General features: G+C 60.4%; 39 protein-coding genes. 19 read left to right on the forward strand and 20 right to left on the reverse strand.

The window, feature by feature from the left end:
- Nucleotides 1-156: 156 nt before the first annotated feature.
- The 9 genes from B9Z49_RS21685 to B9Z49_RS19870 form a co-directional block, all read right to left on the reverse strand.
- Complete coding sequence (locus tag B9Z49_RS21685) at nucleotides 157-360, reverse strand: hypothetical protein (RefSeq protein ID WP_146188572.1); 204 nt, start codon at nucleotides 358-360, stop codon at nucleotides 157-159.
- Nucleotides 339-764 carry a barstar family protein gene (locus B9Z49_RS19835; RefSeq protein ID WP_108355170.1) on the reverse strand — a complete coding sequence of 142 codons (426 nt, stop codon included), beginning with the start codon at nucleotides 762-764 and terminating at the stop codon, nucleotides 339-341. The genes B9Z49_RS21685 and B9Z49_RS19835 overlap by 22 nt, the downstream gene beginning before the upstream one ends.
- Before the next feature lie 30 nt (nucleotides 765-794).
- Nucleotides 795-1,208, reverse strand: a complete 414-nt coding sequence (locus B9Z49_RS19840; protein ID WP_108355199.1) for a ribonuclease domain-containing protein — start codon at nucleotides 1,206-1,208, stop codon at nucleotides 795-797.
- A gap of 154 nt (nucleotides 1,209-1,362) precedes the next feature.
- Nucleotides 1,363-3,666, reverse strand: a complete 2,304-nt coding sequence (locus tag B9Z49_RS19845; RefSeq protein ID WP_108355171.1) for an NADP-dependent malic enzyme — start codon at nucleotides 3,664-3,666, stop codon at nucleotides 1,363-1,365.
- A 200-nt stretch (nucleotides 3,667-3,866) separates the two neighbouring features.
- Entirely contained in the window at nucleotides 3,867-4,472 is a 606-nt protein-coding gene (locus B9Z49_RS19850) for an MOSC domain-containing protein (protein ID WP_108355172.1), read from the reverse strand.
- A 7-nt stretch (nucleotides 4,473-4,479) separates the two neighbouring features.
- Complete coding sequence (locus B9Z49_RS19855; RefSeq protein WP_108355173.1) at nucleotides 4,480-5,868, reverse strand: aminopeptidase P N-terminal domain-containing protein; 1,389 nt, start codon at nucleotides 5,866-5,868, stop codon at nucleotides 4,480-4,482.
- 99 nt (nucleotides 5,869-5,967) lie between these two features.
- Nucleotides 5,968-6,267 (reverse strand): addiction module antidote protein, encoded by a 300-nt coding sequence (locus B9Z49_RS19860; protein WP_108355174.1) that lies wholly within the window; start codon nucleotides 6,265-6,267, stop codon nucleotides 5,968-5,970.
- 2 nt (nucleotides 6,268-6,269) lie between these two features.
- Nucleotides 6,270-6,566, reverse strand: coding sequence for a type II toxin-antitoxin system RelE/ParE family toxin (locus B9Z49_RS19865; protein ID WP_108355175.1), 297 nt, complete (start codon nucleotides 6,564-6,566; stop codon nucleotides 6,270-6,272).
- Between the two features lie 48 nt (nucleotides 6,567-6,614).
- Nucleotides 6,615-7,325, reverse strand: coding sequence for a nucleotidyltransferase family protein (locus B9Z49_RS19870; protein ID WP_108355200.1), 711 nt, complete (start codon nucleotides 7,323-7,325; stop codon nucleotides 6,615-6,617).
- Nucleotides 7,326-7,515: 190 nt separating this feature from the next.
- On the opposite strand from B9Z49_RS19870, the gene B9Z49_RS19875 reads away from it, so the two are divergent.
- On the forward strand, nucleotides 7,516-8,610 hold the full coding sequence (locus B9Z49_RS19875; protein ID WP_108355201.1) for an aromatic ring-hydroxylating dioxygenase subunit alpha: 1,095 nt from the start codon (nucleotides 7,516-7,518) through the stop codon (nucleotides 8,608-8,610).
- A gap of 28 nt (nucleotides 8,611-8,638) precedes the next feature.
- On the opposite strand, the gene asd is transcribed toward B9Z49_RS19875, so the two are convergent.
- Nucleotides 8,639-9,502 (reverse strand): archaetidylserine decarboxylase, encoded by an 864-nt coding sequence (gene asd, locus B9Z49_RS19880; RefSeq protein ID WP_108355176.1) that lies wholly within the window; start codon nucleotides 9,500-9,502, stop codon nucleotides 8,639-8,641.
- A 93-nt stretch (nucleotides 9,503-9,595) separates the two neighbouring features.
- Here asd and B9Z49_RS19885 point away from each other — a divergent pair, with 93 nt between their 5' ends.
- The 4 genes from B9Z49_RS19885 to B9Z49_RS19900 all read left to right on the forward strand — a co-directional run bounded on the left by B9Z49_RS19885 (nucleotide 9,596) and on the right by B9Z49_RS19900 (nucleotide 14,742).
- Nucleotides 9,596-10,525, forward strand: a complete 930-nt coding sequence (locus tag B9Z49_RS19885; RefSeq protein ID WP_108355177.1) for an ATP-binding cassette domain-containing protein — start codon at nucleotides 9,596-9,598, stop codon at nucleotides 10,523-10,525.
- Between the two features lie 2 nt (nucleotides 10,526-10,527).
- The gene (locus B9Z49_RS19890) at nucleotides 10,528-11,334 is read left to right on the forward strand and encodes an ABC transporter permease (RefSeq protein WP_108355178.1); all 807 of its coding nucleotides are present in this window, start codon (nucleotides 10,528-10,530) and stop codon (nucleotides 11,332-11,334) included.
- Nucleotides 11,335-11,600: 266 nt separating this feature from the next.
- Nucleotides 11,601-13,763 carry a TonB-dependent receptor domain-containing protein gene (locus B9Z49_RS19895; RefSeq protein WP_233254733.1) on the forward strand — a complete coding sequence of 721 codons (2,163 nt, stop codon included), beginning with the start codon at nucleotides 11,601-11,603 and terminating at the stop codon, nucleotides 13,761-13,763.
- 130 nt (nucleotides 13,764-13,893) lie between these two features.
- Nucleotides 13,894-14,742 (forward strand): 3-hydroxybutyryl-CoA dehydrogenase, encoded by an 849-nt coding sequence (locus B9Z49_RS19900; RefSeq protein ID WP_108355203.1) that lies wholly within the window; start codon nucleotides 13,894-13,896, stop codon nucleotides 14,740-14,742.
- A 150-nt stretch (nucleotides 14,743-14,892) separates the two neighbouring features.
- Here B9Z49_RS19900 and B9Z49_RS19905 read toward each other — a convergent pair whose 3' ends face one another.
- Nucleotides 14,893-15,510, reverse strand: a complete 618-nt coding sequence (locus tag B9Z49_RS19905; RefSeq protein ID WP_108355179.1) for a helix-turn-helix transcriptional regulator — start codon at nucleotides 15,508-15,510, stop codon at nucleotides 14,893-14,895.
- A gap of 257 nt (nucleotides 15,511-15,767) precedes the next feature.
- Here B9Z49_RS19905 and B9Z49_RS19910 point away from each other — a divergent pair, with 257 nt between their 5' ends.
- From B9Z49_RS19910 to B9Z49_RS19925, 4 genes are all read left to right on the forward strand, one after another.
- Entirely contained in the window at nucleotides 15,768-16,583 is an 816-nt protein-coding gene (locus B9Z49_RS19910) for a crotonase/enoyl-CoA hydratase family protein (protein ID WP_108355180.1), read from the forward strand.
- A 125-nt stretch (nucleotides 16,584-16,708) separates the two neighbouring features.
- Nucleotides 16,709-17,473 carry a metallophosphoesterase gene (locus B9Z49_RS19915; RefSeq protein WP_108355181.1) on the forward strand — a complete coding sequence of 255 codons (765 nt, stop codon included), beginning with the start codon at nucleotides 16,709-16,711 and terminating at the stop codon, nucleotides 17,471-17,473.
- Nucleotides 17,470-18,909: a bifunctional serine/threonine-protein kinase/universal stress protein gene (locus tag B9Z49_RS19920; RefSeq protein WP_108355182.1), complete on the forward strand. Its 1,440-nt coding sequence runs from the start codon at nucleotides 17,470-17,472 to the stop codon at nucleotides 18,907-18,909. Before B9Z49_RS19915 ends, B9Z49_RS19920 begins: the two co-directional genes overlap by 4 nt.
- 28 nt (nucleotides 18,910-18,937) lie before the next feature.
- The gene (locus B9Z49_RS19925) at nucleotides 18,938-19,957 is read left to right on the forward strand and encodes a serine/threonine protein kinase (RefSeq protein ID WP_108355183.1); all 1,020 of its coding nucleotides are present in this window, start codon (nucleotides 18,938-18,940) and stop codon (nucleotides 19,955-19,957) included.
- Nucleotides 19,958-20,077: 120 nt separating this feature from the next.
- Here the strand turns inward: B9Z49_RS19925 and B9Z49_RS19930 are convergent, their stop codons facing one another.
- The gene (locus B9Z49_RS19930) at nucleotides 20,078-21,316 is read right to left on the reverse strand and encodes an amidohydrolase family protein (protein ID WP_108355184.1); all 1,239 of its coding nucleotides are present in this window, start codon (nucleotides 21,314-21,316) and stop codon (nucleotides 20,078-20,080) included.
- 169 nt (nucleotides 21,317-21,485) lie between these two features.
- On the opposite strand from B9Z49_RS19930, the gene B9Z49_RS19935 reads away from it, so the two are divergent.
- Both B9Z49_RS19935 and B9Z49_RS19940 read left to right on the forward strand, forming a co-directional pair.
- The gene (locus B9Z49_RS19935) at nucleotides 21,486-23,081 is read left to right on the forward strand and encodes an ABC transporter substrate-binding protein (protein ID WP_108355204.1); all 1,596 of its coding nucleotides are present in this window, start codon (nucleotides 21,486-21,488) and stop codon (nucleotides 23,079-23,081) included.
- Between the two features lie 98 nt (nucleotides 23,082-23,179).
- Nucleotides 23,180-24,454, forward strand: coding sequence for an MFS transporter (locus tag B9Z49_RS19940; protein ID WP_108355185.1), 1,275 nt, complete (start codon nucleotides 23,180-23,182; stop codon nucleotides 24,452-24,454).
- Nucleotides 24,455-24,509: 55 nt separating this feature from the next.
- Here the strand turns inward: B9Z49_RS19940 and B9Z49_RS19945 are convergent, their stop codons facing one another.
- From B9Z49_RS19945 to B9Z49_RS19960, 4 genes are all read right to left on the reverse strand, one after another.
- On the reverse strand, nucleotides 24,510-25,754 hold the full coding sequence (locus B9Z49_RS19945; RefSeq protein WP_108355186.1) for an MFS transporter: 1,245 nt from the start codon (nucleotides 25,752-25,754) through the stop codon (nucleotides 24,510-24,512).
- Nucleotides 25,755-25,856: 102 nt separating this feature from the next.
- Nucleotides 25,857-27,824: a molecular chaperone HtpG gene (gene htpG / locus B9Z49_RS19950; RefSeq protein ID WP_108355187.1), complete on the reverse strand. Its 1,968-nt coding sequence runs from the start codon at nucleotides 27,822-27,824 to the stop codon at nucleotides 25,857-25,859.
- A 76-nt stretch (nucleotides 27,825-27,900) separates the two neighbouring features.
- Entirely contained in the window at nucleotides 27,901-28,809 is a 909-nt protein-coding gene (locus tag B9Z49_RS19955) for a pseudouridine synthase (RefSeq protein ID WP_108355188.1), read from the reverse strand.
- Nucleotides 28,810-28,872: 63 nt separating this feature from the next.
- On the reverse strand, nucleotides 28,873-29,601 hold the full coding sequence (locus B9Z49_RS19960; RefSeq protein WP_108355189.1) for a Crp/Fnr family transcriptional regulator: 729 nt from the start codon (nucleotides 29,599-29,601) through the stop codon (nucleotides 28,873-28,875).
- 156 nt (nucleotides 29,602-29,757) lie between these two features.
- Here B9Z49_RS19960 and B9Z49_RS19965 point away from each other — a divergent pair, with 156 nt between their 5' ends.
- The 8 genes from B9Z49_RS19965 to B9Z49_RS20000 all read left to right on the forward strand — a co-directional run bounded on the left by B9Z49_RS19965 (nucleotide 29,758) and on the right by B9Z49_RS20000 (nucleotide 39,439).
- The gene (locus B9Z49_RS19965; protein WP_108355190.1) at nucleotides 29,758-31,704 is read left to right on the forward strand and encodes a long-chain fatty acid--CoA ligase; all 1,947 of its coding nucleotides are present in this window, start codon (nucleotides 29,758-29,760) and stop codon (nucleotides 31,702-31,704) included.
- Between the two features lie 79 nt (nucleotides 31,705-31,783).
- On the forward strand, nucleotides 31,784-32,566 hold the full coding sequence (locus B9Z49_RS19970) for an ABC transporter ATP-binding protein (protein ID WP_108355191.1): 783 nt from the start codon (nucleotides 31,784-31,786) through the stop codon (nucleotides 32,564-32,566).
- A 12-nt stretch (nucleotides 32,567-32,578) separates the two neighbouring features.
- Nucleotides 32,579-33,508, forward strand: a complete 930-nt coding sequence (locus tag B9Z49_RS19975; protein WP_108355192.1) for a branched-chain amino acid ABC transporter permease — start codon at nucleotides 32,579-32,581, stop codon at nucleotides 33,506-33,508.
- Nucleotides 33,509-33,519: 11 nt separating this feature from the next.
- A complete protein-coding gene (locus B9Z49_RS19980; protein WP_108355193.1) occupies nucleotides 33,520-34,596 on the forward strand; it encodes a branched-chain amino acid ABC transporter permease in 1,077 nt (358 codons plus the stop codon).
- Between the two features lie 70 nt (nucleotides 34,597-34,666).
- Nucleotides 34,667-36,004: an ABC transporter substrate-binding protein gene (locus tag B9Z49_RS19985; protein ID WP_108355194.1), complete on the forward strand. Its 1,338-nt coding sequence runs from the start codon at nucleotides 34,667-34,669 to the stop codon at nucleotides 36,002-36,004.
- A gap of 138 nt (nucleotides 36,005-36,142) precedes the next feature.
- Nucleotides 36,143-36,952 carry an ABC transporter ATP-binding protein gene (locus B9Z49_RS19990; protein WP_108355205.1) on the forward strand — a complete coding sequence of 270 codons (810 nt, stop codon included), beginning with the start codon at nucleotides 36,143-36,145 and terminating at the stop codon, nucleotides 36,950-36,952.
- A gap of 54 nt (nucleotides 36,953-37,006) precedes the next feature.
- Nucleotides 37,007-38,263 carry a phenylacetate--CoA ligase family protein gene (locus B9Z49_RS19995; protein ID WP_108355195.1) on the forward strand — a complete coding sequence of 419 codons (1,257 nt, stop codon included), beginning with the start codon at nucleotides 37,007-37,009 and terminating at the stop codon, nucleotides 38,261-38,263.
- Nucleotides 38,264-38,452: 189 nt separating this feature from the next.
- On the forward strand, nucleotides 38,453-39,439 hold the full coding sequence (locus B9Z49_RS20000) for a tripartite tricarboxylate transporter substrate-binding protein (RefSeq protein WP_108355196.1): 987 nt from the start codon (nucleotides 38,453-38,455) through the stop codon (nucleotides 39,437-39,439).
- An 86-nt stretch (nucleotides 39,440-39,525) separates the two neighbouring features.
- Here the strand turns inward: B9Z49_RS20000 and B9Z49_RS20005 are convergent, their stop codons facing one another.
- From B9Z49_RS20005 to B9Z49_RS20020, 4 genes are all read right to left on the reverse strand, one after another.
- The gene (locus B9Z49_RS20005) at nucleotides 39,526-39,978 is read right to left on the reverse strand and encodes a biopolymer transporter ExbD (protein ID WP_199225123.1); all 453 of its coding nucleotides are present in this window, start codon (nucleotides 39,976-39,978) and stop codon (nucleotides 39,526-39,528) included.
- Between the two features lies 1 nt (nucleotide 39,979).
- Nucleotides 39,980-40,396, reverse strand: coding sequence for a biopolymer transporter ExbD (locus B9Z49_RS20010; protein ID WP_108355197.1), 417 nt, complete (start codon nucleotides 40,394-40,396; stop codon nucleotides 39,980-39,982).
- A gap of 24 nt (nucleotides 40,397-40,420) precedes the next feature.
- Nucleotides 40,421-41,278: a MotA/TolQ/ExbB proton channel family protein gene (locus B9Z49_RS20015; protein WP_108355198.1), complete on the reverse strand. Its 858-nt coding sequence runs from the start codon at nucleotides 41,276-41,278 to the stop codon at nucleotides 40,421-40,423.
- 58 nt (nucleotides 41,279-41,336) lie between these two features.
- Nucleotides 41,337-41,864 (reverse strand): energy transducer TonB (locus B9Z49_RS20020; protein WP_108355207.1); only part of this gene is annotated, 528 nt, incomplete at its 5' end.

The following is a 41,864-nucleotide window of genomic DNA, read 5'->3' on the forward strand; positions in this document are numbered from 1 at the left end:
GTACTTTGATAGGTTGGGAGTGCCAAGGCTGTCATGACCTCAAGCTCTCGAACCGCCGGGTGCGGACCCGCATGCCCGGTGGTGTGGCAGGGGTGGCTGCAATAATTGCGGCCCCCCTATGCCGATTTGGCCCCATCCAAGGGGGCATTCAGAACATCAGGCGGCTGCGAGCCAATATCCTGCGTTGAATGGGCTGCTCATGCGCAGCGCCAAGGGCGACACGTCCACCAATTTGTCGGTGGGCATTTTTTCGCCTTCTTCGATCGAGTCGACCATCACGGCGTCCTCGGTTTGTGCCTCAATCGCCCGTCCTGCTTGGCTGTTTTGCGCAGAACGGGCTACAGAAAAGAATAGAAGCATCGGAAGGGTATCTTCCGGTCTCCCCAATAATCGGCCGTGTCGCGGAAGATGTCCAACAATTGCTCGCGAGCTTCCTTGTCAAATTTGACGTGGGCAGGAATTTGCTCAAGCACCACAATAAAGCCAGGCTGTTGGCCCGACTTGTGCAGGGGGTCGGTCATGCAGTCGTACAAGGCATCGAAATTCTTGCCAAAGTGCGAGGGCAGTGTGAATTGCGCACCAATGAGGTCCAGCACATCCTGTTTGCTCTGGGCTTCGGCCAGGTTAGCGTACAAAAAGTGGTGGCCTAGGCCTTGGGCGGCTTCTTGCAAATCGCTCACGCGGTAGGCGCGAATCGACTGCACGATGTTCGACCGCACCCCCTTCAGGGGCGTCTCTTGGTCTTGAAGTGTCGGCATGTCCATCTCCGTGGTCTTTCTTGAGAACTAAAAAAATCAGGGTCTGTCAACGATCAGGCGAAAGCTCGCGTAATGGTCTTCGGTGTAGTAACAGGCATTCGGTTCTGTCGGCACAGGGCCGCCGCATACAATGCGGCGGGCTCCACGGTGACGCACGCCGGGTGTCCTGACGGTGTATTCGCGGTAGAAACCCCTCTCCTCGCGTGGCAAGAGTCGCTCGCGGTTGCCAAATACCGTACCGTCCTTTTCGAAGGGAAAAGGACTACCCTTGCGGATATTTTGGTAGGTTGTCTGGCCTTCACGGGGCAAATCAGTGACCAACAACGTGGTTTGAAGTTGCACCTCTTGGGGTGACCGTGCCTGCACCAAAAATGTGCATGCCAGCAAAATAAAGCCCATCAGCACAGCGAACCAGTACCGACGGGCCAAGGCTTGTTGTGCCACCCTCATGAATACACCTTTCAGAAGCATCCGGGTTTACCCGAAAACTCGAAGGCGCTAGTGTGTATCAAGTGCGATAAAAATGCAAGCGATTGCCCGTTAAATAGGCAAAGACAATTTGCTCATTTAAAGAACATGTGAGTGCGCACACCTGTTGGACAGGTCAACGAGCCGCGTTGGCGTCGGCCACGGTGAGCGCCGTCATGTTGACAATTCGGCGTACCGTGGTGCTGGGCGTCAATATATGCACGGGTTTGGCCGCACCCAAAAGAACCGGTCCAACGGCGATGTTGCCACCCGCGGCCGTCTTCAGCAGGTTGTAGGCAATGTTGGCCGCGTCCAAGTTGGGCAAAACCAGCAAATTTGCGTCGCCCATCAAGCTGCTGTTGGGCATGATGGCTTGGCGTCCCGCCGAATCCAGGGCTACGTCGCCATGCATTTCGCCGTCTACTTCGAGCCAGGGTGCATTTTGGCGCAACAAGTCCAGCACGTTTCGCATCTTGATGGCGCTGGGCTCGTTGGACGAACCGAAGTTCGAGTGCGACAACAAAGCGGCTTTGGGCTGGATACCGAAACGGCGCATTTCTTCGGCGGCCATGACGGTGAACTCGGCCAGCTGTTCGGCGCTTGGGTCGTAGTTGACGTGGGTGTCAACCATGAACACCTGACGGCCCGGCAGCATCAAGCCGTTCATGCAGGCGAAGGTGTTGACACCGGCTCGCTTGCCGATGACTTGGTCGATGTAGTTCAGGTGCATGGGGTTGGCGCCCCAGGTCCCGCAGATCATGCCGTCCACATCGCCTTTTTGCAGCAACATGGCGCCAATGAGTGACAAGCGGCGGCGCATCTCGATCTTGGCGATCTGTTGGGTGACCCCCTTGCGCTCGGTCATGCGGTGGTAGGTCTGCCAGAAATCGCGGTAACGGTGGTCTTGTTCGACATTCACCACGTCGTAGTCCAGCTCTTCCTTCAGGCGAAGGCCAAATTTTTCGATGCGCTCGGCGATCACAGCCGGGCGGCCAATCAGCGTGGGGCGGGCAATGCCTTCGTCTACCACGATCTGGGCGGCGCGCAAAACCCGCTCTTCTTCGCCTTCGCTGTAGGCGATGCGCTTGTTCAGGGCGCGTTTTGCAGCCGTGAAAATCGGCTTCATCATGGTGCCCGAGGCGTACACAAAGCCTTGCAGACGTTCCCGGTAAGCGTCCATGTCGGTGATCGGGCGAGATGCCACGCCAGAGTCGAATGCAGCTTGGGCTACCGCAGGGGCGATCTTCATCATCAAGCGCGGGTCAAACGGCTTGGGGATCAGGTATTCGGGGCCAAATGCCAGGGGTTCGCCCACATAAGCGGCTGCCACGACTTCGCTTTGCTCGGCTTGCGCCAACTCGGCAATCGCATGCACGGCAGCGATTTCCATCTCCAAGGTGATGGTGGTGGCGCCGCAGTCCAAAGCACCCCGGAAGATGTAGGGGAAGCACAGGACGTTGTTGACCTGGTTGGGATAGTCGGTCCGGCCGGTGGCCATGATGGCGTCGTCGCGTACGGCTTTGACATCTTCAGGGTCGATTTCGGGGTTGGGGTTGGCCAGCGCAAAAATCAACGGCGTGGCGGCCATGGACTTGACCATGTCCTGCTTGAGCACGCCCCCGGCAGACAGACCCAGGAACACGTCGGCACCGGCCATCACTTCGCGCAAGGTGCGGTGATCGGTTTTTTGTACAAACTGGATCTTGTCCTCGTCCATCAACTCGGTGCGGCCTTCGTAAACCACGCCCGCCAAGTCGGTGACCCAAATGTTTTCACGCGGAATGCCCAGCTTGACCAATAAACCCAAGCAAGCCAAGGCCGCGGCGCCTGCGCCCGAGGTGACCAGTTTGATCTTTTTGGGATCTTTGCCCACGATCTTCAGGCCGTTCAGGATGGCCGCGCCCACCACGATGGCGGTGCCGTGCTGGTCGTCGTGAAAGACCGGGATCTTCATGCGCTCGCGCAGCTTGCGCTCGATGTAGAAGCAGTCGGGTGCCTTGATGTCTTCGAGGTTGATGCCGCCAAAAGTCGGCTCCAAAGAGGCGATGATCTCGACCAATTTTTCGGGGTCTTTCTCGTTGATCTCGATGTCAAACACGTCGATGCCCGAAAACTTCTTGAACAACACGCCCTTGCCTTCCATGACCGGCTTGCTGGCCAATGGGCCAATGTCGCCCAGGCCCAGCACGGCGGTGCCGTTGGTCACCACGCCCACCAAGTTGCCTCGGCTGGTGTACTTGAAGGCGTTGGCCGGGTCTTTGACGATTTCTTCGCAGGGTGCAGCCACGCCGGGAGAATAGGCCAGAGCCAGATCGTGCTGGTTGACCAACTGTTTGGTGGCCGCGATGGCGATTTTGCCGGGGGTGGGGAACTCGTGGTACTCGAGTGCGGCTTTGCGCAGTTGGGCACGTTTTTCTTCTGCTTGGACCTTGTTGGTCATGGGGTTGGGCTCCGTTGTAGGGATGTGCTGTCAGGGCTGCCTGGATTCAGCAGACCAGATGCTTAGAAAGGAATTTGTCAACGCGCAAGGCGACATTCGTTCAATATTTTCATTGTAGACCCGGGATTCAAGCCTTTGAGGCTGGCCCATGCCCTTCTGAAGTGAGTTGGCTTTTGACTTTTGAGCACAAATGGCAGCGATCAGCGCAAATGCTTCCAGGCTTTGTGCTGCAAGGCTTCGGTCACGCGGGTCGTACGTGAACCCGCCAGCACTTGGCATGTGGCCCCGGCTTGCAAAAATCCGGGTTGCTCCACCGCCAAATAAAAGCCACAGCGCCCGCTTTGCACCATGTCTTTGGCGGCCAGGGCGTAGCCCATGACGGCGTTGAACTTGCCGCAGGGCTCGCGCGGCTGGGTGATGCGAAAAACGACATCACCAAAATCGATACGGTCGCCGATGAACAGGTCTTGTTCGAACAGGCCTTGCAAGCTCAGGTTTTCGCCCAAATAACCCGGAGCCAAGGGTTCTTCAAACATCGTCGCGCCATGAGTTTGACGCTGTGCTTGCCACCACGGCAGGTGCTCCGAAGGCAAGGCGTACACCGCTTTGCTCAAGCCGCCGTGCACCGACAAGTCAGCCTGCTCGTCACCCGCCAAGCCCAGCACCCCGACCGCGATGGGGCCGGAGACGGTGGTTTTCCCAATGGCGGACACCAGTTTGCGCCCACCCACCATCAAGGGGCGCACTTGGCCGGTCTGGATGGTGAGCAGCGTGCCCGAAAAACCGGGCCGCAAAGTCGGCTGCATGGGCCGTTTAGCCCCGCATCAAAGCTTCTATCTCGTCTGCCTTCACAGGCACGCCCCGCGTGATCAACTCGCACCCGGTGGCTGTGACGATGGCGTCGTCTTCGATGCGGATGCCGATGTTGTGGAAGGGCTCGGGCACGCCGGGTGCAGGTCGCACATACAGGCCCGGCTCGATGGTCAGGACCATGCCCGGCTGCAGGATGCGGCTGGGGCGGTCTTTGATCAGTTCGCCGCTCAGCGGGTCTTTGCGCTCGCTGATCTGGCCCACCTGCGAAGGCTCCACATAGCTGCCGCAGTCGTGCACGTCCATGCCCAGCCAGTGGCCAGTGCGGTGCATGTAGAACTGGAAATAGCTGCGGTTGGCGATCACATCTTGCGCGTTGCCCACCTTGTTCTTGTCGAGCAAGCCGACATCGAGCAGGCCTTGCGCCAGCACGGCCACGGTGGCCTCGTGCGGGTCGACAAAACGGGCACCTGCCTTGGTGGCGGCCACTGCGGCGTCTTGTGATGCGAGCACCAAGTCGTATAGAGCGCGTTGCGGTCCGGTGAATTTTCCGTTGGCAGGGAAAGTGCGGGTGATGTCGCTGGCGTAGCCGTCCAGTTCGCAGCCGGCGTCGATCAACACCAAGTCGCCGTTTTGGATCAAGGCGGTGTCGGCGCGGTAATGCAGCACGCAGGCATTGGCCCCGCCTGCCACGATGGAGCCGTAAGCCGGGTACTGCGAGCCGTGCTGACGAAATTCGTGCAGCAGCTCAGCGTCGAGGTGGTATTCGCGCACCTCTTGGCCCGCACGAAGCATGCTGGCGCTGCGCTGCATGGCGCGGATGTGGGCGCCGGCGCTGATGCGGGAGGCGCGGCGCATGATGTCTTGTTCGTGCGCATCTTTGACCAAGCGCATCTCGTCTAGCAAGCTGCACAGATCGCGCTGCTGCTCGGGGCACAAAGCACCATAGCGCACTCGCGCGCGCACCGACTGGAGCCAGCCGCTCACCAAGCTTTCGAGCCCGGTGTGGATGGCAAAGGGGTACCAGACGGTGCTGCGGTTTTCCAGCAGCTTGGGCATGTGCGCGGTGATCTCGCTGATGGGCAAAGCCCGGCTTACGCCCAAAGCAGTGGGTGCAGCGTCTGGCCCCAAGCGGATGCCGTCCCAGATTTCGCGCTCCAGGTCTTTCGGTTGGCAAAACAGCGTGCAATCGCCATCGGCCGTGATCACCAAACTGGCGTGCGGCTCGGTGAAGCCAGTCAGGTAATAAAAGTAACTGTCGTGCCGGTACAGGTAATCGCTGTCGCGGTTGCGCTGGCGCTCGGGCGCGGTGGGAATGATGGCGATCCCGCCTGCGCCCAATTGGGCAGCGAGGCGGGCACGGCGTTGGGCGTAGAGGGCGTGATGGCTCATGTCGGTGTTTTAGAAAGGGAGGAAGGGGATGGGTTTTGGGTTTGGGGTGACGGATTGGACAGCAGAAACTTTACCCAATCACTTTTCACAACAAGGCGGTCAATTTTGGCTTGCTTGTGCATGCAATTTCAGGCCCAGAGCACCCATGACTTTCAAAATGGTATCAAAGCTCGGAGCGCGATCACCCGACAATGCCTTGTACAAGCTTTCGCGGGAAAGTCCGGCGTCGCGAGCTACTTGCGTCATGCCCTTGGCGCGAGCGATGTCCCCCAAGGCCTTGGCAATGAAAGCAGCATCACCATCTGCATCCTCCATACAGGCCTCCAGGTAGGCCGCCATTTCTTCTGGGGTGCGCAAGTGTTCCGCAACGTCATAGCGTGTGGTTGGGGTGGTTGCCATTTTTATTCCTTCAGGTTTTTCGCCAACTTCAATGCGGTTTTGATGTCTACGCTTTGGCTGGATTTGTCACCCCCGGCCAAAAGAATCACGATTTCGCAACCATTCTGAATGAAGTACACCCGGTAACCTGGACCGAAATGCATCCGCAATTCGCATACCCCATCGCCGACAGGTTTCATATCACCGGGATGACCAGCCGCCAGACGTTCTATCCTGACCAGGATGCGTGCGCGACCCGTCAGATCGTTCATTCCATCGAGCCAGCGTGCATAAACATCGGTTTTGCGGATCTGGAACATGCTTGAAGTGTAGCCCAGTGGCTACTTATGTCAATCTGTGAATCCAATTCATGCGTTGAGTTGCGCGAGCCGCTCAGGGGTGCCCACATCGGTCCAGTCGCCCTCATACACCTCGCCCGACACTTGGCCCCGGTCCATGGTCGCGCGCAACAAGGGCGCTAAGGCCAGCGCCAAGCCATCGGGGTTGCCGGGGGGCAGGCCGCAGTTGGAAAAAAAAGCTTTTTTGTACAGCGCAACGGTGCTGAAGGTGTAAGCGCAGCCGGGGCTGCCTTTGGGCAGGTTGAGCACCTGGCCCTCAGCTGACAGGCCAAAGTCGCCGCCCGGGTTGTGCGCAGGGTTGGGCACCAGCCACAGGTGGGCCAGCGCAGTGCTGGCGCTAAAACCTGAGACGGCCTGTTGCGTGAACACCAAATCGGGGGCAAACACGTCGCCCGCCACCACCCAGAACACCTCATCGAGCTGCGGCAATGCCCGCACAATGCCGCCTGCGGTCTCCAGCGCGCGGCCAAAGTCCTGCCCTTCATGCGAATAACGGATCTGAACTTCTGGCACGCCGGGCCATTGGATGTGCTCACCCATTTGCACTGGAAACTGCTCGCCCAGCCAAGCGGTGTTGATCAGCTGTTGCACAAAGCCGCCCCGGGCCAGGGCCTGCATGGGCCAGTGCATGAGCGGCTGGCCGCGCACGCGCAGCAAGGGTTTGGGAGTCTGGTCGGTCAAGGGGCGCATGCGTTCGCCGCGACCGGCGGCCAGCACCATGGCATGGGCAGGTGGCTTGGCGATGAGCGAGGGCGCTTGCGATGGGGGGGCAAATGAGGTCGGCATTCCCGGATGTTGCCACGGACGCAGGCGCTCTCGGGACAGCCCTGGCCAAATGCCGCGCCCTAAACTTCGGCGTGAAGGCCGTTCGCAGCGGATGAGCCAGGCCGCCACCAGGAGACAGACCCCCATGACACGCCCCCCCATCAGCGTCATCACCGCCGCACAAAACGCCTCACAGCGCCTGGCCGATCGCCACACCCCTTTTGTCATGAACGACTGGTACGTGGCCGCCTTTGGCGAGGAGATCAAAGACCAACTGCTGGCCCGCATGCTGCTGGGCCGCCGTTTGGTGTTTTACCGCGCCAGCGACGGCAGCGTGGTGGCGCTGGAAGACCGCTGCCCGCACCGCTCCATGCCGCTGTCTGCTGGCACGCTGGATCAAGACACCATCGTCTGCGGCTACCACGGCCTGCGTTTCAACACCGAGGGGGACTGCATCGAGGTGCCCTCACAAGCCCATTGCCCCCAAAACGTGGGCATCAAGGCGTATCTAACCCACGAACGCGGTGCGGTGGTCTGGATATGGATGGGGGATGCGGATCAGGCTGACTTGTCCAAATTGCCGCAGCAAGAATGGATGTCCGATGCGCACTGGGAGCGCTCACAGGGCTATTTGAGTTTGCAGGCCAACTATGTGCGCTTGCACGAAAACCTGCTGGACTTGACGCATTTGAGTTTTTTGCATGCCAAAAGCTTTGGCACGCCAGACTATGCCAAGGCCGCTTTTGAGTTGGAAATCGGTGATAGCCAATTTGCCTTGCTGCGCAACGTGGTGCCGACGACGCTGCCGCCGGTGTGGGGCGTTCCCACCGGCCTGACGGGTCAGGGCCAGGCGGCCCGCATCGTGCGCTCCGAGTTCCGCAGTCTGGGCCTGCACGAGGTGTCGGTGCTGTTTTACGACTGCCATCTGAGCGAGACGCAGCGCCCGCAGTTTCGCATCCGAACGGCTCACATGCCCACGCCCGAGACCGCCACCAGCACGCATTACTTCATTGTGCACGGGCGAGACTTTGCGCTGGACGATCCAGGCACCACCCGCTTCATGCACGATCAGCTGTTTGTGGCTTTTCAGGAAGATGTGGACGGCCTGGCGCTGCAGGAGCTTGCCCTGGCCAGCACGCCCGCCGAAGATTTGTACGAATTCTCAGTCGCTGCCGACGCACCGGCGGTGGCCATGCGCCGCTATGTGTTGGCGCGCCAGCAAAAAGAAGTCAAGGCCTGAGCCGACCAGGGCTTGATGCGCCAGCGTTTTAGACGCTTGTGCCCATGGCCTCGCCCATCACGATGGGGCGGTTCGGTCTCCAGTCAGGGTTGAACTGCATCACCCCGCTCGGGAACAGCATCACCACCGTGGAGCCAAGCAAAAAGCGCCCCATTTCTTCGCCCTGCGCCAAGGTGATACTGCCCATCTCGTAGGTCCATTCGCGCACCTTGCCCGGGCGTGGCGGGTTGACCACGCCGTGCCACACGGTGGCCATGCTGCCCACAATGGTGGCCCCCACCAACACCATCACAAAGGGGCCTTGCTCGCCCTCAAAAACGCACACCACCCGCTCGTTGCGGGCAAACAATCCCGGCACGCCGCGTGCCGTGGTCGGGTTGACCGAAAACAAGTCACCCGGCACGTAAACCATGTGCGTCAGGCGTGCCGCACAAGGCATGTGGATGCGATGGTAGTCGCGGGGGCTGAGGTAGAGCGTGGCAAATTCGCCGTCTTGAAACTGCGCCGCCAGCGCTGCATCGCCACCTACCAAAGCGCGTGTGCTGTAGCTGTGGCCCTTGGCCTGAAACACCTGATCACCCGCAATCGCGCCGCACTGGCTGATGGCCCCGTCGACGGGAGAAACGAAAGCCACTGACGCCAAGGGCCGGGCATCGCCCCGCAGCGGGCGCGTGAAAAATTCGTTGAAGCTCGTGTAGCTGGCCGTGTCGGGGTTGGCGGCCTCCATCATGTTCACGTTGTAGCGCTTGACAAACCAGTTGATGATGCCCGTGGTCGCGCCGCCCCATTGGCTCCCCGCGACCCAGCCGGCAAAGGCGGTCAGGGCTTGTTTGGGCATCAGGTACTGCAGCAGTACGGCCAGGCGATCCGAAAAAGAGGGGGAACTTGACATGAAGGGGCCGCAAGCGCGGTGCAGAAGAAGGCCCTGATTTTATCGGTCACCCGCAAACCTGCTCAGGCATGTGGTCACGGGCACAATCCGTGCATGAACACCCCCTTGCTATCGGTAGAACATCTGGTCAAGCGCTACGGCGACGCCACGGTGGTCAACGACCTGTCTTTCCACATCGAACCCGGCGAATGCCTGGGCGTGATCGGCCCCAACGGCGCGGGCAAAACCACCACGTTGCGCATGTGCCTGGGCTTGTCTGAGCCGAGCAGCGGTGAGATCCGCTACTTCGATGGTCTGCAAATGCCGGGTGATGCCCTTGCCATCAAAGCCCGCCTGGGCGTTGTGGCGCAATCCGACACGCTGGATCCGGACTTCACGGCAGAAGAAAACCTGCTGGTGTTTGGCCGGTACTTCGGCATACCCGACGCCGTGATCCGCGAGCGCATTCCGCAACTCCTGGAGTTTGGCGCGCTCAGCCATAAAGCCAAAGCCAAGCCGGGCGAGTTGTCGGGCGGCATGAAACGGCGATTGAGCCTGTCGCGCGCCCTCATCAACCACCCGCAGCTCTTGATGCTGGATGAACCCACCACGGGCCTCGATCCACAGGCGCGCCACCTGATGTGGGAGCGGCTGCAGGTGCTGCTGCAAGAGGGCAAGTCCATTTTGCTGACCACCCATTTCATGGACGAGGCCGAGCGCCTGTGCGGACGCCTGTTGGTGCTCGACCAGGGCCGAAAGATTGCCGAAGGTGCACCCCGCGATTTGATTGCTGAGCACTTGGAGCCCGATGTGGTTGAGGTTTTCGGCCAAGGCGCTGTGCCGCTGGCGCAAGAGGCCAATTTGAAGTCGCTGTCCGGTCGGGTTGAGGTCAGCGGTGAGACGGTTTTCTTTTACACCCAAGACAGCCGTGCCTTGATGCATGCACTGGAGGCCTGGCCCACGCTGCGCACGCTGCACCGCCCCTCCAATCTGGAAGACCTGTTTTTGAAGTTGACCGGACGCCAGATCCGAGAGGAAGGCTGATCATGAGTCAAATCCAAAACAACATCTGGGCCGCGCCCCGCTTGTCCATGCGCTGGTGGCCTGTGTTCTTGCGCAACTGGCTGGTCTGGAAAAAACTCGCCATCCCCAGCTTGGTGGGCAACATCGCCGAGCCACTGATGTGGCTGGTGGCCTTTGGCTATGGCATGGGCGCGCTCATCGGGCAGGTCGAGATGGACGGCGAAAAGGTGCCCTACATTTTGTTTTTGGCCAGCGGCAGCATCTGCATGAGCGCCATGAATGCGGCCACCTTTGAGGCGCTGTACTCGGCGTTTTCGCGCATGCATGTGCAAAAAACCTGGGACGGCATCATGAACGCCCCGGTGCGGCTCGATGACGTGGTGCTGGCCGAAATGCTGTGGGCCGCGTTCAAGGCGCTGTTCAGCGTCACCGCTATTTTGTTGGTGATGCTCGCTTTAGGCATCAGCCACAGTTGGAAGCTGCTGGTCGCCTGGCCAGTGCTGCTGGGTGTGGGCATCACCTTCAGCTGCATGGCCTTGATCTTCAATGCGCTGGCCAAAGGCTACGATTTTTTCACTTACTACTTCACACTGTTCCTCACGCCCATGATGTTTCTCTCGGGCATCTTTTTCCCGCGTGAACAACTGCCCGCGTTTGTGCGTGTCATCGCCGATTGGCTCCCGCTGTCGGTGGCGGTCGATTTGGTGCGCCCCATGTTCTTGGACCGTTGGCCAGAAGAACCCGTGCGTCTGGTGGGGGTGCTGGCGGCGTTTGCGGGGGTATCGTTTTGGGTGGCGCTGGCGCTGACGAGGAAGCGGTTCAGGAGTTGAAGGTGGGTGAAGGCACAAAGTGGGTGGATTGTTCACAAAAATGATTGGACGTGTTGGTCAAGTGAACTTTCCATGGCGATCCACGTCATCTAAAAAACGAGAAGATGCTGATAAGGGCTCTTCACTTTGGATCGTCGCCAGACCATGCTGGCGGTCAGCTGTCGTCTAAGTGTTCACCTGTGCGGAGGGCTTGGATAAAAATCATGCAGAGTGCCTTGGCCCTTTTGCCGTAGCTTTTTTGACGCCCTATTCAGAAAGCCCTGTCCGTGAACGATGCCATCCGTTTTGCCCACCCACAGTTGGCGTTGGCTGTTGCCTTGTGTTGCGCATGGGGCGCCCATGCGCAGGATCCTTTGGCGCAAGCCAAGTCAGACCCGGGTGCACTGTCACCTGTGGTGGTGACGGGCGAACGGTCTGGGGGTGGGTTGTGGCGCGGCGCAGCGTCCATCGATGTGGTCGATGGCGATGCTTTGCGCGATGGGCAGGCCCAGATCAATTTATCAGAGGGCTTGGCCGGTGTGCCGGGCTTGGTGATTCGGAACCGGCAAAACTACGCCCAGGACTTGCAAATCTCGGTACGCGGCTACGGCGCACGCGCCACCTTTGGCGTGCGCGGCGTACGCTTGTTTGTCGACGGCATCCCGGCCAGTGCGCCCGATGGTTCTGGCCAGGCGGCCAACTTCCCGCTGGGCAGTGCCGACCGGGTGGAGGTGGTGCGCGGCCCCATGACAGCGCTCTATGGCGCATCGTCCGGCGGAGCCTTGCTGCTGTACACCGAAGACGGCCAACGGCCTGCGCAGTGGCGCACCGGGCTTGTGGCAGGCTCGGACGGTCTGTGGCGCTTGTCCACCCAGGCCACGGGCCAAACCGGCACGGCGCAAGCACCCGGTTGGTCCTACGCCGTGGACCTGAGCCGTTTTGAAACCGACGGCACGCGGCCCCAATCGGCTGCTGACCGCAGCACGGCCAATTTGAAACTCTCGCGTCGGCACGAAGGTGGCCGCACTGTGCTGGTGTTCAACCGACACAGCAGCTCGGCACTTGACCCACAAGGCCTCAGCCGAGCCGAGTTCGACGCCAATCCAGACCAAACTAATGCAGGGGCGCTCAGCTTCAACACCCGCAAAACTGTCGCGCAGACCCAATGGGGTCTAGCCTTCGAGCAAGCGCTTGGCGGTGCTCACAAACTGGAGCTGATGGGCTACAGCGGTCAGCGACAGGTCGTGCAGTACCAGTCCATCACCACGGGCGCACAAGTTCCCGCAGGCAGCTCGGGCGGCGTGATCGATCTGGACCGCGATTACTGGGGCTGGAACGCCCGCTGGCGGCACGAGAGCGACTGGCAAGGCGGCCGTTTGTCGCTCAGCGCTGGCGTGGCCTCTGACCGCCAAAGCGACAGCCGCAAAGGCTATGAAAACTTCATCGGCACCACCGTGGGCGTGCAAGGCAAGCTGCGCCGCGACGAGGTCAACCGCGCCCAAACACTGGACCCGTATGTGCAAGCCGAGTGGCGCACACAGGGCCTCACGCTCATGGGCGGCGTGCGCCAGACCCGCACCGAGTACGAATCCACCGACCTTTACATCGTGGGCACCAACCGGGACGACAGCGGCCGCAAGGACTACCAATCCACCTTGCCCGTGCTGGGTGCGCGCTGGCAGATCAACCCGACGTTGCAGGCTTTTGCCAGCATTGGCAAAGGTTATGAAATCCCCACCCTCAACGAAGTGGCCTACCGCAGCGGCGGGGTGTCGGGCTTCAACACCGAACTCAACGCCGCCCGCAGCACCAGCGCCGAGCTGGGCCTGCGTGGCCGCGCTGACAAGCTGCGCTGGAGCGCCACCGCGTTTGACATCCGCACCGACGACGAGATCGTGGTGCAAAACAACACGGGCGGGCGCACCACGTTCCAAAACGCGGGGCGCACCCTGCGCCAAGGCCTGGAGTTGGCGGGCGAATGGCGCAGCGGCCCTGTCACGCTCACCACGGCCTACACCTGGATGTGGGCCAACTACCAAGATGCCTTCATGACCTGCACCACAGCGGGCTGCCCCAACGCCACCCCGCAGGTGCAAGTGCCGCAAGGCCACCAGATTCCAGGCCTGCCCCCACAGCAGCTGTTTGCCCAAGCGGCCTGGGACACAGGTTGGGCGGGCAGCCGCGTGACGCTGGAAGCGCGGCACACAGGCCGGGTGATGGTCAACGACCTGAACACCGACGCAGCGGCGGCACACACCTTGTTCAACCTGGGTGTGCAGTTCAAGCAAGAGCGGGGCGACTGGACGCTGCGCGAGTTCATTCGAGTCGACAACCTGACCGATCAAAAGCATGCGGGCTCGGTGATCGTGAACGATGGCAACGGCCGCTTCTTTGAGCCGGGTGCGGGCCGCAAGCTCATGCTGGGGCTGGAGGCGCAGCGCCGGTTCTGATGGGGATGCTCGTCAGGCCGGTTTTGCTGGCGACGTGCTGCCCCGGCTTGATTTGGCTGTCAGCCAAGCCCCTGTCCAGCCCCGGTAAGATCATTCCTTTTGAGTCTCCCACTTTGAAGGAATGAAGAACATGAGCATCCAGACCGTAGGCATCATTGGCGCAGGCACCATGGGCAATGGCATTGCACAGGCATGCGCCGTCTCTGGCATCCAAGTGGTGATGGTCGACATCTCGGACGCAGCCGTGGCCAAAGGCGTGGCCACTGTGGCCAGCAGCCTGGACCGTCTGGTCAAGAAAGAAAAGATCAGCGAATCCGACAAGGCCGCAGCGCTGGCCCGCATCCAAGGCTCCAGCAGCTACGACGACCTCAAGGGTGCCCAGTTGGTGATCGAAGCCGCCACCGAAAACCACGAACTCAAGGTCAAGATCTTGAAGCAGCTCGACGGCATGCTGGCCCCCAATGTGATCATCGCGTCCAACACCTCGTCGATCTCGATCACCCAGTTGGCCGCTGCCACGCAGCGCGCTGACCGCTTCATCGGCATGCACTTTTTCAACCCCGTGCCCATGATGGCGCTGGTCGAAATCATCCGAGGCCTGCAGACCAGCGACGCGACGCACGACGCGGTGCACGACATGGCGCTGGCACTGGGCAAGACCCCCATCACCGTCAAGAACGCTCCCGGCTTTGTGGTCAACCGCATCTTGGTGCCCATGATCAACGAGGCCTTCTTTGTGCTGGGCGAGGGCTTGGCCGAAGCCGAAGCCATTGACGCAGGCATGAAGCTCGGGTGCAACCAGCCGATTGGCCCGCTGGCGCTGGCCGACATGATTGGTCTGGACGTTTGCCTGGCTGTGATGGAGGTCTACCTCAAGGAGTTCGGCGACAGCAAATACCGCCCCAGCCCGTTGCTCAAAGAAATGGTGGCTGCAGGCCGTTTGGGCCGCAAGACCGGGCAGGGCGTTTATAAGTACTGAGCTTGCCGTATTGCGGGTCTGACGGGGTCAAATCCCATGGTTCTGTAGGGCACGAGCCAAAGGCATTACGTCCGTTGCGGGCGAAGAATGCAGTTTGGACTTTTTTACGAGGCCCTTGAGCCCACCATCGGACCACGGCGCCGCAAGGACTCAGTGACTTTTGTTGTCCTGAACATCCGCCACGCGAAGAAACAGAGCGCTGGAAAGAGGGGCAGTGGGCGCGCCTTCATGCGCTGCCGAGCCCATGTCGAATGCACCGGAGCGGTATGCCTGAGGGTTGTTCAAGCGCTCGCCAGCCCTTTTGGTTTTCAGCAGGTGCAGTTGTGCGGTAGGCGTGGGGACAGCTCGCACGATTACACGACCTAGCAGTATTTCTGACCAGTCCGTGCCCAAAAATTCAGCCACCCGTTGTGACGCCTTGAGGCGCAAGCCAGGGGTGTAAAACAGCGTGTCTTCTCCAGTTTCAAGTTCGTACAGTTGCCAAACCGTGATGCAAGCTTTGGATGCCACAACAGAAGCTTCCAGCCCTTTGTGGATGCGCAAGCGCCGCAACACACGGCCAAAGGGGTCATTCGTGTCTGAATTTTGATCGCCGATGAAAGTCTCAAGGTTCTTGTTGGCTTGTAGCAAATGGCGCTTAATATGCAGGGACTTCACCTGTTTAAGCACTGTTGAGCGGCTACCCTCGTTAGGAATTTCGACGTTCGGGTGCTCTTCTTCATGGGCTATTTTGGCGAGCTGAAAATGAGATTTAATGTGGGGCTTCATGGCGCAAAATGTAAAATTTCTGAATTCAGATTTGCAAATTTAATTTCGATGATTTAAATCTTATTGTTATTTTTGATTTTGTAAATCCCCCAAATGGGTAATTGTCATAAAAATGATTCCTCATCAGCGACAGCCCGTGTTGAAACCTGGACCGCCTTCAGCGGCGATCAGTGAAAACCCCTGGTTGGGGTGCCTGCGATGGCGGTGATTCAGGCCTGTCACCCGTGTGAAGCGCTGGCGGTGTTTCCCGCCCTAGCATGCTGATCATGAACACCACCCCCCACCCCGAAGGCCAGATTGATTGCACCGTGCACGGTGCAGTCCTTCAAATTTCCATCAACCGCCCCGCCAAGCGCAATGGCTTTACGCCCAAGATGTTCCGCGAGTTGGGCGAGGCGTACACCCGGCTCGACGATGACCCTGCCCTGCGCGTGGGTGTGCTGTGCGCTGCAGGTGACCATTTCACCGCAGGGCTGGACTTGCCCACCATCGCCCCACTGATGCAGCGTGGCGAAAAGTCGGTGCCGCTGGGCCTGGTGGATCCCCTGAACCTGGGCATGGAAGGGTATCGCCGCCGCGTCAAACCCATGGTGGTGGCGGTGCAGGGCATCACCTACACGCTGGGGATTGAACTGATGCTGGCGGCCGATATCGTGGTGGCGGCCGATGACTGCCGGTTTTCGCAGTTGGAGGTGCAGCGCGGCATCATGGCCACGGGCGGTGCCACGCTGCGCATGGCCGAGCGCGCAGGCATGGGCAATGCGCTTTTGCACTTGCTCACGGCCGACGTGTTTGACAGTGCCGAAGCCCTGCGCCTGAACTTTGTGCAAAAGGTGGTGCCTGGGGCGGGTCTGCTGCCCGAGGCCATGCGCATCGCCGGGCAGATCGCCGCGCAAGCGCCGCTGGCGGTGGTGGCTACGCGGCAAAACGTGCTCAAGGCGGTGGAGCACGGTTCTTTGGTGGCCATGCACGACTTCATTCCGGTGCAAAAAATGCTGTCCAACAGCGACGATGCGGCCGAGGGCGTGCGTTCGTTTGTGGAAAAGCGCGCGGCCCGTTTCACCGGCACCTGAAGCCCTCATCGGCTGAATTTCCGGACGCCTTGATGCGTGTCAAGGCCTTGAGGGTGCGCGGGAGGCAAGATTGGCTTCAGCCCTATCGCAGATGATGGGGCCTTCCCCCTTTTTAAGGAGATCCAATGCGGCTGGCTTTGCTGTCAGATCTGCACGCCAACCGTCAAGCGCTGGATGCCTGTTTGTCCCATGCCCGATCGGAAGGCGCGGACAACTTTGCTTTTTTGGGCGATCTGGTTGGCTATGGTGCCGACCCGGTGGGGGTGCTGGACCAGGTCATGGCCTTGCAGGCGCAAGGGGCCTGGGTGCTGCAGGGCAACCACGATGCGATGGCTGTTATGCCGCCCACGGGCGATGTGTCCCTGGGGGCCAGCTCTGCCGCCTGGACGCACGCGCAGTTGAACGAGGCGCAGCTTCACTTTCTGGCGCATCTGCCCCTGACCGAAACCGTGGATCATGTGCTGCTGGTGCATGCCAGTGCCGACAAGCCCGAGACCTGGCGCTATGTGGACGGCGAGCGGGCCGCCAGGGCTTGCCTGGACGCAGCCAAGGCCGTTGGGCTGGTCGGGCTCTTGCCCCCCCATGTGCTGGTGGGCCATGTGCACCACCAGACCTTGTATTACCAAGGTGCTGGGCGTGGCCTGATGCCTTTCAAGCCCACACCTGGCGTGGCCGTGCCGCTGCCGCGTTCGCGCACCTGTGTGGCCACAGTGGGCTCGGTCGGGCAGCCGCGCGATGGCGACCCCCGGGCCATGTACGCCCTCTATGACATGAGCGCTGGGCGTTTGACTTTTCAGCGCGTGCCTTACGACCATGCCGCTGCAGCGCAAGCCATTCGGCAGGCCGGCTTGCCCGAGTATTTTGCCCACCGTTTGGAGACTGGACGTTGAAACTGCTGCAGCCCGGTGAAGTCATCGACGGCTTCGAGATGGAAGAATGTCTGCATGCCGGTGGCATGGCGCATATTTACAAAGTGAGTTACGCGCCTGCCGCCGATGGCACGCGCCGCGAGCCCGAATTTCCCATGGCCATGAAGATCCCGCGCATGACCGCAGGTGACGGGGCCGAGAACATCATCAGTTTCGAGATCGAACAACAAATTATGCCCACGCTCACGGGGCCGCATGTGCCGCGCTTTGTGGCGGCGGGTGATTTGTCGCGTATCCCGTATCTGGTCATGGAATATGTGCAGGGGCAAACCTTGCAGCACTGGCTGGACCGGGGTGAGCCGCTCGCGCCCGATGAAATCGCCCGTTTGGGGGCGGCCATGGCCAAGGCCGCGCACAGCCTGCACCGCCAGAACGTGTGCCACCTCGATCTCAAGCCTGCCAACGTGCTGATCCGCCCCGATGGCGCGGCCCTGCTGCTCGACTTTGGCTTGTCGTGCCATGGGCATTACCCGGATTTGCTGGCCGAAGAGCTGCGCAAGGCGGTCGGTTCGCCGATTTGGATTGCGCCCGAGCAAGTGGTGGGTGTGCGGGGCGACCCGCGCAGCGACGTGTTCGCCTTGGGCGTGATGCTGTACCAACTGACCACGGGCGCAACGCCCTTTGGCGAGCCCGCCACCGCAGGCGGCATGCGACAGCGTTTGTGGATGGACCCGGTGCCTCCGCGAAAGCGCCGCCCTGATGTGCCCGAATGGCTGCAAGAGGTCATTTTGCGATGCCTGGCCCCCGTGGCAGCAGAGCGCTACCCCTCTGCTGCGCACCTGGCGTTTGACCTGACACACACCCAAGACATTCGCATCACCGAGCGTGGACGGCAGACTCAGGGCACGGGTTTTGTGGCGCATTTCAAACGCTGGCTGCGCGCCGCTGGCATGCAGTACCAGCCCAGCCCTTTGCCTTCGCAAGAAATCGAGCAGGTGCCCATCGTGATGGTGGCGGTGCCCTACAAAGATGTGAGCGATGCCACGCTGTACTCTTTGCGCGAAGCCGTGTCGCGCTCGCTCGGTATCCGGCCCGGGGCGCGGCTGGCGTGTGTGACCGTTATCGGTACGGGCGACACCAACGCGACCGAGTCGCACAAAAGTGAAACCAGCGTGCACCGATGGCACCTCACCCGTTTGCAGCAGTGGGCGCAGCCGCTGGACCTGAGCGACCACCAGACCTCGTTCCATGTGCTGGAGTCGGGCGATGTGGCCGATGCGCTGGTCAAGTACGCCGAAGGCAATCAGGTCAGCATGGTCATCCTGGGCGCGGCCACGCATGGGCTGCAAATGCAGCGCTTTGTGGCCACGGTGCCGATCAAGGTGGCCATGGAAGCGCCCTGCACGGTGATCCTGGTCAAGCCCAATTTGCCTTTCGAGCAACTGGCTGCCGCTTGAGTCCTGAGGGCTGCGCCACAATCGGTGCATGACCGAACCGAACGCCTTGCATCCCTACGCTGAACTCACCCCGGACCGGGTGATGGACGCTTTGACCGATCTGGGCCTGTGGCCCGACGGCCGTTTGCTGGCGCTCAGCTCTTATGAAAACCGCGTGTACCGTGCGCACCTGGACGAGCCGGTGCAAGGCAGCGCGGCGGTGGTGCTCAAGTTTTACCGGCCTGGCCGCTGGAGCCGAGAGCAGATTCAGGAAGAACACGACTTTGCGGCCGAGCTGTTGGAGGCCGAAGTGCCTGTGGTGCCACCCATGGTGCTGAACGGCCAGACGCTGCACCAAAGCGCCGGGTTTGACTTTTCGGTCAGCCCCTTGCGCGGCGGCCGCACGCCCGAGCTGGACGATTTTGAAGTGCTGGAATGGATCGGCCGTTTTCTGGCCCGCATCCATACCGTGGGCGCGGCCAAGCCCTTTGCGCACCGCCCCACGCTCGATGTGCAGACCTTTGCGCTCGAGCCCGCCGAGTGGCTGCAAACGAACCAAATGATTCCTTTGGAGGTTGAGCGCGAATGGCGAGAGGCCTTTGCTGCGGCCCTGGCCATGGTGCACGAAAAAATGACGGAAGCTGCGTCAAGCCGATGCTTGATTCGTTTGCATGGCGACTGCCACCCGGGCAACATTTTGTGGACGCCTGCCGAGCTGCCCGGTGGCGGCCCACACTTTGTGGACTTGGACGATGCCCGCATGGGCCCGGCCGTGCAAGACCTGTGGATGCTGCTGTCGGGCGACCGAGCGCAGCGCACGCAGCAACTGTCGGCTTTGCTCGATGGCTATGAACAGGTGCGTGACTTTGATCGGGCCGAGTTGCGCTTGATCGAGCCGCTGCGCACGCTGCGTTTGATCCACTACAGCGCTTGGCTGGCGCGGCGTTGGGAAGACCCGATTTTCCCGGTCAACTTTCCGTGGTTTGGCACCCCCGACTACTGGCGTGGCCAAGTGCTGATGCTGCAAGAGCAAGTCGAGCAGATGCAGGAAGCACCGCTGGTGGTGTGAGCGCACCAAAGCGCAACACGGATATTTGTAGGTCGGTGGCTTTAGCCCCGACACTGAGCCGGGTCAACGTCAACGTCGGGGCTAAAGCCGCCGACCTACGGGGGCAGCAGGTCTGGTGGCTCAAGCGGGCAGGCCTTGCTTGTAGAACTTGCCATCCTTCATGATCGACAGGATATTCTCGCCCTGACCCAGCAGGCACGAAATGTCGGTCATCGGATTGCCCTTGACCAGCAGCAAGTCGGCTTTGGCACCCGGTTTGATCACGCCCAATTGGCCTGACATGTTCAGCAGTTCGGCCGCGTTCACCGTGGCTTGCTGCAAGGTTGCGCCTGCACCCAGAATGCCTGCGCGGATGCGCAACTCATCGGACTGGTGGCGGTGTGATTCGCCCAACAAATCGGTGCCCAATGCCATCTTGACGCCAGCCTTGGCCAATATCTCCAGCGCTTTTTGGCCTTGGCTGCGCACAGTTTCGATTTTGGCCACCGAGACAGGTGGCAAGCCCAGGCTGGCACCCTCGCTGGCCAAAGCCTCGTAGGTGATGAGGGTGGGCACCATGAACGCCCCACGGTCGGCCATGAAGGCGCAGGTGTTGGCGTCGATCAGGTTGCCGTGCTCGATGCTGCGCACGCCAAATTCCACCGCCCGGCTAATCGCCTTGGGCGTGTAGGCATGGGCCATGACATAGGTGCCCGCGTGTTCGGCTTCGTCCACGATGGCACGGATTTCGCCTTCGGAGTAGCCCAGGTAATGGATCGGGTCGTTGGGCGAAGCCACGCCGCCCGAGGCCATGATCTTGATCTGGTTGGCGCCCTTCATGATCTCTTCGCGCACGGCCAGCCGCACGTTGTCCACGCCATCGACCACACGCGCCAGCGCCCCCACGCGGGTGGAGCAGGCGCAGCTTTCCAGCTCGTCGCTGCGCGGGCGTCCGTCGCCATGGCCGCCGGTTTGCGACAGGGCGCGGCCTGCGGCAAAAATGCGCGGTCCCTCGACCAGATCGGTGCGGGTGGCCTCGGCCAGGTTCCAGTCGGCACCCCCGGCATCGCGCACGGTGGTGAAGCCGCGCATCAGCATGCCCTTCATGATGGGGATGGCCCGCAAGGTGGCAAACACATTGGGCTGTTGGCTGTTGTAGGTCAGGTTCAGGTGCGAGGCGATCACATGCACATGGCAGTCGATCAGGCCGGGCATCAGGGTCAGGCCCTGGGCTGAGATGGTTTGCGCGCCTTCGGGGACGGGCAGCTTGGGGCCCACCGCCTGGATCTGTCCATCCTTGACCCACACATCGGTGTCTGGCAAAAATTTCAGGGTTTCAACATCCAGCACATTGGCCGATTGGATCAGGATCGAGGTCATACAGCGTTTCAAAGAATGTCTGGGCACAGGGCGTCGACGTGAGGAAGCAAATTCCATCATCTCAGCCGTTCATGCCCTTGGGCACCGCATAAACCCTAGGTTTTCAGCCTTGCGTCTGCCCAGTCTGATGCCTAGAATGAAATGTCAACCAACCAAGACAGGAATCTGCATGTTGCAACCCATTCTTCGCACCACACGCTTGCTCGCGCTGGCCTGTGGTTTGTCTGCCACCCTGGTCTCAGTGAGTGCCGTGCAAGCCAACGAGCTGAAGTGGGCCGCGCAAAACGACATCCTGACGCTGGACCCCCACGCGCAAAACCACGCCACCACCAACAACATCGTGGGGCATGCCTACGAACCCCTGGTGCGCTATGACCGCAACTACAAGGTCGAGCCCTCACTGGCCACCAGCTGGCAGGTGGTCAACCCCACCACGGTGCGTTTCAACTTGCGCAAAAACGTGAAGTTCCAGGACGGCTCGGCTTTCACCGCCGACGACGTACTGTTCTCTTTTGACCGCATCCGCCAGCCGCAAGGCACCATGCAAATTTATGTGGCCGGTGTCAAAGGCATCAACAAAATCGACGACCACACCATCGACGTGGTGCTGGACAAGCCCAACCCGACCTTGCTCAACAGCTTCACCACCTTCTTCATCATGAGCAAGGCCTGGGCGGTGAAGAACAAGTCCGAGAAAGTGCAGGACTACAAAGCCAAGGAAATCACCTTCGCGGCCACCAACGCCAACGGCACCGGCCCCTTCATCATCAAGGAGTGGGTGGCCGATCAGCGCGTGGTCTTGACCGCCAACAAAGCCTGGTGGGACAAGTTGCCCGGCAACGTGACCGATGTGGTCTACACCCCAATCAAGTCCGACCCCACCCGCATCGCGGCCTTGCTCTCGGGCAACGTGGACATCGTGACCGACTTGCCCACGCAAGACGTGGCCCGCCTGCGTACGACGCCCGCTTTGTCCGTGCTCGATGGCCCGGAAGTGCGCACCATTTTTATCGGGGTGGACCAAGGCTCCAACGAATTGAAATACGGCTCCAAAGGCCCCAACCCCTTCAAGGACGTGCGCGTGCGCAAAGCCCTGAACATGTCGATTGACCGGGTGGCCATTCAGCGCAGCATCATGCGCGGCCTGTCGGTGCCAGCTGCCATCATGGTGGCGCCTGGTGTCAATGGTCACACGGCCGAGTTGGACAAAGTGGCCCCGCCCGACCTGGACGGTGCCAAGAAATTGCTGGCCGATGCCGGTTATGCCAATGGGTTTGACTTCACCCTCGACTGCCCGAACAACCGTTATGTGAACGACGAAGAGGTGTGCCAGGCCGTGGTCAACATGTGGGCCAAAGTGGGCATCCGCGCCAAGCTCAATGCCACCAATTTCAGCAGCTTCATCAGCAAGATCCAGAACTTTGACTCCAGCGCTTACCTGCTGGGCTGGGGCGTGGCCACCTACGATGCGCAGTACTCCCTTCAGTCTTTGGTCATGACCCGCACCACCGGCTCGGATGGCAACTTCAACTTCCTCAAAATCAGCAACGCCAAGGTGGACGCCCTGACCGAAGCCATGAAGACCGAAATGGACAAAACCAAGCGCGACAACATGCTCAAGGAAGCCTTGACCATCACCCGCGACGAAGCCCTGTATGTGCCGCTGCACCACCAGATGCGCCCTTGGGCCATGAAGAAGAACGTCAGCATCGCGCACAACTCCAATGATGCGCCCAAGATGTATTACGCCACGGTCGGCAAGTGATCTAGAGTTGATCCACCCTGCCCCGCCTGCGCGGGGCAGGCTTACAAGCGCGAACGGGGCCCTGCGCCCCGCGGGGCTTGCAGCCACGCACAGCCTCCATGTTTTCGCCTTCCCCCCCCCACGCTGACAAGCCCCGCCCCCGCACGCCTTTTCTGGGTTTTGCCATCGTCGGCTGCGGCGCCGCGATCGCCCCGCTTGACTTCGCGGTCAACATGGCGTTTCCAGCCATGACCGAAGCCTTCGCCTTGGCCACACCCGACATCCGTTGGGTGGCGGTGTGTTATGTCATCACCTACGGCAGCCTGATGCTGTTTTGCGGTGTGCTGGGGGACCGCCTGGGCCACTTGCGCGTGTTCCGCTGGGGCTTGGTGCTGTCGGCGCTGGCCTTGGTGGCTTGTGCGGCGGCACCGTCTTATGGTTGGCTGCTGGCCGGGCGGGTTTTGCAGGGCATCGGGGTGGCCCTGACTTTGTCCTGCGCTCCGGCCTTGGCCATGGGCCTGCTGGCCGCCGGGCAACGCACGCAGGCGCTGTCGGTCTATGGCGCCATGTTTGCGGCGGCGGGTGTGCTGGCCCCTTTGCTCGGCGGCCTGAGCATGCTGCATTGGGGTTGGGCCGGAGTGTACGGTTTTCGGGTGCCGATTGTGCTGCTGGCCTGGTTGTGCACGCCTTGGCTGGTCCGTCGCCTGCGAGCGCAGACACTGAGCACAACCAGCGCTGTCAGCCAGGCGGGCAGCGTGCAGGGCCTGTGGGGCCTCCTGCGGCGCGATGCCGATTTCGCCTGGATCAACCTGCTCAGTGTAGGGGTTCAGTTTTGCGGTTTCACGATTGCACTGAGCTTGCCCTACGCCTTGCCTGCTGCGGGCTGGGGTGGCACGGCCAGTGGTGCCATGCTGTCCCTCTGGGCGCTGGGGGTGTTGGCCGGTTCGGGTGTGGCCCCAGTGCTGCTGCGCCGCATGGACTTGCGGTCTGCGGGCCTCGCAGCGCAAGGGATCATGGCCTTGGGTTTGGCCTCGATCGGTGCCGTGCCAATGGCGCAAGCCTGGCCCTTCATGGCCCTGGCCTTGATTGTGCAGGGTGTGGGTCTGGGTGTGTTTCAGGTGGTCTACGCCGACCAGGTTGTGGCCACCTTGCCCGACTCTGCTCGGGGCCTGTCGGGCAGCCTGACCCTGGTGACCCGCACTGTGGGCATCGTGGGTGCGGCCATGGTCTGGCTGTGGCTCATGGAACGGTTGCAAAGCCGGGCCTTGGCAAACGGCGTTTCACACCCTGAGGCCATTTGGGCGAGCACCATGGGCCTTCTGCCCTGGGCTGCAGGCCTGGCTTTGGCCGTGCTGTTGTTGGGCGTGTGGCGCCGGATAAACCGCTGGCACTGAGCTGGCACAGTTTGTGGCTGGGTTGCCCAGCTTGTGTCGGCGACGCGCGAATGGTTCAAGCGCGAGCGGCTGCGCCGCGTTCCGTCTGCCGCACCCGCCAGAACAACCAGCTGGCGATGCACAGGTTGAGCAGGTTCCAAGCGATGCCGTTCAAAAAGGCCGCGTGGTAACTGCCGGTCATGTCAAACACCCAGCCCGACATCCAGCCACCCAGCGCCATGCCCAGCAAGGTGGCCATGATCACCGAGCCCACGCGGGCCCCCGCCTCTTTGGGGTCGAAGTGCTCGCGCACGATGATGGCGTAGGCGGGTACGATGCCACCCTGAAAAAGCCCGAACATGGCCGAGACGATGTACAGCGGCACCATGCCGTCAAAAGGCAAAAACATCAGCAGCGCCACGCCTTGCAAAAACGAGCCCAGCAGCAAAGTGCGGATGCCGCCAATGCGGTCGCTGATCACGCCAAACACCAAGCGGCTGACGATGCCGCTGGCCAGCATGAGCGAAAGCATTTCGGCCCCGCGCGCCGCGCCAAAACCCAGGTCAGAGCAATAGGCCACGATGTGCACCTGCGGCATGGACATGGCCACACAGCAGGCCATACCTGCGACAAACAGCAGACCCTGCGCATGCGCAGGTTTCAGGCCAAAGGGGCGGCTGCGGTCCACGGGCACGGTGCTGGCGTTGGCTGGTGTCAGGTTCACCAGCGGCGGGCGCTGGCGCATCAACATGGCCAGCAAAAACATGCCCACGCCGCAAAAAAACCCCAGCATGATGTAGGTCTGGCGCCAGCCCACAGTCTCAACCCCGTGCTGAACAATGGGTGGCCAAATGGTGCCCGCGATGTAATTGCCACTGGCGCAAATGGCCACCGCGATGCCGCGTCGGCGGTTCCACCACAAAGCGGTGTCGGCCATGAGGGGGGCAAAGGTCGATGAACTGCCTATCAGTCCCATTAGCCCGTGCGCCAAACCAAAGGCCCAGATGCTGCCGGACATGCCGGCCCAGATAAAGCCACCACATACGGCCAAAGCGCCCACCCACATGACCGGCATCAGGCCATGCCGGTCGGCCAATCGGCCGGTGATCAGGCCGCCCAGCCCCAGGCAAATCATCATCAAGGTGTAGGGCAGCGAAGCGTCAGCCCGTCCCACACCAAACTCGGTCTGCACCGCAGGCAGCACCACCGAGACGATGTACATGCTGCTGTTGCCCAGCACCACCAGCCCCAGCGTGGCCAGCAAGCGCCAGGCAGCTTGGCGAGAATCAATGAGAGACGGATCGGCAGGTAGGGTACGCATCGTGACAATTTAGCCGATGGCTGCGGGCAGACTTGTCTTGTGGGTTACTGGCACAGAACAAAAAAGGCCAGCATGGCTGGCCCTTGAATGCTTTGCGGCTAATCAACTCAACAGCGCATTCACCCGCTTCACGTAAGCCGCAGGGTCTGCCGGCAAGCCGCCTTCTGCCAACAGTGCCTGGTCAAACAGGATGTGGGCCAGGTCGTGGAAGTGGACCGAGCCGTCGAGCTTTTTCACCAGCGCGTGCTCGGGGTTGACTTCGAGCACGGGCTTGACATCAGGGGCGCTTTGCCCTGCTTGTTTGAGCATGCGGGCCAGTTGCATGCTCATGCCGTCGTCGGTCACCACCAGGCAGGCGGGGCTATCGACCAGGCGGCTGGTCACACGCACGTCTTCGGCTTTGTCTTTCAGCGCTTCTTTCAGCTTGGCCAGCATGGGCTTGAAGGTTTCGGCCGCGTCTTCGGTGGCTTTCTTTTCTTCTTCGTCTTGCAGCTTGCCCAGGTCAAATGCGCCCTTGGCCACGCTTTGCAGTGGGGTGCCGTCAAACTCGTTCACAAAGTTCAGCGCCCACTCGTCCACGCGGTCGGTCATCAGCAACACTTCGATGCCTTTTTTCTTGAAGACTTCGAGCTGCGGGCTGTTCTTGGCGGCTGCCAGGGTGTCGGCGGTGATGTAGTAGATCGCGTCCTGGCCGTCCTTCATGCGGGCTTTGTAGTCGGCAAAGCTCACGCTCACGTTGTCGTGGGTCGATGAAGCGAAACGCAGCAACTTGGACAAACGCGCCTGGTTGCCAAAGTCTTCGCCCAAGCCTTCCTTGAGCACCGCGCCGAATTCGGCGTAGAACTTGGTGTATTGGCCGAGCTTGGCTTTGTCCTCGTCGCTCAAGACGTCTGTGACCCCTTCGGTGGCCGCAGGTGCCTTGTCGTGCTTGGCCAAGTCTTCCAACATCGACAACACACGCTTGGTGCAGCCTTCGCGGATGGCTTTCACGTCGCGGCTTTCTTGCAGCAACTCGCGGCTCACGTTCAGCGGCAGGTCGGCGGAGTCCACCACGCCTTTGACAAAGCGCAGGTAGCTGGGCATCAGCGCTTCGGCTTCGTCCATGATGAACACGCGCTTGACGTACAGCTTGATGCCGGCTTTCTTGTCGCGGTTCCACAGGTCTTGCGGGGCTTTGGACGGGATGTAGAGCAGTTGGGTGTATTCGGTGCTGCCTTCCACGCGGTTGTGCGTCCAGGTCAGCGGGGCTTCAAAGTCGCGGCTGATCTGTTTGTAGAAGTCGGCGTACTGCTCGTCGGTGATGTCTTTCTTGGGGCGGGTCCACAGGGCGCTGGCTTTGTTGATGGTTTCCCATTCGCCAGTCTTGACCATGCCGCCGGGCTGGCGTCCACCTTCTTCGTTGTTCGGCTCGATCAACTCGCCGTCTTTCCACTCCTCCTTTTCCATCAAGATGGGCAGGCTGATGTGGTCAGAATATTTGCCGACGATTTCCTTCAGCTTCCAGGTGTTGGCGTAATCCAGCGCTTCTTCGCGCAGGTGCAAGACCACGCTGGTGCCGCGTTCGGCGCGGGCGATGGTCTCGACTTCAAAGTCGCCCGTGCCGCCGCTGATCCAGCGCACGCCCTCAGCTGACGCTGCGCCCGCACGGCGGGTTTCCACGGTGATCTTGTCGGCCACGATGAAGCCCGAATAAAAGCCCACGCCAAACTGGCCGATCAGCTGAGCGTCCGACTTTTGGTCGCCGCTCAGCTTGCTCACAAAGTCTTTGGTGCCGCTCTTGGCAATCGTGCCCAGGTGGTCAATGGCTTCTTGCGCCGTCATGCCGATGCCGTTGTCGGTGATGGTGAGCGTCTTGGCGGTTTTGTCAAAAGACAATCGCACCTGCAACTCGGGCGCGTCTTCGAACAACGCTGAGTTGTTGAGCGCTTCAAAGCGCAGCTTGTCACAGGCGTCTGAGGCGTTGGAGATCATCTCTCGCAGAAAGATCTCTTGGTTGGAATAAAGCGAGTGGGTGACCAGGTGCAGCAATTGCGCGACTTCGGCCTGAAAGGCATGGGTTTGTTTGCTCATAGCGGTTCAACAGTTAGAAAGATCAGAAAACAATAACGCCCCACAGCTTGGGGCGTTGCGGGTGAATTTCAAGAGGTCAAAAGGATTCGTTGGGTCCCAAATACCGCCAAGTCCCCGCCGGCATTTGCCCCAACTGCACGCCCCCCATGCGGATGCGCTTGAGGCCCACCACTTTCAGGCCCACTTGCTCGCACATACGGCGGATCTGGCGCTTTTTGCCTTCAGTCAACACAAAGCGCAGCTGTTCGGGGTTTTGCCAATCCACTTTGGCGGGTTTGAGGGGTTTACCGTCCAGGCTCAGGCCATGGCGCAGGCGATCCAGTTGCTCTTTCGGGAAGATGGCTTGCACGTTGGCGCTGACGCGGTCGAAGTCGCCAATGACGGTAAGTTGGTTGGCTTTGCCGCCATAGGTGGCCGATGCGGCCGATGCGGCGGCGGTGTTCTCGTGCCCGGTGTAAGCCACGCGCACCAAATACTCTTTTTCCATCTCCGAGTCTTCGCCGATCAGCTGGCGTGCCACGCGGCCGTCTTGTGTCATTACCAGCAGGCCAGTGGAGTCGATGTCCAGGCGCCCAGCTGGGGCGAGACCCCGCAGATGGGGTGGTGTGAAACGCAGTTTGGACGGGTCGCCGCCCCAGTGGCTGCGGGGGTTGATCAGGGTGATGGCCGGTTCGTGCCCGTCTTCGGCCTGGCCGCTCACATAGCCCATGGGCTTGTGCAGCAAGATAGTCACTTGCCGGTCTTGCTGTTGCTCGGCCGCTTTATCGATGGTGATGCGGTCTGACAGGGTGACCTGCTGGCCCATGCTGGCAGGCAGGCCGTTGACCTGGACCCAGCCTTGCTCGATCCAGGCGTCAGCTTCGCGGCGCGAGCACATGCGCAGCTCGGCCATGCGCTTGTTCAGGCGGGAGGTGCCGCTGGGCGCGGCCGCGTCGCCCTTGCCTTCGGGGCGTGGGGCGCGTTTGAATGCGGTGGGCTGGGTCATGGATTAAGGTGCGCAAAAGAAGTGGTTCGATTGTCCCTTCTTTTGGCGGTTGGAAGAATGCGGTCATGCATCGCGTGTCGGGCCCTCTAACTGGGATTGGCGCAGACCTTGTAAATCCAAAATCCGCAGACCGCCGTACTCCACCCGAATGAGCTGGTGTGCTTCGAGCTCGCGCAGCGCTTCGTTCACGCGTTGGCGCGACAAACCCACCAGATAAGCCAGCTCTTGCTGGGTGATGCGCAGCACCTCGCCCACGCCGGAAAACAGAACCGGGTTGAACAGGGCCGCCAAGTGGCGAGCCAAGCGAAGTTCGGGGTTGTTCATGCGGTCCAGTTCGCGAGCCGCGATGAACTGGCCCAAGCGCTCGTTGAGCTGCTGCATGATGAAGCGGTTGAAGCCCAGCGAATGGTCGATCAGCCAGTGAAAGGTGTCCAGCGGCAGCCCCGCCACCACGCTGGGCCGCAGCGCTTGAATGTTGTAGCGGTAGACCTCGCGCTTGAGGACCGTGCCCTCGCCAAACCAGCCGCCAGGCGGTATGCCGGTGAAGGTCATGGTTTGGCCGCTGGCGTTATCGGTGCTCATTTTCAGCAGGCCCGAAATCACCCCGAACCAATAGGTGACGGGGCGGCCCACGCGGCACACATGGTCGCCGGTTTGGGGGTCGCTGACCACCAACTTTGGCACGATTTGCAGGCGCTCGTCAGGGCGCAGCAAGCTCAGCCAGGGGATGTCCTGCAGTTCGGCCGGGGTGGGTGCGCGGCGGCGCTGGTGGACGCTGTTTTCTTTGGCCATGGTGCTTTTCGATGTGTCAGCTGACGGTCAGTTGGACTAAGGGTCTTCCCTGAATTGTCGTTCAAACGACAACTTGGCGTCAAACGAATGCCTAGGATCGCGCAAAAGTTCAGTCGCATTGCATTCGATGCACCGTTTTTGGAGACAAGTCAGGTCATGCAAACAACGTTTCCCCGTTTGATGCTCAAGCACGCTGCCGAGCGCCCCACAGCGCCCGCCCTGCGCGAGAAAATTTATGGCATTTGGCAAACCATCAGCTGGTCGGATTTGGCCCAACTGGTGCAATCTGTCGCTTGCGGTTTGCATCAGGCGGGTCTGCAGCGCGGCGAGCACCTGATCGTGGTTGGCGCCAACCGCCCCAGGCTTTACGCCACCATGCTGGCGGCGCAGTCGTTGGGCGCGATTCCGGTGCCGCTGTACCAAGATGCCGCTGCCGCCGAATGCGTTTTCCCGATCACCAATGCCGAAGTGCGTTTTTGCGTGGTGGAAGACCAAGAGCAGGTCGACAAGATGCTGGAAGTGCGTGAGCAGTGCCCGCAATTGACCCACATCATCTATGACAATCCGCGCGGCTTGCGCAAATACACCGAAGATGGTCTGGGCTCGCTTGAAGAGCTGATCGCAGCCGGTGGTGTGTTTGCCCAGCAGCATCCGCAGTTCTTCAAGGAAGAAGTCGAAAAATCGGCCTATACGGATGTGGCCGCGATGTTCTTCACATCGGGCACCACGGGCAACCCCAAGGGCGTGGTGCACACCCATGGCTCCCTGATCGACCGTGCCAATGCGGGCGCTGAGTTTGACAAACTGACCAGCGCCGAAGACGTGTTGGCTTACATGCCGCCAGCCTGGATTGGCCAGAACATCTTCAGCTACGCACAGTGGTTGGTCTGCGGCTATGTGGTCAATTGCCCCGAGTCATCGGCCACGGTGACCATCGACCTGAAAGAAATCGGCCCCACGTATTACTTTGCACCGCCCCGGGTGTTTGAGGGCATGCTGACCAGCGTGATGATCCGCATGGAAGACGCGGGCAGCTTCAAGCGCAAGTTGTTCCACTACTTCATGGGCGTGGCCAAAAAAGTCGGCCCGGCCTTGATGGACGGCCAGTCGGTCGGCTTCATGGACCGTTTGGTGTATGGCTTGGGTAACCTGATGGTTTTCGGCCCCTTGCGCAACAACCTGGGTTTCAGCCGCGTGCGTGTGGCCTACACCGCGGGCGAGGCGATTGGCCCCGATTTGTTCACCTTTTTCCGCTCGATCGGCGTGAACATCAAGCAACTGTATGGCTCTACAGAAACCGCTGTGTTTGTGTGCCTGCAACCTGACAACCAGGCGCGAGCTGACACCGTGGGCGTGCCGTGCAAGGGTGTGGAAATCAAGGTCGCTGACAACGGCGAGATCATGGTCAAGTCGCCCGGCTTGCTCAAGGGCTATTACAAAAACCAAAAAGCCACCGACGAAGTGTTGACGGCCGATGGCTGGTACCACACCAGCGACGCGGGCTTCATCGATTCGCACGGCCACTTGAAGATCATCGACCGCGTGAAAGACGTGGGCCGTATCCAGGGCGGTGCCAACGACGGCGCGATGTTTGCGCCCAAATATGTCGAAAACAAGCTCAAGTTTTTCCCCTTCATCAAAGAGGTGGTGGCTTACGGTGACCAGCGCGAAAAAGTGTGTGTCATGCTCAACATCGACTTTGATGCCGTGGGCAACTGGGCCGAGCGCCGCAACCTGTCCTATGCCGGTTACACCGACCTGGCCCAAAAATCCGAGGTGTACCAACTGATCAAAGATTGCGTGGAGAAGGTCAACGCCGATCTGGCCGAAGACGCTTTGCTGGCCGGTAGCCAGGTCAGCCGGTTCTTGGTCTTGCACAAAGAGCTGGACGCCGACGACGGCGAGTTGACGCGCACAAACAAGGTCCGTCGCGGCTTCATTGCCGACAAATACAAACCGCTGGTCGATGGCCTGTACGAAGGCAAAACCGAGCAGTACATCGAGACGGTGGTCAAGTTCGAAGACGGTCGCACCGGCAGTGTCAGTGCCACGCTCAAGATTTCCGACGCCAAAACATTCACACCCGTGAAGGCCGCAGCATGAGCAAGGCCGGACCGCTCCAAGTTGCGAAGGCCCCCTTGGGGGGCAGCGCAGTACATGAAATGACAAGCGTGGGGGTCAAATGACCAAGAAAATCGGCGACGTCATTTTGGACGTCAACAACATCAGTTTGCGATTCGGCGGCGTCAAGGCGCTGACCGACATCTCGTTCAACGTGCGCGAGCACGAGGTGCGCGCCATCATCGGGCCCAACGGGGCGGGCAAAAGCTCGATGCTCAACTGCATCAATGGTGTTTACCAGCCGCAAGAGGGCAGCATCACCTTCCGTGGGCAAAAGTTTGACCACATGAACAGCCGCCAAGTGGCCGAGATGGGCATTGCCCGCACATTCCAGAATTTGGCGCTGTTCAAGGGCATGAGCGTGATCGACAACATCATGACCGGCCGCAACTTGCACATCAAGAGCAACCTGTTCTTGCAGGCGCTGCGCATCGGCCCCGCCCAGCACGAAGAAGAAATGAACCGCGAATTCGTCGAGCACATCATCGACTTCCTTGAGATCCAGGCCTTCCGCAAAACGCCCGTGGGTCAGCTGCCTTATGGCTTGCAAAAGCGGGTCGACCTGGGCCGCGCTTTGGCCATGGAGCCCAAGGTGCTGCTGCTCGACGAGCCGATGGCAGGCATGAACATGGAAGAAAAGCAGGACATGTGCCGCTTCATTCTGGATGTGAACGACGAATTCGGCTCGACCATCGTGCTGATCGAGCACGACATGGGTGTGGTGATGGACATTTCGGACCGCGTGGTGGTGCTCGATTACGGTAAAAAAATCGGCGACGGGACTCCCGAAGAAGTGCGCAACAACGAAGAAGTGATCAGTGCCTATCTGGGCACCAGCCACTAAGGAGAAAACAACATGGCATTTTTTCTGGAAGCTCTTTTGGGTGGCCTGATGGCCGGCATGCTTTACTCGCTTGTGGCGCTTGGCTTTGTTTTGATTTTCAAGGCTTCAGGTGTGTTCAATTTTGCACAAGGCGCGATGGTGCTGTTCGCCGCTTTGGCCATGGCACGTTTTGCCGAATGGGTGCCAGGCTGGTTGGGCATCGAGGATAAGTTCCTAGGCAACCTGATCGCTTTTTTACTGGCGGCTGTGGTCATGTTTGTGTTGGCTTGGCTGATCGAGCGCTTGGTGCTGCGCCACTTGGTCAATCAAGAAGGTGTCACCTTGCTCATGGCCACGTTGGGCATCACCTATTTTCTGGATGGCCTGGGTCAGACCATCTTTGGCAGCGACATCTACAAGATTGACGTGGGCATGCCCAAAGACCCGGTGTTCTTGTTGGACTCGGTGTTTCCGGGTGGCGTGCTGGTCAACCTGGAAGACGTCTATGCGGCTTGCATTGCGGCTTTGCTGGTGGTGGTTTTGTCGCTTTTTTTCCAAAAAACCGGTACTGGACGCGCCCTGCGTGCGGTGGCCGATGACCACCAAGCCGCTCAGTCGATTGGCATTCCACTTAACCGCATTTGGGTGATCGTTTGGTTTGTCGCGGGTATTACCGCCTTGGTGGCCGGCATCATCTGGGGCTCCAAGATGGGTGTGCAGTTCTCGTTGACCACGGTGGCTTTGCGTGCTTTGCCGGTGATCATTTTGGGTGGCTTGACTTCGGTGCCGGGCGCGATCATTGGCGGCCTGATCATTGGTGTGGGAGAAAAATTGTCCGAGGTGTACCTGGGCCCCTATGTGGGCGGCGGCATCGAGATCTGGTTTGCGTATGTGCTTGCTTTGGTGTTCTTGCTGTTCCGCCCGCAAGGCCTGTTCGGCGAAAAAATCATTGACCGCGTGTAAGGAGAGACACCATGTTTTACAGAGAAAACGGTCAATTCAAGACCTCTTACCGCAAAGACCAGCAGATCTTTGCGATTGCGCAAGACCGTTGGGCCATCTTGGCGCTCATCGCTTTTGCATTCATCGGCGTGCCCTTCATCGCCGATGAGTACATGTTCCGCGCCATTCTGATTCCCTTCCTCATCTTGTCGCTGGCCGCTTTGGGCGTGAACATCCTGGTGGGGTACTGCGGGCAGATTTCGCTGGGTTCGGGTGCGTTCATGGCCGTGGGGGCCTACATGGCCTACAACACCTACATCCGCATCGAGGGCATGCCGCTGATCGTGGCTTTGTTGGCCGGTGGCTTTTTTGCCACCTTGGTGGGGGTGTTTTTTGGCATTCCCAGTTTGCGCGTCAAAGGCTTGTATCTGGCGGTGGCCACCTTGGCCGCTCAGTTCTTTTGCGACTGGGCTTTCCTGCGCGTAGGCTGGTTCACCAACAACAACGCCTCGGGCTCGGTGTCGGTGTCCAACCTGAATGTGTTTGGCCTGCCGATTGACACGCCACTGCAAAAATACATCTTCTGCCTGGTGTTCCTGGTGGTGTTTGGTCTGTTGGCCAAGAATTTGGTGCGCAGTGCCATTGGTCGTGAGTGGATGGCCATTCGCGACATGGACGTGGCCGCTGCCGTCATTGGCATTCGCCCTGTTTACGCCAAGCTCACCGCCTTTGCAGTCAGCTCGTTCATCGTGGGTGTGGCCGGCGGCCTGTGGGGCTTTGTGCACCTGGGCTCTTGGGAGCCTGCGGCTTTCTCGATTGACCGCTCTTTCCAGTTGCTGTTCATGGTCATCATCGGTGGCATGGGCTCCATCATGGGCAGCTTCTTCGGTGCCGCTTTCATTGTGATCTTGCCAATTTTCCTCAACCAGTTCCTGCCTTGGGCAGGCGGCATGGTGGGCGTGAACATATCGACTGCAGCCGTCTCGCACACCGAATTCATGATCTTTGGCGCCCTGATTGTGTGGTTCCTGATCGTGGAGCCGCATGGCTTGGCCAAACTGTGGTCGGTGGCCAAACAAAAGCTGCGTCTGTGGCCTTTTCCCCATTGATTTTTTCCGGCATTGATTTTCAACGTGTTTTTTCTAAGTGCTTCCAACTTTTTTTAACAGGAGACAAACCATGAAGCTTCGTCAACTCGTTCTGGCCACTACGGTGGCGGCTGCAGGTCTTGCCAGTGCGCTGGTCAGCACCGTGGCCACGGCTCAAACCAAAGAGCAGTTCTTCCCCGTGCTGGTCTACCGCACAGGTGCCTACGCCCCCAACGGCGTGCCCTTTGCCAACGGCTATGTCGACTACCTCAAGCTGGTCAATGCGCGCGGCGGCATCAACGGCGTGAAGGTGTCGTTTGAAGAGTGCGAAACCGGCTATGCCACCGACCGTGGCGTGGAGTGCTACGAGCGCCTGAAGGGCAAGAACGGCGGCGCGACCGTGTTCCAGCCTTTGTCCACCGGCATCACCTTCGCCCTGACCGAAAAAGCCCCTGGCGACAAAATTCCTTTGATCACCGCAGGTTACGGCCGCAGCGAATCGGCTGACGGCGGCGTGTTCAAGTGGAACTTCCCGCTCGCAGGCACTTACTGGGTGGCCGGTGACGTGATCATCCAGGACATCGGCAAAAAGGCTGGTGGTGTCGACAAACTCAAAGGCAAACACATCGCCTTGGTTTACCACGACAGCCCCTTCGGCAAAGAAGCCATCCCGATCTTGCAAGAGCGCGCCGCCATGCACGGTTTCAAGCTGAGCCTGTTGCCCGTGACCCACCCCGGCGTGGAGCAAAAGTCCACCTGGCTGCAAATTCGCCGCGACCGTCCTGACTACGTCGTCAACTGGGGCTGGGGCGTGATGAATTCCACCTTGCTCAAGGAAGCGCAAGCCACTGGCTACCCCCGTGAAAACATCTGGGGCGTGTGGTGGGCGGGTGCCGAGCCTGATGTCAAAGACATTGGTATGGGCGCCAAGGGTTACAACGCCATCACCATGCAGCACGGCGCTGAAAAAGGCTCCGCTGTGGTCAAGGAAGTGCTGGAGAAGTTGCACGCCAAGAACCAAGGCACAGGCCCCAAGGACGAAGTGGGTGAAGTGCTTTACATGCGCGGTTTGTTCAGCGCCATGTTCGCCATCGAAGGTGTGCGCCAAGCCCAAGAGAAATATGGCAAAGGCAAGGTCATGACTGGCGAGCAAGCACGCTGGGGTTTTGAAAACCTGAACCTGACGCAGCCCAAATTGGATGCCCTGGGCTTCAAGGGCGTGTTGCGCCCGATCTCCACCTCCTGTGCAGACCACATGGGTGCCAACTGGGCCCGTATCCACACATGGGACGGTGCCAAGTGGCAATTCAGCAGCGATTGGATGCAGGCCGATGAGCAGATCATCAAGCCCATGGTGAAGGCCGCTGCCGACAAGTACGCCGCCGAGAAAAAGATCACACGCCGCACGCCTGCGGATTGCCAGTCTTGATCTGAAACCACGCCTGCCGCGCAAGCGGCAGGTGGTCAGCTGCAAAGGGCATTGGCCCGCCAGCAGCTGCCAAATGAAACCCTTGCGTGCAGCGGTTTCATTTGGCTTGAACCCCCAGAATTTGAAAAGGCACAGTCCATGAGCGACAAAAACATTGTTCTGAACGTCAATGGCATCGAAGTCATTTACAACCACGTCATCCTGGTGCTCAAGGGCGTGTCCCTGCAGGTGCCTGAGCAAGGCATCGTGTCTTTGTTGGGCGGCAATGGTGCCGGCAAAACCACCACTTTGCGTGCGATCTCCAACTTGCTCAAGGGCGAGCGAGGTGACGTGACCAAAGGCAGCATCGAGCTGCGCGGTGAACGCATCGAAAACCTGACACCCGCCGACCTGGTCAATCGGGGCGTGGTGCAGGTCATGGAAGGGCGTCATTGCTTTGCCCACTTGTCGATCGAAGACAACCTGTTGACCGGCAGCTACACCCGCAAGGACAAGGGTGAAATTGCCGCCAACCTGGACAAGGTCTACACCTATTTCCCGCGCCTCAAAACCCGACGCACCTCGCAAGCAGCCTATACATCGGGCGGTGAGCAGCAGATGTGTGCCATTGGCCGCGCCTTGATGACCAACCCCAGTGTGATGTTGCTTGATGAGCCCTCCATGGGTCTGGCGCCACAGATCGTGGAAGAGGTGTTCAACATCGTCAAAGATCTGAACGAGAAGGAAAAAGTCACTTTCTTGATTGCAGAGCAAAACACCAACATGGCGCTCAAATATTCTGACTATGGTTACATCATGGAGTCGGGTCGCATTGTGATGGACGGCGTGGCCGAAGACCTGCGCACCAACGAAGACGTGAAAGAGTTTTATCTCGGCATGGGCGGTGGTGAGCGCAAGAGCTTTAAGGATGTGAAGAGCTACAAGCGCCGCAAGCGTTGGTTGGCTTGATGTGCAGGCCTTCACCCGCTCACTTTCTTAACGCAGTACCCCAGAAAGAAATCCATGTCTCAGCACTTTGATGCGTTGGAAACGCGCGCCCCAGAAGTCCGCGAAGCCGCCCTGATGGCCGCTTTGCCCGCGCAGGTCGCGCACGCCAAAGCCAAAGCCCCTGCTTTTGTCGAGTTGCTCAAGGCAGTGGATGCCGCCAGCGTCAACAGCCGCAATGCGCTGGCCCAATTGCCCGTGATCCGCAAAACCGAATTGCTGGAGCGCCAAAAGGCTTCTCGTGCGGCAGGCGGCAATGTGTTCGGCGGGTTCAGCACGCTCGGTTTTGGCCAAGGCATGACCCGCGTGTTTGCCAGCCCCGGCACCATTTACGAACCCGAAGGTGCTCGCGCTGACTACTGGCGCATGGCGCGTACGATGTTCGCAGCGGGCTTTCGTCCGGGTGAGTTGATCCACAACTGCTTCAGCTACCACTTCACACCCGCGGGCTCCATGATGGAAACCGGCGCGCACGCGCTGGGTTGCACGGTGTTTCCCGGCGGCATTGGTCAGACCGAGCAGCAAGTCACGGCCATGGCCGAGTTGCAGCCCGCGGGCTACATCGGCACACCGAGCTTTTTGAAAATCATCCTTGAAAAAGCCGCCGAGATGGGCGTGGCCCTGCCCAGCGTGCGCAAAGCGCTGGTGTCGGGCGAAGCTTTTCCCCCAAGCCTGCGCGATTGGATGACCGCGCACGGCGTGGATGCCTACCAGTGCTATGCCACCGCCGATGTGGGCTTGATCGCTTATGAAACCGCTTCGCGTGAGGGCTTGGTGCTTGACGAGGGTGTGATCGTCGAGATCGTGCGCCCCGGCACCGGCGACCCGGTGCCTGAAGGTGAAGTGGGCGAGCTGGTCATCACCACGCTCAACCCCGACTACCCGCTGATCCGTTTTGGCACAGGCGACTTGTCGGCCATCCTGCCGGGTACTTGCCCAACGGGTCGCACCGGCCAACGCATCAAGGGCTGGATGGGCCGGGCTGACCAGACCACCAAAATCAGGGGTATGTTTGTGCACCCAGGTCAGGTGGCCGAGATCGTTAAACGCTTTCCCGAAGTGAGCAAAGCCCGCTTGGTGGTGACGGGTGAGATGGCCAACGACCAGATGGCGCTGCACGTCGAGACGGGCTTGCTGGCGGATGAAGGCCTCAAGAGCCGGGTGTCTGACGCTGTCCGAGATGTGACCAAGTTGCGTGGCGAGGTGCACCTGGTGGCCCCCGGCAGCCTGGCCAACGACGGCAAGGTGATCGAGGACGCCCGTAGTTACCAATGATCTCCGGGGTCTTGGCAGAGGTATTTTTGTCCTCGCCAGTGAGGAAAATGCACCTTTTTGGCGCGCGATGCGCGCGCTCAAATCCTTTATGAAATCAAGGCCATACAAGGGTTAGCCGCTAAGTACTTTCCGCGATTTCTAGACACTCATTAGGTTTTAAACTGTCCAGTCACTTTTAGGAGTTTGTCAATGAAGCAATGGATCGCACTCGCCACCTTGGCTGCAGTTTCCGTGGGCGCCAATGCCCAGTCCTTTCCCGGTAACAAGCCGGTGGCCATTGTGGTGCCGTTCACGGCGGGTGGCCCCACCGACCGCGTGGCACGCGACTTGGCTGAAGCCATGCGCAAGCTCATCCCGGGCAGCAACTTTGTGGTGGAAAACACCGCTGGTGCTGGCGGCACCATCGGTGCCAACCGCGTCGCCAAGGCTGCGCCCGATGGCCACACTTTGTTGTTGTTCCACATCGGCATGGCGGCCACGCCTGCGCTGTACCGCAAGCTGTCGTACAAGCCGCTGGAAGACTTTGAGTTTTTGGGCATGGTCAACGACGTGCCCATGACGTTGATCGGCAAGCCCCAGTTGCCCGCCAACACTTACCGCGACTTTGAAAACTACATCCGCGCCAATGCGGGCAAGCTGAACATCGCGCATGCGGGTTTGGGTTCTGCGTCGCACCTGTGTGGCCTGCTCTGGCAGAGCAATGTGCAGACCAAGGACGCCATGACGACCATCCCGTTTGGCGGCACTGCGCCGGCCATGACCGCCCTGATCGGTGGTCAGGTGGACATGATGTGTGACCAGACCACCAACACCACAGCCCAAATCGAAGGCGGCCGCGTGAAGGCTTTTGCCGTGACCACGGCCAAGCCCTTGAGCAACCACCCCGTGCTCAAGCACTACCCCAGCTTGCAAGAGATGGGAATGAAGAACTTCAACCTGACCATCTGGCACGGCCTGTATGCCCCCAAAGGCACGCCACCAGCCGTCACCAAGTTGTTGAACGACACGCTGAAAAAAGCCTTGAAAGACCCCGAGTTCGTCAAGAAGAACGAAGGTCTGGGCGCCATCGTGGTGACCGATAACCGCACCGACCCGGCCGAGCACAAGAAATTTGTGGCCGCCGAGATGGTGAAGATCAAGGCCGCTGTGGACGCTGCTGGCAAATACGCCGACTGACGGTCCCTTGGCTCACCACAAAAAGCCCGATCTGATCGGGCTTTTTGCTGGGCGTTTCACTTGCGTGGCGCGTCACGGGAGTCGCATCAGTTCGAGAATTTTTCTGTCCCCAAAATCCCCAACTTGTTCAAATCCTGCCGTTGGGCACCGGCCAGCACAGCCGCGGCAGCTTCGTATTTGGCCTGAGGGTGCGAGCGGATGTGCAGCTCAGGCTGGGGTTGCTGCAAAGCGGCCTGGGCCAGTTGCGCCTGCAAAGCCGCTCGGTCAGCCAAGGCTTGGCCATTCCAAGAGATGACCGAGTTGGCATCGATGTCGATGCGAATGACCTGTGGCGGGCTGGGCGGCGGCGCGGCGCTGGTCACAGGCATGTCCAGGTTGACCGCGTGCAATTGCGCAGGAATGGTGATGATCAGCATGATCAACAGCACCAGCATTACGTCGATCAGCGGCGTGGTGTTGATGTCCATCATCAGCTCGTCCTCTTCGGGCGGGCTCAAGCTGGGGGTCTGGTGGCTGCCAAAGCCCGTGATTGGTTTCATGTCAGTTCCCCGGGTCGGTGATGAAGCCGACTTTGGCGATGCCCGCGCGCTGCACGGCGTTCATCACCTGCCCGACGGCGGCAAAGTCGCTTTGCGCGTCGCCGCGAATGTGCACTTCAGGCTGAGGTTGCATGACCGAGAACTTTTTCAGCCGTTCACGCAAGTCCGCCGAGTTTTTCATCGGGGTGTCGTACAAAAAAATCTGTCCGGATTGGTTCACCGAGATGATCAGGTTTTCCGGCAAAGCCTGACGGGGCATATTTTTTTCTTGTGGCAGCTTGACCTGGATGGAGGTGGTCACCACCGGGATCGTGATCAAGAAAATGATCAGCAGCACCAGCATCACGTCCACCAAGGGCGTGGTGTTGATGGTGCTCATGATGTCGTCTTCCGACTCGGTGCCGATGTGCATGGCCATGGCGCAGTCTCCGGTGTGGGGGCGTTATTTTTTGGCGGAAGACAACAGCACGGCGTGCAAATCGGCCCCGAAGGCGTTGATTTCCTCCATCACCGCCTTGTTGCGGCGCACCAGCCAGTTGTAGCCCAGCACGGCAGGCACAGCCACCGCCAAACCGATGGCGGTCATGATCAAGGCCTCGCCGACGGGCCCGGCGACTTTGTCGATGCTGGCTTGGCCCGACATGCCGATTTTGACCAACGCGTGGTAGATGCCCCACACGGTGCCGAACAGTCCCACAAAGGGCGCAGTGGAGCCCACCGTGGCCAGCACCGCCAGGCTGTCTTGCAAGCGGCTTTGCACAGTACCCAGGGCGCGTTGCAGGCTCATGCTGACCCAGGTGTTGAAGTCCACGTTGCTGAGCAGGCCTTCGTGCCGGTTGGCGCTCTCCAGACCTTTTTCGGTGATGAAGCGGTAGGGGCTGGCAGGGTCAAGTCCGTCCGCGGCCTGGCGCAGGCTGGCCGATGCCCAGAAGTCACCTTGGGCCGCTAAGCCATGTTTGCGCATGCGCGATTGTTCGGCGAACTTGGTGAAAATGACATACCAGCTGCCCACGCTCATGATCACCAAAATCAGCAGTGTGATCTTGGCCACGGCATCGCCTTGCGCCCACAGTGCGCCAAGGCCATACGGGTTGTCTACGGCTGTGGTGCCAGCGCTGGGCGTGGAGGCGTTGGCCGCAGAGCTCAGTGAGGCTGGTGCGGCAAGGGCCGTGGCAGCAGCAGGCCCAGAGGTGGGTGCAGGGGTTGGCACAGCAGTGGACGTATTGGCCCAAACTGCGCCGCCAAGCAGTGCGGCCGACAGGCTCAGGCTGGCCAGGATGAGTTGAATGGGTGTGCGCATCGGTGGAGACTCCTTGAATCGGGGCAGTGTGGGCTTGTTTGTGGGATGCGGGCGCGGCTCATTCCAGCCGCCAGGTGTATTTCATGCTGGCCCAAGCTTGCTCAGGGCGGCCGTCCACGGTGGCGGGCTGAAAATGGCATTTGGACAAACCCGCGCGGGCGGCTTCGTCGAGGCGTTTGAAGCCCGAGCTTTTTTCGATCTCGGACTGGATCACTTTGCCATCCACCCCGACCAAAAAGCGCAGGCTCACGGTGCCTTCTTCTTCCATGCGCCGCGAGGCACTGGGGTAGTCGGGTTTGTCGCACTGTGCCGCGCTGACGCTGGCAGGGGTACGGGCTTGTGGCGCGGCGCGTGCAGGGGCCGCAGGCGCAACTGAAGCCGCAGCCGCAGCCGCAGCCGCGCTGGCGGGCGGGGGTTGCGGAGCGTTGCTGGCTACGGCCGTGATGGCCTGTTTGGGCGCGGTGCTGGGCGCAACCGCCACTTCGACCGGTGGCACCTGGGCCGGTGGCGTGGGACTGGGGGCAGCCACAGGAGGCGGTGGCGCGGGCGCGACAGGGGGTGGCACTTGAGGTTTTGGCGGCGGTGG

Source organism: Limnohabitans sp. 2KL-51 (genome assembly GCF_003063645.1).
Lineage (GTDB): Bacteria > Pseudomonadota > Gammaproteobacteria > Burkholderiales > Burkholderiaceae_C > Limnohabitans_A.

What these genes read in the sequence shown, in the direction of transcription:
- B9Z49_RS21685 (WP_146188572.1), bottom strand. Translation starts at nt 360, where the DNA reads ATGCTTCTATTCTTTTCTGTAGCCCGTTCTGCGCAAAACAGCCAAGCA.
- B9Z49_RS19835 (WP_108355170.1), bottom strand. Translation starts at nt 764, where the DNA reads ATGGACATGCCGACACTTCAAGACCAAGAGACGCCCCTGAAGGGGGTG.
- B9Z49_RS19840 (WP_108355199.1), bottom strand. Translation starts at nt 1,208, where the DNA reads ATGAGGGTGGCACAACAAGCCTTGGCCCGTCGGTACTGGTTCGCTGTG.
- B9Z49_RS19845 (WP_108355171.1), bottom strand. Translation starts at nt 3,666, where the DNA reads ATGACCAACAAGGTCCAAGCAGAAGAAAAACGTGCCCAACTGCGCAAA.
- B9Z49_RS19850 (WP_108355172.1), bottom strand. Translation starts at nt 4,472, where the DNA reads ATGCAGCCGACTTTGCGGCCCGGTTTTTCGGGCACGCTGCTCACCATC.
- B9Z49_RS19855 (WP_108355173.1), bottom strand. Translation starts at nt 5,868, where the DNA reads ATGAGCCATCACGCCCTCTACGCCCAACGCCGTGCCCGCCTCGCTGCC.
- B9Z49_RS19860 (WP_108355174.1), bottom strand. Translation starts at nt 6,267, where the DNA reads ATGGCAACCACCCCAACCACACGCTATGACGTTGCGGAACACTTGCGC.
- B9Z49_RS19865 (WP_108355175.1), bottom strand. Translation starts at nt 6,566, where the DNA reads ATGTTCCAGATCCGCAAAACCGATGTTTATGCACGCTGGCTCGATGGA.
- B9Z49_RS19870 (WP_108355200.1), bottom strand. Translation starts at nt 7,325, where the DNA reads ATGGTGCTGGCCGCCGGTCGCGGCGAACGCATGCGCCCCTTGACCGAC.
- B9Z49_RS19875 (WP_108355201.1), top strand. Translation starts at nt 7,516, where the DNA reads ATGACACGCCCCCCCATCAGCGTCATCACCGCCGCACAAAACGCCTCA.
- asd (WP_108355176.1), bottom strand. Translation starts at nt 9,502, where the DNA reads ATGTCAAGTTCCCCCTCTTTTTCGGATCGCCTGGCCGTACTGCTGCAG.
- B9Z49_RS19885 (WP_108355177.1), top strand. Translation starts at nt 9,596, where the DNA reads ATGAACACCCCCTTGCTATCGGTAGAACATCTGGTCAAGCGCTACGGC.
- B9Z49_RS19890 (WP_108355178.1), top strand. Translation starts at nt 10,528, where the DNA reads ATGAGTCAAATCCAAAACAACATCTGGGCCGCGCCCCGCTTGTCCATG.
- B9Z49_RS19900 (WP_108355203.1), top strand. Translation starts at nt 13,894, where the DNA reads ATGAGCATCCAGACCGTAGGCATCATTGGCGCAGGCACCATGGGCAAT.
- B9Z49_RS19905 (WP_108355179.1), bottom strand. Translation starts at nt 15,510, where the DNA reads ATGAAGCCCCACATTAAATCTCATTTTCAGCTCGCCAAAATAGCCCAT.
- B9Z49_RS19910 (WP_108355180.1), top strand. Translation starts at nt 15,768, where the DNA reads ATGCTGATCATGAACACCACCCCCCACCCCGAAGGCCAGATTGATTGC.
- B9Z49_RS19915 (WP_108355181.1), top strand. Translation starts at nt 16,709, where the DNA reads ATGCGGCTGGCTTTGCTGTCAGATCTGCACGCCAACCGTCAAGCGCTG.
- B9Z49_RS19925 (WP_108355183.1), top strand. Translation starts at nt 18,938, where the DNA reads ATGACCGAACCGAACGCCTTGCATCCCTACGCTGAACTCACCCCGGAC.
- B9Z49_RS19930 (WP_108355184.1), bottom strand. Translation starts at nt 21,316, where the DNA reads ATGACCTCGATCCTGATCCAATCGGCCAATGTGCTGGATGTTGAAACC.
- B9Z49_RS19935 (WP_108355204.1), top strand. Translation starts at nt 21,486, where the DNA reads ATGTTGCAACCCATTCTTCGCACCACACGCTTGCTCGCGCTGGCCTGT.
- B9Z49_RS19940 (WP_108355185.1), top strand. Translation starts at nt 23,180, where the DNA reads ATGTTTTCGCCTTCCCCCCCCCACGCTGACAAGCCCCGCCCCCGCACG.
- B9Z49_RS19945 (WP_108355186.1), bottom strand. Translation starts at nt 25,754, where the DNA reads ATGCGTACCCTACCTGCCGATCCGTCTCTCATTGATTCTCGCCAAGCT.
- htpG (WP_108355187.1), bottom strand. Translation starts at nt 27,824, where the DNA reads ATGAGCAAACAAACCCATGCCTTTCAGGCCGAAGTCGCGCAATTGCTG.
- B9Z49_RS19955 (WP_108355188.1), bottom strand. Translation starts at nt 28,809, where the DNA reads ATGACCCAGCCCACCGCATTCAAACGCGCCCCACGCCCCGAAGGCAAG.
- B9Z49_RS19960 (WP_108355189.1), bottom strand. Translation starts at nt 29,601, where the DNA reads ATGGCCAAAGAAAACAGCGTCCACCAGCGCCGCCGCGCACCCACCCCG.
- B9Z49_RS19965 (WP_108355190.1), top strand. Translation starts at nt 29,758, where the DNA reads ATGCAAACAACGTTTCCCCGTTTGATGCTCAAGCACGCTGCCGAGCGC.
- B9Z49_RS19970 (WP_108355191.1), top strand. Translation starts at nt 31,784, where the DNA reads ATGACCAAGAAAATCGGCGACGTCATTTTGGACGTCAACAACATCAGT.
- B9Z49_RS19975 (WP_108355192.1), top strand. Translation starts at nt 32,579, where the DNA reads ATGGCATTTTTTCTGGAAGCTCTTTTGGGTGGCCTGATGGCCGGCATG.
- B9Z49_RS19980 (WP_108355193.1), top strand. Translation starts at nt 33,520, where the DNA reads ATGTTTTACAGAGAAAACGGTCAATTCAAGACCTCTTACCGCAAAGAC.
- B9Z49_RS19985 (WP_108355194.1), top strand. Translation starts at nt 34,667, where the DNA reads ATGAAGCTTCGTCAACTCGTTCTGGCCACTACGGTGGCGGCTGCAGGT.
- B9Z49_RS19990 (WP_108355205.1), top strand. Translation starts at nt 36,143, where the DNA reads ATGAGCGACAAAAACATTGTTCTGAACGTCAATGGCATCGAAGTCATT.
- B9Z49_RS19995 (WP_108355195.1), top strand. Translation starts at nt 37,007, where the DNA reads ATGTCTCAGCACTTTGATGCGTTGGAAACGCGCGCCCCAGAAGTCCGC.
- B9Z49_RS20000 (WP_108355196.1), top strand. Translation starts at nt 38,453, where the DNA reads ATGAAGCAATGGATCGCACTCGCCACCTTGGCTGCAGTTTCCGTGGGC.
- B9Z49_RS20005 (WP_199225123.1), bottom strand. Translation starts at nt 39,978, where the DNA reads ATGAAACCAATCACGGGCTTTGGCAGCCACCAGACCCCCAGCTTGAGC.
- B9Z49_RS20010 (WP_108355197.1), bottom strand. Translation starts at nt 40,396, where the DNA reads ATGGCCATGCACATCGGCACCGAGTCGGAAGACGACATCATGAGCACC.
- B9Z49_RS20015 (WP_108355198.1), bottom strand. Translation starts at nt 41,278, where the DNA reads ATGCGCACACCCATTCAACTCATCCTGGCCAGCCTGAGCCTGTCGGCC.